Annotated in this window: 39 protein-coding genes; 7 read left to right on the forward strand and 32 right to left on the reverse strand. The window is 66.3% G+C overall.

Features of this window, described 5'->3' with window-relative positions; genetic code table 11:
• Positions 1–69 precede the first annotated feature (69 nt).
• From rpsD to infA, 5 genes are all read right to left on the reverse strand, one after another.
• Positions 70–675, reverse strand: coding sequence for a 30S ribosomal protein S4 (rpsD, locus tag IEX78_RS15950; RefSeq protein WP_188829802.1), 606 nt, complete (start codon positions 673–675; stop codon positions 70–72).
• A 24-nt stretch (positions 676–699) separates the two neighbouring features.
• Positions 700–1,113, reverse strand: a complete 414-nt coding sequence (gene rpsK / locus IEX78_RS15955; protein WP_019045110.1) for a 30S ribosomal protein S11 — start codon at positions 1,111–1,113, stop codon at positions 700–702.
• Between the two features lie 9 nt (positions 1,114–1,122).
• Positions 1,123–1,494, reverse strand: coding sequence for a 30S ribosomal protein S13 (gene rpsM, locus IEX78_RS15960; RefSeq protein ID WP_188829803.1), 372 nt, complete (start codon positions 1,492–1,494; stop codon positions 1,123–1,125).
• Positions 1,495–1,677: 183 nt separating this feature from the next.
• Positions 1,678–1,791 (reverse strand): 50S ribosomal protein L36, encoded by a 114-nt coding sequence (gene rpmJ / locus IEX78_RS15965; RefSeq protein WP_011207363.1) that lies wholly within the window; start codon positions 1,789–1,791, stop codon positions 1,678–1,680.
• Between the two features lie 152 nt (positions 1,792–1,943).
• The gene (infA, locus tag IEX78_RS15970) at positions 1,944–2,165 is read right to left on the reverse strand and encodes a translation initiation factor IF-1 (RefSeq protein WP_003418601.1); all 222 of its coding nucleotides are present in this window, start codon (positions 2,163–2,165) and stop codon (positions 1,944–1,946) included.
• 300 nt (positions 2,166–2,465) lie between these two features.
• Between infA and IEX78_RS24300 the strand changes: the two genes are divergently transcribed.
• Positions 2,466–6,281 carry a nucleotide-binding protein gene (locus IEX78_RS24300; protein WP_229684036.1) on the forward strand — a complete coding sequence of 1,272 codons (3,816 nt, stop codon included), beginning with the start codon at positions 2,466–2,468 and terminating at the stop codon, positions 6,279–6,281.
• Here the strand turns inward: IEX78_RS24300 and IEX78_RS15980 are convergent, their stop codons facing one another.
• Positions 6,282–6,686 (reverse strand): DUF4254 domain-containing protein, encoded by a 405-nt coding sequence (locus IEX78_RS15980; protein ID WP_188829804.1) that lies wholly within the window; start codon positions 6,684–6,686, stop codon positions 6,282–6,284.
• A gap of 183 nt (positions 6,687–6,869) precedes the next feature.
• Between IEX78_RS15980 and IEX78_RS15985 the strand changes: the two genes are divergently transcribed.
• Both IEX78_RS15985 and IEX78_RS15990 read left to right on the forward strand, forming a co-directional pair.
• A complete protein-coding gene (locus tag IEX78_RS15985) occupies positions 6,870–7,679 on the forward strand; it encodes a GntR family transcriptional regulator (RefSeq protein WP_188829805.1) in 810 nt (269 codons plus the stop codon).
• The gene (locus IEX78_RS15990; protein WP_188829806.1) at positions 7,676–8,242 is read left to right on the forward strand and encodes a GNAT family N-acetyltransferase; all 567 of its coding nucleotides are present in this window, start codon (positions 7,676–7,678) and stop codon (positions 8,240–8,242) included. The genes IEX78_RS15985 and IEX78_RS15990 overlap by 4 nt, the downstream gene beginning before the upstream one ends.
• A 120-nt stretch (positions 8,243–8,362) precedes the next feature.
• Here IEX78_RS15990 and eccCa read toward each other — a convergent pair whose 3' ends face one another.
• From eccCa to eccD, 3 genes are read right to left on the reverse strand one after another with little or no spacing between them, the layout of a single operon-like run.
• The gene (eccCa, locus tag IEX78_RS15995; RefSeq protein WP_188829807.1) at positions 8,363–12,403 is read right to left on the reverse strand and encodes a type VII secretion protein EccCa; all 4,041 of its coding nucleotides are present in this window, start codon (positions 12,401–12,403) and stop codon (positions 8,363–8,365) included.
• Positions 12,403–13,770, reverse strand: a complete 1,368-nt coding sequence (mycP, locus tag IEX78_RS16000; RefSeq protein ID WP_229684037.1) for a type VII secretion-associated serine protease mycosin — start codon at positions 13,768–13,770, stop codon at positions 12,403–12,405. Before mycP ends, eccCa begins: the two co-directional genes overlap by 1 nt.
• The gene (eccD, locus tag IEX78_RS16005) at positions 13,767–15,233 is read right to left on the reverse strand and encodes a type VII secretion integral membrane protein EccD (RefSeq protein WP_188829808.1); all 1,467 of its coding nucleotides are present in this window, start codon (positions 15,231–15,233) and stop codon (positions 13,767–13,769) included. The genes mycP and eccD overlap by 4 nt, the downstream gene beginning before the upstream one ends.
• A gap of 162 nt (positions 15,234–15,395) precedes the next feature.
• On the opposite strand from eccD, the gene eccA reads away from it, so the two are divergent.
• Positions 15,396–17,240 (forward strand): type VII secretion AAA-ATPase EccA, encoded by a 1,845-nt coding sequence (gene eccA / locus IEX78_RS16010; protein WP_188829809.1) that lies wholly within the window; start codon positions 15,396–15,398, stop codon positions 17,238–17,240.
• A 3-nt stretch (positions 17,241–17,243) separates the two neighbouring features.
• Here the strand turns inward: eccA and eccB are convergent, their stop codons facing one another.
• Positions 17,244–18,716, reverse strand: coding sequence for a type VII secretion protein EccB (eccB, locus tag IEX78_RS16015; protein ID WP_188829810.1), 1,473 nt, complete (start codon positions 18,714–18,716; stop codon positions 17,244–17,246).
• A gap of 83 nt (positions 18,717–18,799) precedes the next feature.
• Between eccB and eccE the strand changes: the two genes are divergently transcribed.
• The gene (eccE, locus tag IEX78_RS16020) at positions 18,800–20,503 is read left to right on the forward strand and encodes a type VII secretion protein EccE (RefSeq protein WP_188829811.1); all 1,704 of its coding nucleotides are present in this window, start codon (positions 18,800–18,802) and stop codon (positions 20,501–20,503) included.
• 61 nt (positions 20,504–20,564) lie between these two features.
• Here eccE and IEX78_RS16025 read toward each other — a convergent pair whose 3' ends face one another.
• From IEX78_RS16025 to IEX78_RS16115, 19 genes are all read right to left on the reverse strand, one after another.
• Entirely contained in the window at positions 20,565–20,858 is a 294-nt protein-coding gene (locus tag IEX78_RS16025) for a type VII secretion protein EsxR (protein WP_229684038.1), read from the reverse strand.
• Positions 20,859–20,875: 17 nt separating this feature from the next.
• Complete coding sequence (locus tag IEX78_RS16030; protein ID WP_188829812.1) at positions 20,876–21,211, reverse strand: WXG100 family type VII secretion target; 336 nt, start codon at positions 21,209–21,211, stop codon at positions 20,876–20,878.
• A 54-nt stretch (positions 21,212–21,265) separates the two neighbouring features.
• Complete coding sequence (locus IEX78_RS16035; protein WP_188829813.1) at positions 21,266–22,057, reverse strand: ESX secretion-associated protein EspG; 792 nt, start codon at positions 22,055–22,057, stop codon at positions 21,266–21,268.
• On the reverse strand, positions 22,054–23,028 hold the full coding sequence (locus tag IEX78_RS16040; protein ID WP_188829814.1) for a PPE domain-containing protein: 975 nt from the start codon (positions 23,026–23,028) through the stop codon (positions 22,054–22,056). The genes IEX78_RS16035 and IEX78_RS16040 overlap by 4 nt, the downstream gene beginning before the upstream one ends.
• Positions 23,028–23,330, reverse strand: coding sequence for a PE family protein (locus tag IEX78_RS16045; RefSeq protein ID WP_188829815.1), 303 nt, complete (start codon positions 23,328–23,330; stop codon positions 23,028–23,030). Before IEX78_RS16045 ends, IEX78_RS16040 begins: the two co-directional genes overlap by 1 nt.
• A gap of 21 nt (positions 23,331–23,351) precedes the next feature.
• A complete protein-coding gene (locus tag IEX78_RS16050; protein ID WP_188829816.1) occupies positions 23,352–24,653 on the reverse strand; it encodes a hypothetical protein in 1,302 nt (433 codons plus the stop codon).
• A 2-nt stretch (positions 24,654–24,655) separates the two neighbouring features.
• Positions 24,656–24,964: a type VII secretion target gene (locus IEX78_RS16055; RefSeq protein WP_188829817.1), complete on the reverse strand. Its 309-nt coding sequence runs from the start codon at positions 24,962–24,964 to the stop codon at positions 24,656–24,658.
• 104 nt (positions 24,965–25,068) lie between these two features.
• The gene (locus tag IEX78_RS16060) at positions 25,069–25,362 is read right to left on the reverse strand and encodes a YbaB/EbfC family nucleoid-associated protein (protein ID WP_188829818.1); all 294 of its coding nucleotides are present in this window, start codon (positions 25,360–25,362) and stop codon (positions 25,069–25,071) included.
• 31 nt (positions 25,363–25,393) lie between these two features.
• A complete protein-coding gene (locus tag IEX78_RS16065) occupies positions 25,394–25,726 on the reverse strand; it encodes a hypothetical protein (RefSeq protein WP_188829819.1) in 333 nt (110 codons plus the stop codon).
• Between the two features lie 15 nt (positions 25,727–25,741).
• On the reverse strand, positions 25,742–26,527 hold the full coding sequence (locus IEX78_RS16070) for an ESX secretion-associated protein EspG (protein ID WP_188829820.1): 786 nt from the start codon (positions 26,525–26,527) through the stop codon (positions 25,742–25,744).
• Entirely contained in the window at positions 26,524–28,302 is a 1,779-nt protein-coding gene (locus tag IEX78_RS16075; protein ID WP_188829821.1) for a hypothetical protein, read from the reverse strand. The genes IEX78_RS16070 and IEX78_RS16075 overlap by 4 nt, the downstream gene beginning before the upstream one ends.
• A gap of 92 nt (positions 28,303–28,394) precedes the next feature.
• Positions 28,395–28,775 (reverse strand): hypothetical protein, encoded by a 381-nt coding sequence (locus IEX78_RS16080; protein WP_188829822.1) that lies wholly within the window; start codon positions 28,773–28,775, stop codon positions 28,395–28,397.
• 1 nt (position 28,776) lies between these two features.
• Positions 28,777–29,484: a toxin-antitoxin system YwqK family antitoxin gene (locus tag IEX78_RS16085; protein ID WP_188829823.1), complete on the reverse strand. Its 708-nt coding sequence runs from the start codon at positions 29,482–29,484 to the stop codon at positions 28,777–28,779.
• Positions 29,477–30,646: a hypothetical protein gene (locus IEX78_RS16090; RefSeq protein WP_188829824.1), complete on the reverse strand. Its 1,170-nt coding sequence runs from the start codon at positions 30,644–30,646 to the stop codon at positions 29,477–29,479. Before IEX78_RS16090 ends, IEX78_RS16085 begins: the two co-directional genes overlap by 8 nt.
• Before the next feature lie 27 nt (positions 30,647–30,673).
• Positions 30,674–45,364, reverse strand: coding sequence for a WXG100-like domain-containing protein (locus IEX78_RS16095; RefSeq protein WP_188829825.1), 14,691 nt, complete (start codon positions 45,362–45,364; stop codon positions 30,674–30,676).
• A gap of 11 nt (positions 45,365–45,375) precedes the next feature.
• On the reverse strand, positions 45,376–45,831 hold the full coding sequence (locus IEX78_RS16100; protein ID WP_188829826.1) for a YbaB/EbfC family nucleoid-associated protein: 456 nt from the start codon (positions 45,829–45,831) through the stop codon (positions 45,376–45,378).
• A 15-nt stretch (positions 45,832–45,846) separates the two neighbouring features.
• On the reverse strand, positions 45,847–46,164 hold the full coding sequence (locus IEX78_RS16105) for a hypothetical protein (RefSeq protein WP_188829827.1): 318 nt from the start codon (positions 46,162–46,164) through the stop codon (positions 45,847–45,849).
• A gap of 110 nt (positions 46,165–46,274) precedes the next feature.
• Positions 46,275–47,069 carry an ESX secretion-associated protein EspG gene (locus IEX78_RS16110; protein ID WP_188829828.1) on the reverse strand — a complete coding sequence of 265 codons (795 nt, stop codon included), beginning with the start codon at positions 47,067–47,069 and terminating at the stop codon, positions 46,275–46,277.
• Positions 47,070–47,072: 3 nt separating this feature from the next.
• The gene (locus IEX78_RS16115) at positions 47,073–48,962 is read right to left on the reverse strand and encodes a hypothetical protein (RefSeq protein ID WP_188829829.1); all 1,890 of its coding nucleotides are present in this window, start codon (positions 48,960–48,962) and stop codon (positions 47,073–47,075) included.
• A 163-nt stretch (positions 48,963–49,125) separates the two neighbouring features.
• On the opposite strand from IEX78_RS16115, the gene IEX78_RS16120 reads away from it, so the two are divergent.
• Positions 49,126–50,643: a hypothetical protein gene (locus IEX78_RS16120; protein WP_188829830.1), complete on the forward strand. Its 1,518-nt coding sequence runs from the start codon at positions 49,126–49,128 to the stop codon at positions 50,641–50,643.
• Between the two features lie 9 nt (positions 50,644–50,652).
• Positions 50,653–51,084 carry a D-aminoacyl-tRNA deacylase gene (dtd, locus tag IEX78_RS16125; RefSeq protein ID WP_188829831.1) on the forward strand — a complete coding sequence of 144 codons (432 nt, stop codon included), beginning with the start codon at positions 50,653–50,655 and terminating at the stop codon, positions 51,082–51,084.
• A 27-nt stretch (positions 51,085–51,111) separates the two neighbouring features.
• Here the strand turns inward: dtd and map are convergent, their stop codons facing one another.
• From map to secY, 3 genes are read right to left on the reverse strand one after another with little or no spacing between them, the layout of a single operon-like run.
• Positions 51,112–51,909 (reverse strand): type I methionyl aminopeptidase, encoded by a 798-nt coding sequence (gene map, locus IEX78_RS16130; RefSeq protein ID WP_188829832.1) that lies wholly within the window; start codon positions 51,907–51,909, stop codon positions 51,112–51,114.
• Between the two features lie 3 nt (positions 51,910–51,912).
• Positions 51,913–52,458: an adenylate kinase gene (locus IEX78_RS16135; RefSeq protein ID WP_188829833.1), complete on the reverse strand. Its 546-nt coding sequence runs from the start codon at positions 52,456–52,458 to the stop codon at positions 51,913–51,915.
• Entirely contained in the window at positions 52,455–53,780 is a 1,326-nt protein-coding gene (secY, locus tag IEX78_RS16140; protein ID WP_188829834.1) for a preprotein translocase subunit SecY, read from the reverse strand. The genes IEX78_RS16135 and secY overlap by 4 nt, the downstream gene beginning before the upstream one ends.
• Between the last annotated feature and the right edge of the window lie 52 nt (positions 53,781–53,832).

Consider the following 53,832-nt stretch of genomic DNA (forward strand, 5'->3'; position numbering starts at 1 on the left):
CATCCGCTATTTGATGCCTCATCAGTGATTCGCGGGGGCCGTCATGGGACGACCCCCACCAGAAAACGCTTACTTCGAGTAGTACTCGACGATGAGCTGTTCGGACAGCGGCACATCGATCTGGGCACGCTCGGGGAGCTGGTGCACCAGGATGCGCAGGCGGCCGGGAACGACCTGCAGCCAGCCGGGAACCGGACGCTCGCCGACAGTCTCGCGCGCGATCTGGAACGGCAGGGTCGGCAGCGACTTCTCGCGGACATCGATGATGTCGTACTGCGAGACCTGGTAGCTGGGGACGTCGACCTTCACACCGTTGACGGTGAAGTGGCCGTGGCTGACCAGCTGACGGGCCTGGCGACGGGTACGCGCGAGACCCGCGCGGTACACGACGTTGTCCAGACGCGCTTCCAGGAGACGGAGCAGGTTGTCGCCGGTCTTACCCTTGAGGCGGTTGGCCTCTTCGTAGTAACGACGGAACTGCTTCTCCATGACGCCGTAAGAGAAGCGAGCCTTCTGCTTCTCCTGCAACTGCATGAGGTACTCGGATTCCTTGATCCGCGCGCGGCCGTGCTGGCCGGGCGGGTAAGGACGACGCTCGAATGCCTGGTCGCCTCCAACGAGGTCGACGCGCAGACGACGCGACTTGCGGGTCATGGGGCCGGTATAACGTGCCATTTTAAGCTTTTTCCTTTCCCGCTATTAGACGCGACGCCGCTTGGGCGGACGGCAGCCGTTGTGCGGCTGAGGAGTGACATCAGAGATCGAACCAACTTCGAGGCCAGCGGCCTGAAGCGAACGGATCGCGGTCTCGCGGCCCGAACCCGGGCCCTTCACGAACACGTCGACCTTCTTGACGCCGTTCTCCTGCGCCTTGCGGGCAGCGTTCTCGGCAGCGAGCTGCGCGGCGAACGGGGTGCTCTTACGCGAACCCTTGAAACCGACGTGGCCCGACGACGCCCACGAGATGACGTTGCCCTCGGGGTCGGTGATCGAGACGATCGTGTTGTTGAACGTGCTCTTGATGTGCGCGTGGCCGTGCGGGATGTTCTTCTTATCCCGGCGACGCGACTTCTGAGTCTTCTTCGGGCCAGCGGCCCGGCTCTTCGGAGGCATACGCTATCCCTACTTCTTCTTGCCGGCGACGGTCTTCTTCGGACCCTTGCGCGTGCGCGCATTGGTCTTGGTGCGCTGACCACGCACAGGCAGGCCACGACGGTGGCGGATGCCCTGGTAGCAGCCAATCTCGATCTTGCGGCGAATGTCGGCCTGAACCTCGCGGCGCAGGTCACCTTCGACCTTGAAGTCCGACGCTTCGATGAAGTCGCGGAGCTTGGCAAGATCGTCGTCGCTGAGATCCTTGGAACGCAGGTCAGGGCTGACGCCCGTCTCGGCGAGGATCTCGGTGGCGCGGGTGCGCCCGATTCCGAAAATGTAGGTCAGCGCGATCTCCATGCGCTTTTCGCGCGGGAGATCAACGCCCATCAGACGTGCCATGTGGCAGGTTCCTTAATGGTTGCGGAGGTCTGCTCCCCGTCCGTCCCCCCGTCATAACAAAGGTGGGGGCACCGGCCTCCGTGCCGGTGGCTGGCGCACGCAACTACACGTGCGCTGGAGCTGGGAGTTCTTCTTTTTGGCCAATCCGATCCCACGATCGGTGCCAGGTGGTGAGGGGCTAGATCAGCCCTGACGCTGCTTGTGACGCAGGTTGTCGCAGATCACCATGACGCGCCCGTGACGGCGAATCACCTTGCACTTCTCGCAGATCTTCTTGACGCTTGGCTGAACCTTCACGTCCGTCCAATCTGTTTGGGCCCACTGGGGTGTGGACACAGTTTTTCCCCGACCTACTGATCAGGGAAGCCTTGGTCGCGTTGTCGGGAACTGCCCCGAAACGCGCTGCGACGCCGCGTGCTTTTATTCAAAGCTCGCAGCGTCGGCAAGCATCACTTGTAGCGGTAGACAATCCGGCCACGGCTCAGGTCGTAGGGAGAGAGCTCCACCACGACTCGGTCCTCGGGGAGGATACGAATGTAGTGCTGCCGCATCTTTCCGCTGATGTGCGCGAGAACCTTGTGGCCGTTCTCGAGCTCAATCCGGAACATCGCATTGGGCAGCGGTTCGACAACTCGACCCTCGACCTCGATGGCCCCGTCCTTCTTCGCCATATCCTCCGCGATCCCGGTTACGCTCAACCTGAGTTGGGTTGCCTGATAGCTGGGCACGTTTGATCAAAGCTCGATCGCACGCGAACAGTCGGCGCGTAGGTGCACCGCCGCTCAAGACTACCGGTCGGGCGCGTTTGAGGCAAAAAAGGCCAAAACGCTACACCCCGACGCGGTGTTTCGCATCGGGGGTTTTGAGTTGATGTTCGCCGGTGGGGGCTGCTCGCGTAAGCTCGCGAACGTTGGCAGTAAAGACAATAGGGCCGAGCAGATCGGGGGAACCCTGGTGAGTGAGTCGCACCGGTGAGCCGCAACAACGACAGCCTACCCATGCTGCCGCCGTGGTTGTCGGAAAGCGAAGTCACTCAGGTTGGGTATGAGGCGCCGGTAGAGAACCTGCCCGCGCGCGATTCGATCGACGACGAGCCGAAGCGTCGGCGCTTCCTTGGTGGACGGCGTCGGAAGGGTGAGGACGCTGGCTCTGATCGCCAGTCGAGTTCGGCGCCTGAGCGCGATGCCACGTCTGCGCCCGATGGTGCGTGGGGTGCGGCGCCCGCACCCGAGCGAGGTTCGCAGGCTGCGCCGGAACAGGGTGCGTGGGGTTCGCGACCTGGCCCTGAGCAAGGTCCTTTGCCAAGTCCCCATCACGAAACTCGGGGTTCGATACCCAACGCCGAGCAGGGTGCTGAACCCACTCCCACTCACGAAACTTGGGCCTCGACACCCAACGCCGAGCAGGGTGCGGCAGTTGCGCAGGGTCCTGACTCCGCGCATTCGCCGAACCCGCAGGTTGCCGCGCCGTCGGTGCTGTCGGCTGAGCCTGGGCCGGAGTGGTCGACGCCCGCGCACCTCACGCCGGAATCTTCGATCGGTGCCGCACCCACGCCTGCGGTGAGTGGCGGCTGGTCGGCGGCTTCCGTCGACGAAGACATTGTCGGTTCGTCGGCTGGCCCGTTGTTGTCGCCTCAGCGTTCCCCGCGTTCGGCCGAACCGTCGGCTGACTCAGGACGCGCACCCGTTCCTCCGCGCTTGACCGGCCCGTCGACCAGCGAGTCTGCGGCGAACCCGGCACCTGTGCGTCCGAATGCGCCCGATAGCGCAGGTCAGGGACAGGAAGCTCCGGCGCGACTTACCGCACCGACGACCGGAGTCGTACCGACCGCAGGTGCGGGTGCCGCAGAATTCGGGCGCACCCACGAAGCGTCAGCCCGCAGCTCTGCGCCCGGACTTACATCGCCCGCGCATGCTTTGAACGAGCCCCCACAGACGGACGCTGCGGCGAGCACCGCAGGTGCGGTTTCTGATTCCGGTCTTGTAGCCGAAGCGCCAGCCCGTAGCTCTGCGGTTCCACCTCGACTTACTTCGCCATCGCCTGCGCCGGACCAACCAACGGCGGCTGGCGTTGCGTCGGCCGAGGCGCCGCTGGTCGCACCTGCGAAGGTGCCCAGCTCCGCAGCCGGTCCCATGCCGAGGTGGTCCACCGAGCAGGCACCCGATGCGACGCACGCGATGACTCGCGTCGAGCTCACGGCTGACGATGTCGAAGATGCCGAACCCGCTTCACTCGCTGGTCCTGGGGCGAACGTCAACGCACCGCTCAGCGAGCCGACGGCGCAGCCAACGACCAGCGCATCCCCTCCGCAGGTCGGACCGGAAGCTCGGCCGACGGCAGGACCGGCGGCGTCGGCGTCCGTCGATCGCGCTCGTCACAGCGCGCCTGACGAGGTCAGCGGCTCCCTGCCCCATCGCACCCCCGGTCCCCCATCGACGGCCTTCACCCCACTCGGCCCGCGCCCAGAGCTACCCCCGCCACCACATCAGGCTGCTGATGCGACCGACGACGCCCCCACGTATTCCGTTGCGCCCCAGCCATATTCGACCTCCGCCGCGCCGACACAACAAGCGAACCTCACAACGCCACCGGACAGCCCGCCCACCCCTGATGCGCAATCGGGCGAGTTCGCCCAGCCCAACGGCTGGGGGCAGGTCGGCTCGCCCAGCGCGGAACAGTCCGCCCAGCCAGCCGTCCCCGCGAACTCGCAATCGGGCGAGTTCGCCCAACCCAACGCCTGGGGACAGGTCGGCACATCCAGCGCGGAGCAGTCCGCCCAGCCAGCCGTCTCCGCGAACAGTGGTCCCAGCGTGGATGGGCTCGCGAATGAAGCGGCGCGATACAGCGCCCCGCAACACCGCGCTGGTGAAGTGCCGGGCGGTCCGCAAGGCTGGGGCCAGCGAGACGCAGCTCTTCAGCAAGCCGGGCTAGCTCCTACGACCCCTGCCGACCAGGTCGGGCTCGCTACCCCCAACTCTCAGACGCCCAGCGCCCAATCGAGCGACTTCGTCCAGCCGACAGCTTGCGGGCAGCCGCCAGCGCAACAGCCGCTCGGCCCGCAGCACGCTCAGGGTGGCTGGAATCAGGTGCCGAATGGCCCCGCGCAAAACTTCGCCCCGCACGTCGCCGGTCAGTCCGCGCAGGGGTCTGGCGAGTGGCGTCAGCAGTCGCCTGTCGGGCCCGCGCAGACCGGTGGTGAGTGGAACCAAGTTTCGGTCCCGCCGCAGGAGTCGGGTCCGGCCAGCGAAGCCAGTAACGCTGCGCCGCAATACGGTTGGGGAGAAACGGGCGCGACCAATGCACCCGAACATGGGACGGCTCAGCCGGGCGATCCCAACAGCCGACAGTCTGCCCAGGCCGACAACCCCACGCCCCAGGCAGGATGGGTACAGCCGGGCGATCTCAATAGCTGGGGACAAGCGGGCGCAACCAGCGCGCCACAGTCCAACGACGCCGCGCCTCAACGTGCGTCGGCTCAGCCGGACAATGCGAATAGCGTTGCCGGGCAACATAGTTGGGGACCCACCGGGCCGCAGTCGGGTCAGGCCAACAACCTCGCGTCCCAACCTGGACGGACGCAGGCGGGGGCCGCCCAGCCCAACGACCTCGCCGCTCAGTCCGGATGGGGTCAACCCGACCCCAACGCACCCGCATGGGCGCAGTCGGGCGACCCCAACGCACCCCAGCCGAACACCACGCCCCAAGTCGGGTGGGGGCAGCCAAGCAACCCCCACGCGCCCGCGCAACCGAGCAACCCCTATGCACCCGCGCAGTCCAACAACTTCACGGCCCAACCCGGCTGGGTGAATCCCAACGCACCTGCGCAACCCAACAACTTCGCTCCTGGGTGGGGGCAACCTAACGCTCAACAGGGCTATCAGCAACCTCCGCCCTCCCTCGACAACGTCCCCATCCGGCGCGCGAAGAAAGCGCCCGGGGGCGGGTGGCGCAAGGCCGTGCATCACATGTCCGGCGGTGCGATCAATCCGGGGATGTCGGCGGAAGAGTTGCGTCTGCAAGAGCTCGTCGCGCGCATCCGGCAACCCGTGCGCGGCGACTACCGCATCGCGGTGCTCTCGCTCAAGGGTGGCGTTGGAAAGACAACGACCACAACGGGTTTGGGGTCGATCTTCGCCTCGATCCGTGGCGACCGCGTAATCGCCGTCGACGCCAACCCCGACTTCGGCACCCTCTCACAGCGCGTGGCTTTGCAAACCCGTTCGACCGTCCGCGACCTGCTGCTCGATCCTTCGATCGAACGCTATTCCGATGTCCGCAAGCACACATCGCAAAGTTCAAGCCGCTTGGAAGTGCTTGCGAGCGAACGTGATCCGGCCGCGTCCGAGTCGTTCAACGACGAGGAATACCGGGCCGTCGCACGCATTTTGCAGCGCTACTACAACATCATCCTCACCGACTGCGGCACCGGCCTGATGCACTCGGCGATGAACGGCGTGCTCGACCTCGCCCATTCGCTCGTGCTGATCTCCTCGGCCGCCATCGACGGTGCCCGCAGCGCCGCCGCTACCCTCGACTGGCTTTCCCTGCACGGCCACGACCACCTGGTCCGCAACGCGGTCGTCGTGATCAACCTGCCGCGCGAAGGCTCAGCCAACGTGGGCGTGCAGAAGCTGCGCGAGTACTTCCTCGCGAGATGCCGTGCGGTGCACATCATTCCGTTCGACGAGCACCTGTCCGAGGGCTCCGAAATCGATCTGCATCGGCTCCACAAAGCAACGAAACGCGCGTACGTGGAACTCGCTGCAACGGTGGCCGACGAGTTCTAGTCACCATTCGGGCAGTCGACGGCGACCGGCGAGCACATCGCGCACCAAATCGTCGTAGCCGTCGGCTAATTCGGCGAGGCGATGCCATGCGCCGTGCAGGACGTCGTCGTTGGCCGACAGCGTCATCAACGCCGAATGCGCGCGCACCGAAGCCTCGGCGAGCCGATCTATCACGGCCCCAATGGTTTCGGTGTGAAGCGCCGACCCGACGCGATGCTGGCGCACCGAACGCAACACCCAGTCGTCCATGGCGAGCACGAGTTCCCCACGGCGACAGTCGATTTCCCGCAGATCGGCCCCATCGAAGCGTCGCTCATGCAGCACCGCGAGGTCGCGTGCGAACCACAGCAGTGGACCACCGATCACGCGATGCCCGCGACACGCCCGAACGAGCAAATCCGACATCGGCAGTAGACCGGGCTCGACATCCCGCCAACTATCGGGGAACGCAATGACAACCGTAGAACTCTCCGCACCAGCCACGTTGCCTCGCCGTCGTCGCCGCACAGCACCGGATCAGGACTTCATTACAATAAACCTCTGAACGCGACTGTCAAGCGAGACCCCTGAGCGCAACGAGGAGCACGGATGGCCGACGGTCCCACCTACCTGCGGATCGCGGGTTTCCTGCGCGACGAGATCCGCAGCGGCACATACAAACCGGGCGACCGACTCCCGAGCATCGCCGAATTCGCCGAGCAAATGCAGGTGTCGATTACGACCTCGCGCAACGCTATTCAGGTGCTCGTCGCTGAAAACCTGGTCTACACGGCCACTTCACGCGGCACGATCGTGCGCAACCAGGAAGTGCTTGAGTCGGTGGTCACCGACCCGATTCGCCGCGATCGCCCGAAAACCGCGCACGACATCTTCGAGGAAATCGCGCGGGCAGCTAACCGGGTGCCGTCGAAGGAATTCAGCACGCGAATGGAACCAGCAGACGAACAGGTGGCCCGGTGGCTTGGCGTCGCGCCGGATTCGTGGGTGCTCGCCCGCACGGTTGTGCAGTTTCTCGACAACGAACCGTGGTCGTGGGAGGTGAGCTTTTACCCCCGCGACCTCGCCGAAGCGGCAGGGATCGACTCCCCCCGCGACATCGGTGAAGGCACAACCCGCCGCCTCGCCGACCGCGGTTACGGCGAAACCGCCCACCGCGACACCGTGCAGGCCCGCCCGGCAACACCGGAAGAGGCCGCCGTACTCGACGTCGCCCCGGGCACGATCCTGCTCGACCACCTCCGCATCGGCGCCACGCACGACCGCGTCACCCGCGCGACCCGCCACCGCTCACTAGCTGGTCAGAACCAACTTGCCTACCAGCTAGGCGATCGCAAGGGCGCCGAGGTGATCGCCCGCACTCTCGGAATCTCCCCCGGCTTCGCCGCACCGCTGCCATGACGGTGCGAATGCGCGCGGCAACGGTGGCTGACCTGCCCCTCATCTGCCGGTTGCGCGTGCAGCGGACGGACTGGCTGACCGCGCGCGGCTCGGATCAGTGGAGCGTCGCGGGCAACGGCAAGTCGATCGAGATTTTCGCGGTCGCCGTTGGCCGCGCCCTGAACGCGGGCGAAACGTGGATCGCCGAAGTCGACGGCACCCCGGCAGGAACGATCACCGTCAACCACCGAGCCGACCCTGGCCTTTGGTCACGTGACGAACTGGCCGAGTCGGTCATTGTCCACTTCATGATCGTGGACCTGAGCTTCGCCGGATGCCGAATCGGCGACGTAATGCTCACGCACGCAACAACATTGGCGCGCGCACAGCAGAAGAACTGGGTCCGGCTTGATGCTTGGACAACCAACACGGGCCTGCATAACTACTACCGCCGAGCTGGCTTTCGCCTGTCCCGCATCGCGAGAACGGCAGCGGGCCCATCGTGCGCTCTATTTGAACGGGCGACGACGCTACGCAAATCAAGATCATTAAGCGCCCGGCCGCAAGCACTCAGGGTCGACTGACCTGGCATATTCGTGCACGTTCGCGGCCCAACCCCCGATTTCGGGCCGTTCCCGCTCGAACTTGCACGATTATGCCAACGACACGCCCATCCCCCACCTCGCGCGACACGCCGAAAACGCTTAAAGCTCGTGCAAATCCGCGATCTGCACCATCTCGATCCCCGACCGCGCGACCAATATGCCGCGACCAGGTGGCATCTTGCTCGGCCGCACCTCGCCGACGATCTTGCCCTCGTCGCGGGAACCGTTCATCACCATGATGGGCACCGACAGATTCTTCATCGCACTGAGCAACGGGTCGTAAAGCGCGCGACCCGCGCCGCCCATGCGGCGGGTCACCACCATGTGCAGGCCGATGTCGCGAGCTTGCGGCAGGTATTCGAGCAGTGGCGCGAAGGGGTTGGCCGAGCCGGTGACGACCATGTCGTAGTCATCGACAACGACATAGATTTCCGGTCCGCTCCACCAGCTACGTTCGCGTAATTGCTGCGGGGTGATGTCGGAACCCGGGATGCGTTTGGCAAGGTAGCCCGCGACCTCGGCCAACATCGGACCGCAGGTCTGCGACGAGGTGGAATAGCCAGCGAGTTGGTCGCCCTCAAGGACACCGAGCATCGTGCGGCGGTAGTCGATGAGGATCACGCGCGCCTCATCAGGCGTCGACTGCTCGGCGATGCCCATCACGATGTTGCGCAGCAGGGTGGTCTTGCCCGACTCGACGTCGGCGAAGGCCATGAAGTGCGGCTCGGCCCCGAAATCCAAGACAAGCGGCTGCAATTCGGATTCGCCTTGGCCGATCACCAACCGCGTGCGATTGAGGTCGACACCTTGCGCTCGCGCGGCCGCGACCACCGCTTCGCGCGGAACGCTGAGCGGCAACATCCGCACCTCGGGTGCCTTGCGGTCGCCGTAAAGAGCGCGCAGTTCCTCGCGGGCCAGCGCGACACCGTCGCCGATGGTGTCGGGATTGGACTGAGAGTCCAAGCGGGGCAAGGCAATCAACATGTGCAACTGCTGCGGCGTGAGGCCCCGACCTGGTCGCCCGACGGGCACCTGATGCGCGGTCCGGCGGCCCATTTCCGAGTCGCCGGGGTCGCCAAGGCGCAGTTCCAGCCGAGTGCCGATCTGGTCTTTGACGACCGGTCTGATCTCGGCCCAGCGCGACGCGCCGATCATCAGGTGGATGCCGAACGAAAGACCCTGGGCGGCTATGGCATTGATGGCATCGGCGAGCACGTCGAATTCCTCACGGATCGCGGCCCAGCCGTCGATGACAAGGAAGACGTCACCAAAATTGTCGGCGGCGAGTAGGTCGCCCGCGGGCGCGACGGTTCCGTTCACCCGGCGAGCTTCCTGCGCGGCAAACTTCCGTCGCCGGAAATCGGCCATCGATTCGATGCCAAGTTCGGCGAAGCGTTCCTCACGCTGACGCAGGAGGGTGGTGAGCTCGGCGATGGTGCGTCGCACTCGGTCGCCATCGAGTCGACCCGCGACCGACCCGACGTGTGGAATCCCGACCAGCCCGGCCATCGAGCCACCGCCGAAATCCAGGCAGTAGAACTGCACCTGCTCGGGAGTGTGGGTCGCCGCGGCAGCCATGATGATGGTGCGCAGCGTGGTCGACTTGCCCGACTGCGGACCGCCGACGACAGCCACATTGCCTTGTGCCCCAGCGAGATTGATCGTGAGCACATCTCGACGCTGCTCGTATGGCTTGTCGATGACTCCGATCGGCATCCACAGCTGGCCGTGCCGGTTTACCGGCGACCGCCAGTCGGGGTCGGGCAGCAGCATATCGGCGGTCGGTGACTCGTCAAGTGGCGGCAACCAGACCTCGTGTGCCGGGCGACCATGTCCGGTGAGCCGGTTGACGACTACGTCGAGCAGGGAGTCGGGCACGCCTTCCTCGACAGTGGGCGGCGGCGGTGGCAGTTCAAGCCGACCAAGCGGCTCAGCCACGTCGACATCGACCACCGGCATGTCGACCGCCGCCGCGGTGAACACAACCGGCCGCTGACCCGCGCTGGGTCCGCCGTCGTCACCGGTGACCGCGCCCGCGGGCGCGACGTAGGGCCCCGACACGTAGCTGGCGTTGAACCGCAGCGGTTCGGACGCATCGCTCTTGAGGTAGCCAGCGCCAGGGACGCTCGGCAGGTGGTAGGCGTCGGTGATGCCAAGCACGGCCCGAGATTCGTTGGCGGAAAACGTTCTTAGGCCGATTCGGTAAGAAAGGTGCGATTCCAACCCGCGCAACTTGTTCTCCTCAAGCCGCTGCGATGCGAGCAGGAGATGCACATGCAACGAACGCCCGAGGCGCCCGATCATGACGAACAGTTCAGCGAAATCTGGCTTCTGGGAAAGCAATTCAGAGAATTCATCGACAACGACGAATAACGCTGGCAACGGGTCGAGCACAACGCCCGCCGCCCGCGCCTTCTCGTAGTCGGTGACGTTGGCGTAGTTGCCCGCCGACCGCAACAGTTCCTGGCGGCGGTTCATCTCACCGGCGAGCGCGTCTTTCATGCGGTCGACGAGCGAAAGCTCTTCTTCCAGGTTGGTGATGACGGCGGCGACGTGCGGTAGGGAGTCGAGGCCGAGGAAGGTCGCGCCACCCTTGAAGTCGACGAGCACCAGGTTGAGCGCGTCGGGCGAATGCGTCGTGACCATCGAAAGCACAAGGGTGCGAAGGAATTCCGACTTGCCCGATCCGGTGGCACCGATGCAGAGCCCATGCGGACCCATACCGTTCTCTGCCGATTCCTTGATGTCGATCTCAACCGGGGTCCCGTCGGGGGTGATGCCGATCGGGACTCGCAAGCGCTCGCGCGCGGTGCGTGGTCGCCAGACGCGAGCCGGGTCGATCTGGGCGGCGTCGGGGATACGCAGCAGGGCCATGAGGCCAGGGTCGGCGGTGGTGCCTTCGCCGAGGCTCACGATCTGAGCGGCAGTGGCGAGACGATATCGACCGAGCGCACGCGCGAAGGTCTCCGCTTCAGCGGCGCTGATCCGGTCGGGGGTGGCGAACCGCTCGACGCCCGCCGCGCTGCGCGCTGAGACAGCGCCGTCACTGACGACCAGTTGCAGGCCGCGTCGAGCCGCGAGGCCGTGTTCGGGCGCGGTTAAATCCAAGACGGTCACCGAGTCGAGCCCAGATTCACTGATCAGGCGTTCATTGCCGCTGATGTACCCGTCGTCAATGACAACGACGATGTGCGAACGGCCCTGTGTCGGTTGGGGATTGCGCATGAACCTGCCGCGCTCAAGCAGCTCGTCCGACAGCGCCGACTCCAACTCGCCGAGCGACGTGTAAAGCATGCGCGCGGAACCGAGTCCGTCGCGCTGAGTGGGGTGCTGCACGTGGGGCAGCCACTTGGTCCATGACCAGTACCGGTCGGGGTCGGCGCACACGATCGCGATCGCGAGATGATCCGGACCGTGGAACAGCGCGAGTTCCATCAGCATCGCGGTCACCAGTTCGCGTGAAAGCTCCTCTTGCCCTTCGATGTTGATCGCGGGAAACGCTCGCAGCGACACCGCCGTCGGCAACTGATGCACGACCGAATGTGTGCGAACGAAGCGGCGCAGCGCGACCGTCGACACCGGTTCGAGGTCTTCTAGCGGGCCGGTCTCGGGGCGAGCCAGCTTCGTCGCCAATCGGTGACTGCCAACGCCAACACGGATGTGCCCGAAATCGGGATCGGCCGGTCTGCGCTCCCACATCCGCCGGGTGCCGATCAGTGACGCGAGATCAGCGGGTTCGGGGTGACTCCACGTCAAGGTGTCGAGTTGCTTAATCCCCGTGTTACGCACGTCTTTTCGGATTTGATCGAGGTAGCGGAAGTAGTCTTTGCGTTCCTCGTTAAGTTCGACAGCGCGCTTGGGACCGCCACCGCGCATGCCCGCCATCATGCCCGCCATCGACATGAGCATCATCATCGGGAACATCATCGACATCGGGTTCGACAGCATGTTGCGACCCATGCTCGCCATCATCGCGATCATGCCGACAACCGCGACGACCATGATCACCGGCATCAGCTTCATCATCAACGGTGACGGGATCGCGCGCTGAATCTCGGGCGGGGCCGTAAGCGCGACCTCGCCGCCCGGCGCGCGCGGCGGCGCGATCCGTGGCTTGCGTACGAAACCTTCGGTAGCCATTACTCTGCGGGCTCCCTGCGTTGACGGAACGGATAGCCGAGCGCGGACCCGACAGCGAGCAAAACGAGCAGCGAAACCGCGCCGATCACCGCGACTCGCCTTGGTCGAGGGTCGACGGGCGCGGGAGCTGCGGGAGCGGCGATCGGGTGGCCGCTTTCGGCGTTGGCACTGACCGGGTCGACAGGCAACGTGGTGGTCAACGCGGCGAGCGGGTCGATGAGCCCGGCTCCGATGGCGTCGTCGCGGCCACGGCCCGGTGCGTGCGCGGTGCGGGTTATTCGGTCGATCACCTGTTGCGCCGACAACTCTGGGTAGCGGGCGCGGATCAGCGCGGCGAGCCCGGCGACATACGGCGCCGCGAAGGAGGTGCCGTCGACTGGTTGCGTGCCCTCGCTGGTCTGCACGCCGTCGACCAGGCCTGTCCCCCCTGGTTTGCTGTCGAGCGAGACGATATTGCGCCCGATCGCGGCGGCACCGACCCACGGCCCATGCAGCGACAGCGCCGATGGTCGCCCGTCGGGGTCGACCGAGCCGACCGAAAGGACGTAGGGCGAGAACCACGCGGGCGTGGCGACCGTACTGACGCCACCCCACCCGCTTGACTCGTTTTGCTGCTGGCAACTGCCGCTTGTCTCGACATTGCCCGCCGCCGCGACGACGACAACGCCGCGTTCATACGCGTACCGCACGGCAGCACCGAGCGTGGCGTCGGCAGTGTCCTGCCCGGCTGGCGTACACGCCACCTCGGAGATATTGATGACGGTCGCACCCAGGTCGACCGCCCGCACGACTGCCGCCGCGAGGGTGAGCACGCTGCCGTATCCGTCGCTGCGGAATTCGCCCGGCGGTTTCTCGTTCTTCCGATCCTTCGGCTCGTACGCGAGGCTCAACTGCCGGATGCTGAGGATTTCCGCTTCGGGCGCGACACCGACGAACGCGTCGTCGGGCGACGGTCGCGCGGCGATGATGCCAGCGACGAGCGTGCCGTGCCCATCACAGTCGACGGTGCCGTCGGTGTCGCTCACGTAGTCGCCGCCCGCTTGCAAGGCTGGCAGTCGAGGGTGTCGGTTCACGCCGGTGTCGATCACCGCGACCTTCTGCCCGGCACCGCGACTGAACCGCCACGCGGCCGGTAGATCGAGAACCTGTTGTGCCATTGGAGGTTCCGACGGCGCAGCCCCGCGCAATACCGGCTGCGCGCACAGTTCCCGCTGTTCAGTTGGTTCGAGCGGAGCCGGATGACCGCTGAGCGCTTGGGCCGGACCGAGCGCGCCGAGGTCGGGTTTAGGCTGCGGCACCGCCGACGCGGGCGCGGCGGCGACGAGCATGACCAGCGCGCACGTGGCGGCTAACCGGAACGCGGTCATAGATCGCGGGCGGTCGAGTACACATCCATCACCCAGAGTGCCAACGGAATCACCGCGATGATCAGCAGATACTCAAAAATCTCGATCATCCGACGAGTGACCGGGGTGACGTCAAGATGGGGTCCGATCACCCCGAAGACAACGATGGCGACCGAGGTTGCGAGCAGCGCCCCTGCCGCCGCGATGGCGAACCAGCTATGCCCGATGCCAAGGCCGAGCAGCAGCGCGAGGCCGGTGAGCCCGCCAGCGACGATCATGATCGCCGCTTGGGCGAGATCGGCGTAGGAGCGACCGCGCAGGCACAAGACGATGGCGATGATTACCGCGAGCGCGATGCCACCGGAATGCGAATGACCGAACGGGTTGGCCGCGCAGAGGGCGCCGAACCCCGCCGCGACAGCGACTGCGACGATGAGCCCGGTCTGGACCTGGTTGGCGATGCGCGCCCGTTCGCCAAGCCCGGCCGCCGACGGCAACGCGACCGCGCCAATGGCTCCGATGCCCTCGATCGTTGGCCGTTGCTCGTGGTCGGCCGGATCGATCGCGCCGCCCGCGGTGGGGACCGGCGGGATCGGCAGTCGCGCGACTAACGCGGCGAGCCGTGGCACCGACGACAGCAGAATCAGCGCGCTGACAAGCACGCCTGCCGAAAGGCTGGAAAAGCTTGGTGCCCAAACTAATTCGATGGCGGCGGCAACCGCGACAATGACGCTCAACGCGATCGCGGCGGCGAACAAACTCGCGCCAACCCCGGTGAGCCGGTAGCCAAGCACCCCGACAACCAAGACGACGACCGAGCCGAGTAACACGTGCGCGGCGCCGAGGTGGCCGGGAACAACAAGCGCACCGCCACCGAAAGCCAAAACCAGCGCGTCGAGGGCAAGCCAGGTACCAGTTCGTGTGTCACCGTACTTGCGCACGCCAATTCCCGCCGCGACCATCGCGCCGATGCCAAGCCCAAGTAGGCCGATTCCGGGGGCGAGCGGGTCGCCGTCGACGCGGGCGAGACCAAGCAGCAGCAGCGTCGCGAGCACGCCAACCAGCGAAAGTACGAGTCCGGTCGTGCGCGCAGCCGCAGCCGACCACGACGTGAATTCGCTTGCGGTGAGCTGGGACACGGCATCGATGACGTCATCGAAAAGCGCGGGTGCCTCTTTGCGCGAAACCGGGCTCAGCACAAGCAGTTCCCCGTCGAACACCTCCGACTCGGTGAGGGTTCGGCTCGGCGCGAGCGGGTCGCGACCAAGGCGTGCGAGCGTCCAGTGCTGGGCGGTGACGGGGGCCGAATCCTCGTCGGCGTCGGCGATACGCGGATCGCGCGAGCGGATGAGCGTGACCAGCTCGCCGATGAAAGTAGCGATCGGCACCGTCGCGGGCAAGCCGATGTCGAGCTGGGTATCGCCGCCGATCACCGACACTCGACAGAGCTCGGGCTCGGATGCTCGCTGGCCCGTCATCTCCATCCAGCCGCCTCCACAACGAACCTTCGCATGCCTTCACCAGTAACTCAGAGTGAACTTTGGTCGCCGCCAACGGTTCTCGTTGCGACCGTGCCATGACATTACATAATCTAACGGTTAACGCGAGTTCTCCATCAAGACGAAGATTCCGGGGTCGAGACAACAGTGCCAGATATCCGCCAGGCCCAGCGAGCGTTCGACGCGGGCGTCCTCTCGCTCGGACTCAGCATCGACGGCCAGGAGTCGGGGCGCGATCTGGAATACGCCAAACTCGCCTTCCAGCGGGCAACCGAGTGGGACGCGTCGATGGCCGACGCGTGGCTTGGCCGGGCAGCCGCTGGCGAGGTTACCGCCGATGTCCTGGCGAATCTGTATCGAACAAGCCGAGATTCGCTTGGTCGTGAGCAACGGCGAGTTGGCCTCGCGCCGCGCGCGCTTTCGGCCAAATTCGATCCAGGCCTCTACATCAGCTACCCGCTCGCGTCGCTCACCGAGGCGTGGTTGGCGTGGGCGTCGCTGCTGATCGGACAGGGTGAATACGGTGCCGCCGAGCAGGTGCTCGACGAGCTCGACACCGTCCGGCGCGCGCGCGTCGACGACCCCGACCGCGCCCACGACGACCTGGTCTGCCTCTACGTGCGCGGCATCCTGCACTTCAATACGCAGCGCTGGTCGGACGTGATGACCGTGCTCGCCGGGTCGGCCGAATGGACCGACCCGTACCTGGCGACCGGCGCGCACGTGATGGTCGGTACCGCCTGCGCGCAACTCGGGCTTTTCGGCGAGGCCGTGCGCCGGATGGAACAGGCTGAGGCAGGCCCGATTCCACTCGCCCGCGCGCACGCGATGCACAGTCGGGGGCTGTGTCTGCGGGAAATGGGCAGCGAAGCCGAGGCACAGGCACTGTTCGAACAGGTGTACTCGCAGTCGCCGGATTTCGCGGCCAACACCGCGGCCATGCGCGACCGCACCTACCGCATCACCGTCACCAGTCGCGAGTCCATCGACGCGCGCACCGACAAGTGGGATCCGAAATCGGCACCAAGCGTGGCCGAGCTAGCCACTGCCGAAGCCGAGGACCGCGCCAAGGACGTGCTCGCCCAAGCCCGGGCTGAACTGGACCGTCAGGTGGGGCTCGCGTCGGTGAAGACCCAGGTCGCGAAGCTCCAGTCCTCGGCACAACTGGCGAAAATCCGTGCGGAGAAAGGACTTTCGAGCCAGTCGCGCGGACAGCACCTCGCCTTCACCGGGCCGCCGGGCACCGGCAAGACAACGATCGCGCGGGTGGTCGCCAAGATCTACTGCGGAGTCGGGCTGCTCAAGACCGACAAGGTGATCGAGGCAAAGCGCGTCGACTTCGTGAGCCAGAACCTCGGCGGCACCGCGATCAAGTCGGAAAAGCTGATCGACTCGGCGATGGACGGGGTGCTGTTCATCGACGAGGCGTACACCCTGATCCAGACGGGCCTGTCCGGTGGCGACGCGTTCGGTCGGGAGGCCGTCGACACGCTGCTTGCCCGGATGGAAAACGACAGGGACCGGCTCGTTGTGATCATCGCGGGCTACGACGGCGAGATTGACCGCTTGCTCGCGGCCAATGACGGCCTCGCGTCCCGCTTCGCCAAGCGCCTACAGTTCCCCTCTTACACCCCTGACGAACTTGGGCAGATCGGCGAGATCATCGCGAGTGGTCGCGATTCCCAGCTCGCTGACGCCGCGAGCGCCGCGCTCATCGAGGCGTGCTCGTTCCTCTACGACATCGAAAGCACCGACCAAAGCGGGCAACCCCGTCGCGGTGTCGACCTCGCTGGCAACGGCCGTTTCATCCGCAACGTGATCGAGGCAGCCGAGGAGGAACGGGAGTTCCGGTTGGCGAACGACGCCGAAATCGACCTCACCGAGGTCGACGACGACGTGCTGATGCGCATCGAGGAACCGGACATGCGCATCGCCCTGCGCAGCATCCTCGCCACGTTGAATGTGGGTGAGCTGCCCGCTTCGCTGCGCTAGCGGTTACTTTCCCGATGGCAGTGAGTCGTAGCTCGTCAGCGCGTCCTTCGCGGAAAGTGTTGGGCCGGGGACTAATTGGCCGACGATCGACCACGGGGCAAGCCGGGGCTTCGATTCAAGCCCGAGCATCGCGGCGGCCTCCGGCGTCGGCACGCCATAGCGAATGCCGTTGTCGGCCACGTAGAACAGCGACTCGCGGCGCGGACTGCCCGCGTCGGCACCGGTGATCTGGACAAACTCGCCCGACATCGGCGCGAGGTAGACCTCGTCGACACGGTCACCGGTACCGTCGGCGGTCGACAGGTCGACCGGCTTCGCCGACGATGGCAGCGGCAGTCGCTGGCCAAGCAGCATCGTGAGCTTGGCGCGCTCCCCCGGGCCCTCGATCGCCGTCGCTGTGCCGGGCGACTTCGCCCAATTCACGCAGGCGACCGGCGCGTCTTCGGCGGAGACGAGGCGAGGACGCTGGGTGGGAAAGTCGACGACGGGGAGCGAGGTAAGCACACGGACCTGGTCGAGCACGTCGGGCGGCAACGCGGCAATCTCGCGCATCCCGTGTGAATCCGCGTTGCGCAGCAACTCAGCTGTGAACGGGCTGACCTGCTGCACGCCCTCAGCGAGGACAACGTAGGTGGTCGCACCGACCGAGATCACGCCGCCGACGGGCACGCTGGCCAACTTGCCGGGCCCAGGTTGCCCAGCACCGGGGATCGTCGGGACCGCGATCGGATCGACTTGTGTTGTCGCACCGAGGAATCCGGTGCCGACGGGCCGGGCTCGCACACTCGACAGGCCGAGCGTGCGGGCGACAACCGAGTTCGCGGCGTCGACCTCAGCACGCAAGCCGTTGTAGACGAGGTAGGTCTTGTCACCGCGTTTAACCAGTAGCGCGTCCGAGGCTTCGGCTTCGGCGACCCGATCGCCGAGCGCGGGTGCGCCGGCGATCACCGTTGTTGTTCCGCCGGTCGCGCTTGCCGCGCTGCCGGTGATCGACAGCTGCGTTGTCTCGCACAGCGTCCACCTTGACGCGTTGCCCTGCTTCGAACCGGGCATCGCCGCTGGCGCGCCGGGGATACCAAGCAGCGGGCCGCGCGACATCGAGTCGAGCTTGGCGTCTTTCACCGAGTGCGGTTCGGCAGCCGATCCGGCGATCAGGCGCGCGGAAGCGAGGTTGAGCACCGGATGCAGGGTTTTGCCGCCATCCTTACCAGCGACGACTACGTACATCGCGCCGCTCTGCTTTCCGGTGATGATCAGCGAATCCCCAATGGCACCTTGGGGTTTCAGAAAGCTCATGATGGCGGCGCCAGCGATAATAATGAGGCCGAGTACCGCGCCGACCCACAGCGACCGACTTTGCGAACGCATCGGATCGTGCAGCATCCGCACGTCGCGACGTACGAGCGCGTGGTCGAGCCGCCGCAGCAGAAACCGGTAACCGTTGACCTGAGCCTTTGTCGTCAACTGTGCTGGCACGCTCGACACGGTACCGTAAGTAACGACCGCTTCCTGGGCGAGAATTCCGTTGCGGGAACGTACGCATAAGAGGGACAGGCGTTTTGAACACTGACGACCAGGCCAACGCGTGGCGCGATCCCGAGTTCTGGCTCTTTCGAGTGCTTCCCCTGCGCGCGACGGTGCCGGTCGCGGTGCTTGCCGCCGCCATTGCCTGGGTCGTGCTCGCCACCACCCATTCGCTGCCCGGGGCGGGCGGCACCGCCGCTGCCACACTGCTGATCGGCTTGCTTCCGATTCGGGGACGTGGACTAGCGATCCGAATTGCGGGCTGGGTCGCGCGACGTCACGCCCGACGCGACGAAACCATCGATCGCGCACCAGCATTTGATGTTCCGCTACCCGAAGGTGGTGCGTGTGGAGTCCGCTGGGACGGCGATCTCCTGCTCACCATGCTGCGGATCGAGCCACCCGACGACACGCTCACGCTGCTGCGCGCGGGCACGCTCAGCGCCGACCAACTTCTCCCGCTCACCGAAATCGCCGCCTGTCTCAGCCAATTCGACATCGAGTTGGCGAGCATCGACGTGATCGCCACCGGCGCGCGCACGGCGGGAACAGGACCGGCAGCGCGGCTATACGACAGCATCCTCGGACCACTGCCCGCGATCGCCTATCGAACCTGTTGGCTCGCACTGCGATTCGACCCCACTCACAACGTCGGCGCGGTCGCCAAACGCGGCGGCGGGGCGACAGGTGCGCTGCGCACCGCGATCATCGCGACGAGACGCGTAGCGAATCGACTCGCCACCAACGATGTCCACGCCGCCGTACTGACCGCGACCGAGATGAACAGCGCGGTAAGGGAACTCACGCACGGGTTCGAGCCAACCGAGCTCACTGAGACGGCGATTGGCCTTGTCGGACGCGGTCGCTACCTGACCCACTACCAACTCGCCGCGCCGATGCTCAGCGATGCCGGGTTCGCCGCGATCTGGTCGACACCGACGCTGTCGACCACCGTCACACTGCGGCTGCGGCCGGGCGGCGGCGATAACCGGGCATCAACGGTGGTACTCAACGCCGTCGTGCGCTTCGACACCGACAGCGAACTGGCGAGCGCCCCACTGATCGGACTACGCGATTTGCCCGGGAGACAGCGTCGAATGTTGTTGGACACCTTGCCGATTGGTTCGACCAACGCGGCAGCCGACGGGTATCGCGGCAGCGTCGCCGCCCTCGCCGCGCTAGCCGTGCCAACGATCGGCTGCGGGCAACTGATTGGCGCGGACGAGCGCGGGCAAGGCATCGCGGTACCGCTCATTGGCGACGGCACCCGGCGCGTTGACATCGTCGGCTCGCTCGACCTCGCCCAGCAGGTAATCCTGCGCGCCACCGGACTCGGCGCGCACGCGGTGATCTACACCGCTCGCCCCAACGCATGGCAGTCGATGGTCGCCAATCTCGCGACGCCCCAGCTCCTTTCGATCGCGCCGCGCGTTGCTGGCGCGAGCCCGCAACCCCAAACCGGACCGCCACCGATCCCGGCGGCACCCTTCCCGACGACCACGGTCCTCGTTTACGACGGCATCGCCCCAACCAGTCATCTTGGCGGTGCGACCGTGGTCGAGGTGATGACGTCTCCGCGCGACCCCGACGCCGCGTCGGCTATCGACGTGACGTTGATCCAGGACCCCACCGCGCCCAACCGCGTCACCGTCCGCACCGCGACCGGGTCAACGACGGTCACCATGGTGACGACACCAGGCGAACTGCACTACATCGGCGAATCACTCGCCGCGCGATAGCTCCCGCACAGCGCGAAGCACCCGAAACACCTGGGTGTTTCGGGTGCTGATCGGGCGGCAACTAGAAGTCAGCGAAGCCGTCGCCAACCTTGCCGTCTGCCTCAAGCGCGCGATGCAGCGCCGACTCCACCTGGGCGGCGAGCTTGTCGAGCTTCTCCAGGGTGTCCGACAGCTCGGTCTTGAGGTTGCCGTGCGCGCGCACGAAGTTGGCGACCGCGTTCTCACCCTGCAGGTTGTTCTGGAAATCGGTCGACGCCGAATCGAGTTCCGCGATCTGCCCCTTCATCTGCCCACCGTAGGTCTGCAGATCGGTGAAGAGCTCGTTCATCGCGGTCGGATCGTAAAGAATCGTCATAGCTTGAATCCTTTTCGTTAAACGAGATTGGTGTGCGAACCAGCCGACGGCGCGGCAGCGCCACCACCGGACAGGCCCTGGCCGTCCATGTTCACGATCGTCGACTTGCCACTGCCCACCGCAGCGGTGAACAGGTCGAACTGCTTGTTGAGGTCGTCGGACTCCTTGTTCCACGCCTCGGCTACCTTGACGAACTCGTCGGAGGCGTCGCCCTTCCAACCGCGCAATACGGCCTTGGCCGACTCGTCGATCTCGTTCACCGACTTGCGCAGCGCGGCGATGGTCGTCTCAAGGTGGGAAACGACCTTGTCGATCCCACCGGCTTCTACGCCTACTGGTCCCTGAGGGGGCATGGTTAAACCTTTCTCAACTTCATGGGTGGATCTTCATGCGTGGATCTGAGTTGGCTACTCGGACTGCCACCTCCCACCGGGAAGCCCCTCAAGGAGCGCGCCGATGGCTTGGGTGACGCGATGGTCCGTGCCAGGCGAGATGGTCGACCACAGACGCCCGTCAGGTGCCGTCATCGGGGCGATGACAACCCGGCCGCGCGCGGTGTCATACACCGCGACCGCGCCTGGCGCTTGGGTGGAGCGACCGTCCCGATGAGTGGTCGCGACGATCTCGGTGTAGGCGTGACAGGAACCCATCGCCGCGCCGATAGCGGTTGCGTCGTGCGCGGCGACGCCAAGCGCGTACATGGCGTCGGAGTAGTCGGCGGTGGTGTTGGCCTCGGTGAGGCGACCGGCTAGCTCGTCGGCTTGCACGCTGACGGAGGCGACGTCGGCGGGACCGCATGTGGGGAGTTCGGTTAGCAGGACGCGTGCCAGATCTGCGACCGCGCCGTCGATGCTGATTGTTGCTACGCGCACGTCGTCGCCGGTGCGTATCGCGTTCGCGTGTTGAATCCCTCGGCGCACCAAGCTAATTCGACGCTTCTCGATGCCGGAGTAGTAACGCGCGGAGAGTTCGGCCGCAGGCTGGGAAAGGATGTGCAGCGCGTCGGCAAGGTCAGTCGCGACGTCGCCGTAGTCGTCGATGAGCCCGCGCTGACGCAGGTCGGCGATAGCGTCGGCCCGCGCGGCTTGCCATGCTTCGATGGTGTCTTGGCGCGGGCCGATCCCAAGTACCAGCGGGAGCGTCTGCACGCGAAGCTGGTCGGCGACCGCGAGCACGGTGTCGTTGGTGAGCGCGATCATGACGCGTCACCTGAGCCCGTCGTGGTGGAGCTGACCTGCGACTGGGCGCGTTCGCTGCCACCGAGCACAGCGGGTGCGGCCTGAATCTCACCTTCGGCGACAAGCTGATCAGACTCTTCGAAGGCAAGGCTCGCGCGCGGAAACCGCGGTGCTTCGTGCACGCCGCCCTGCGGCATCGCGCCGGGAACAAGGGGTGCCGTTCCCGCCGGAGCCGAGGTAGCAACGGGAGTTGGCGTTGGCGTGGCGACCGGGGCAGCTGACTGCGCTAAAACCGGTGCACGATAAGCGGTTTGCACAGGAGCGGGCAGCGACGGCAGGGCGAACGATCCGATGCCAGCCACCCCGGGCATCGAAACCGCGCCACCCGACTTCGGCTGTGCCCCACCACCTTCCGCGATTAGCGCCGTCTCTGACGCGATCGGTGGCGCTTGCGCGTGCGACCACGGCGTGGCAAGTGGCTCGGTCGCCGCCTCGTAGCCACGCATCACCCGTGACGCGACCGCGGTCGCCGCGTCCGCGTCGGCGTCGGTACTCGCGGCGACCGCCTTGATCGGTGCGCCAAGGACCGAGCCCACACTCTCGACGGCCTTTTGCAGCTCAGCGATCGCGGCCAGCTCGGTGGCCCCCGGCATGGTCGCCTTAGCGATCTCGTACGCCGCCGCCTGCGCCTGCACGCGAGCGGCATTGGCTGCCGCCGCTGTCGCCGTTTCGATCAGCCATTCCCGCAGTAGCGAAACCCGTTGCCACACTTGTTCACTGCGCGCCGACTGCCAGGACTGCCGCAGTTCGCGCAGCACCTGCTCGTAGTCAAGCACGGCGGTGCCTAGCGCAACGGCCAACCGCGACCACGCGGCTGCCGCATCGGCCATCGGGACCGCGCCAGCGCCGGTGGTGAGGTCGACCGCGAGCCGCTGCGGCTCACGCGCCTCCCACACGACACCGGTGAATCCGGGCTGCGGCGGTTCGATCATCAGCTACCTAGACCACTCGCGTTATCGGCTTCCATCTTGCCGAACTCGGCGACCTGCCCGCGCAGGCTTGCGGCGAGCTTGCGCATCTCATGCACGCCCGACTCGGTTTTGGTGAGGAAATCGTCGGCGACCGCGTTTGTTGTTGTCGCGGCGCGCGCCGATACCTCATCCGCACCCGCTGGCGGAACGCTCAATGTTGGTGCGACAGCGGCAATCTCGCTGCTGAGCCGATTGACGAGGGTGTCGATTGCGGCAGCCGCCTTTGTTGCCGCCGTCGCCTCGAATTCGAAGGTGTTGCTCATGGTGGCGTGCTCCTTCTCAGCTCACAGGGTGAGTCTTTTGTCCGGTGACGCACCGACAACGGGTGCGGACGCTTCGTCGAGCTGGCCGACCACCTCGTCGCCGTGATGACCGGTGACCAGGTGACTTTGGATGCCGCTCGTGCCTTCAGCACCTTCCGTCGGACGGGCAAGTCCGCCTGCCGCGCCAGCGCCCATCGGCAGGTAGCCAGGGCTCGACCCATTCGCGCTGACGGTGGTCGCGGTGTTACCCGAGCCGTTCGGCGCTGCGACGGCTCCGTGTCCAGCGGTGCTCGGCACGCCAGCGGGGGTCGCGCCTTTGCCTTGCCACGGACTCAGCGGGGTTGCTGGGGTGGCGACGCCGCCGACCCGTCCTCCGCCGCCAGCGCTGCCACCACCCGCGCCCAGCGCGGCGGCGATTGCTGAAGCGCCGGTGAGGTCGGTCGTGTCTTTCGCCGTCGTCGCACTGGGCGTCGCAGTCGTGGTGCCGGACAGCGAGTTCACCTGCTGCGCAACCGAACTCAACGACTGTGTCGCGGTGCTGACCGTCGAGATAAGCGGACTGATAACGCTCATCAACTGCGTAAGCGAATCCGAACTCATCGAGTTGACCCCCGATGGCGCGTTGGTGATTTCCACCTTCTGCCCAGCCCGCGTCATTTCCGCGCTATGGCCGATCAACTCGGCTTTGGTTTGCGCGGTGATGGCGAGCGCTTCCCCAATAGCTTCGACGGTGGCCGCGATCAATGCGGCCTGCCCGATCGGGCTGGCCAGATAGAGCGGTGCCATTGCCAGGGTGGCCGAGTACCGTGCGACGACGGCTGCCAGCTTGGCCGCCCCGATCGCGACCGACGATGCCGCGTTGCCGAGTACCGCCTTCTCTTCGACGCCCTGCTTAGCTAGTTCAGCACTATCGGTTTGGGCGGCGGCTGCCTTCTGTGACGCCTGGGTCGCCGCCATGCTCTGCCACAGCGACATGACCGTGGAAAGCGCGGTCGAGCCAAGCGACATTGCCTGTTGCAGCACCGAACTCACGTTCGTGAGCGCTTCGGCGGGATTCGTCCCTCCCCCAACAGCATTCAACTGTCCAGTGCCGAACGCCGACGCCAACTGGGTGAGCGGCCGCATGAGCGCGGTGAGGTCGATCGTTGGCAGCGGCGGCAGCTCGGGAAACGCGGGCAGTGCGACGAATTCGGGCATGGCGGGAAGTGGCGGGAGCCCGAGCGAACCAAGCACCTGCCCGACCGGTTGATCGAGCATTGGTGCGAGCGAGCTCGCGCGCAACAGCTCAAGCACCGATGGGTCGACGGCGGCGTTGTCGCTCATGGTTATTTGATCGAGCCAATGCCGAGTTTGGCCGCGGCATCAGCGCCCTCGTAGGTGGCCGCTCCCTCCGCCGCCGTGACAGCCGTACCCGCGTGCACGGCGGCTAGCTGAGCGACGGAGGTGAGGTGATTGGCTTGGGCGTAGACGAACGAAAGCAAGAACTCCTGGCCAATGAGGCCGAACACCGGCACCACAGCGGCTGTTGTTGCCGCCTGGTCGACCGCGCCCGCCTGCGCGACGCCAGCCGCCATCGTGGCCGACGCGCCAGCGTAGGCGCGTAGTGCTTCGGGAACTACCGCAACGTGATTCATCCCTGAGGCGTCCAATCTTGAAACAGCACTTAGTGTTTCGTTACTTTATCTACCCGATTGCGGGGTTGGCTATGCCGAGCGAACGTAAAGTTCGGCTGAATTGATCACGCCCCTGAGTTGAACGCGGTGATCAGCTCGCCCCGTTCGGCGTAGGCGCGCGCGAGTGCGGCCTGGGCCGTCGCGGTGAGCACGCGCTCGAACTCGGCCGGGCTCATCGACCTGATCGCATCGGAAAACGCCAGGTCGACCAGCGCGCCAGCCCCATCGACAACGGCGGTGACCGAGCCGTCCGGCGACGTCTCCGACACTCGGATACCCGACGTTGCTTCTTGCAGATCCTGTAGTCGGTAAAGCTGACCGCGTACCTGGGCGATCAGTTCGTCCATCGTCTCGACCATCGCAACGCCCCTCAAACTTTTCAGACCGACCTCAGACCGACCGCAGCCAGCTCTGCGGTTCGGTTTCGTATTCCTGTTCCTCGACGATCTCGGTCGCCGCCACCTCCGCCTCAGTTGGCAGCCCGATCCGCGACAGCACTTCGGGCGCAAATCCCGCATCCGCCAACTGGTTTCGTCGCGCGAGCCCGGCCCGACGCGCGGAGTGTTGACACAGTCGCAGCACTTCGGCGGCCAACGCGGCCGGGTCCTGCCGGAGCTCAGCGGCCGCGACACTGATGCCGACGGGCACGCCCTGCTCGGTGGTGCGCACCACGATGGACCCGCTGCGCGACTGCGCGCTGAATTCGGTTGGCAACTCGGTCATCCCACTCCCCTTCCGTCATGCCCGATCATCGACGATGGCACTGACAACTTCGGCGATCTGGCCGTTGACCAGGTCTGTTACGCGCGCTCGGTCCGCGCCGACCGCGACCATTGGCGGTCCGGGCATCACCAGGTAACGACCGTCGTCGACCACGTCACGCCAGTACACGCGAAGGCGCACGAGGCCGCGTGGACCGAACCGCGACCACCCCTGCTCGATCGCGATCGAGCCAGCATGCTCAGCGGGAGCGGCGAGAAACGCTGACGCCTTGGTGGCGACCTCGTCGTCATAGTGCTGCACGAGGGAACGGCCATAGCCATAGTCAAGCTCCGACGACGCCGGCTCGGTGAGCTCGATCTCGCGCTCGCGGCCACCTGCGCGCTCGGGTAGTGCGCACGCGACCACCTGGCCGAGGCTCGTCGCGTCATGGATCGAGACAGCGAAACCCGAGGCGTCATAAAGGGTTTCGCCGGGCCGCTGCGTAATGAGGTACCCGATGTCGCCTTTACGCACGGCGAGCAAACGTAGTGCGTCGGCGGGCTCGTCCGCCCGCTTGCCAACGCCGAACCCGGTCACGACGATGCGAATATCGGGCGTGCGGATCGTTTCGACCAGGTCGTCGAGTTCACCGCCCAGTCGGGCGCGCAGAGCGGCCCAGTCCTGTCGTCGGATGAGCGCGCCCTCGTCCGCGCTGCGCTCCGGGCAGCTGTAGATGAACGGGTCGGGCATCGTCTCCTCGCCCAAACCTGCCCACAGCGCATCGAATTCGGCACCGGTGAACGCCAGCGATGGCGCGGTCATTGCTCGACCACCGGACGCGCGACCGTCGGCGGCGCGCCGAGCGCTTCATCGAGGTGCGTCGTCGAGTCGAGGTAGTCGGCCCGCTTGTGCTCCTTCTGCTGCGCGCCACCCGCGCCAGCGCCGCCCATCGGCGCGCCACCCATCGGCATGCCGCCCATTCCCGCGTTGGCGGCGAGGCCAGCGCGACCGGCGGACGGGTCGATCGTGGCGGGCACCGCTGTCGCCGCGCGGGGAAAGAGCCTGGACGCGTTGAGGTTTGCGTCTGGCTTTACGGCAGCACCAGCGCCAGCGCCGCCACCCCCGCCTCCCCCTTTGGCTGCCGCTCCGGTTTTCTTGGCGGCGGCTTCTTTCAACTGTTCCGGCGTCATGCCGGTCAGGGATGCCAGTTGGGAAAGGGCACTATCCGACGGCGACTTCGCCGAGGTGGCCGAGTTCGCGGAGTTCGCGGAGTTCGCTGAGTTCGCGCTTGCGCTTTGCGCCGCCTGTTGCGCTTGCTGAAGCGCGGATTGCAGCGCCGACGACCCCGACGATCCCGACGAGCCGCCCGCGCCCGCCTGCTTCGCCCGCTCCTGCTGTTGCCGCAGTTCCTCCTGCTGCCGCTGATTGCGCTCGGCGACCTGACTGCTTGCTTGCCGCGCGTCCGCGAGCGCTTGGCGCTGCGCCGCCGTGAGCCCGCCACCGCCCGAACCGCCGGTCCCGCCACCGCTGCCGCCGGTACCGCCGGTACCGCCGCCCTGGTCGCCGCCGGTTTCGCCGCCCGCGCTGGTGGTCGGCGCGTCGGGAGCGGGCAATGCCGCGACATGTGAGGTGGTCTGGTTGACCCCGGGCACGTAGATGTCTCGCAACACTTCGCGCCCGCGTTTGGCCGCCGCCTGCTTGTCCGCCTGGCGCGATTCCTCCGCTATCAAGTGGTTCGTATAGGTGGGAAGCACGAGCGCGGCGGTAAGACCCACTTGTGTCGCGGTCAACCAGCCCGCCGCGTAGTACAGAATCTCGGCGATCGAGCGCATGTCAGCGACCAGGGCGTCAGTTCCAGTGTGGTAGTTGCCCATCGCGTTGCGCGCCTTGGTCGCGCCGTCCGGGCTGGTCCAGTTCTTCTGCGAATCGTCGACCGCGGTGTGGAGCTTGTCGAAGCCGCTGTCGACCGAGCCAGCCAGCTCGTTCCACTGGGCGGCGATGGCGACCAGGGTGGTCGGGGCACCGCCGTCGCGGATACCGTCGCGAATCTGCTCCAGGTATTCATAGGTGAACGTGCCAGCGCCCGGGTCTTCGGCTTTGGTGAACGCCCCATCGCAACCTTTGTCGCCCAAACCTTTTGGCAGTTTCGTCGCATCGGCGCGCGACGGCGACGGCGCGGAAAACGGCCCGCGCGCGGCCAGCCGCGGGCCGGTCGACTTGCTCTGCTCGATGTCAGTGCGCAGCCTGCCAATATCGTCGGAGCTGATGGTTTCCGCACCCTTGTAATGCTTGGCCGCGCTCATAAACGTCTCGGCGACATCGTCGAGAATCGACTCGTGTTTCGCGAGTAGCTCGTGGAGTCGGCTTGCCTTCTTGGTGAACTGCGTCGACAGGTCGCGTCCGGAGCCAAGGATGCTGAACGCGGGCACGTTGGACACCGAATCAATGGACGCGCCAACAGAATTGATGTGTTCGCGTGCCGTATTCGCCGCGCCGACAAGCGCTTTCAACGCGCCCGGCTCAAGCACGAGTTGCCCTTCACCCGCGGACGCGCGCAGCCCGGCCCACTGTTGGCTAGCCGTTGGTTCCGGTGCCATCCCCGCGTCTCCTAACCCAGACCAAACTCGTTGCGCTCGCGCACGATTTTACGGCCGTGATGGTGAATTCGGTATGTACGCAAGTGAACTGGTTACCACCACGCCTGGATCGCGGCCCCCAATTCAGGGGTGTAGGTGATGGGCGCAGGCCGGTAATTGGCGAGCCGCACCTGTTCAACGAATTCGATGGGGAGCGTGATGTTGTGGTTGATCACGTACCGCAGCGAGTCGGTGCGCCAGATCCAGTCGCCGTCGGTATGCAGGGAGGGGGCACCCGGGATGAAGGTGTCGGGCGCGAACAGGTCGGGCACCGACTCCATCACGTCAAAACCGCGCGTCGACGCGCGCATGTAGTCGATGATCTCGGCCCGGTCCGGTTCGACACTGTCGCTCACGGCATCGAAAATCGAAGGGAGATAATCCCGTTCGCCTCGATAGAGTTCACGAAACATCGCGACGGGCAACAGGTCCATGTCAGCGTTCCTCCACTGTCTTGCTGAGCACCGTGCCGTCGGCGGCGTATTCGACGGTGTAGTGCTTGGTGCCGTCGGGGTGCCAGTGCGGCCAGGTACCGACCGGATGCCCGTTGGCGTAGGTGCCCGAGCTGCGCAGGACACCGTCGGAATACCAGGTCCGCGTCGGTCCGTTGGCGTGCCCGTCGACGTAGGTGACGACACGGACGATCGGACTCTCGTCGTCAACGTCCGATGCCCGCGAGATGGCTTCGCCCGCGAACCCAACGCCGTCGCGCAGGTACTTTCGCGCCCGCTCGTCGAAATCGAGTTCCGCTAGATCCGGCGCGTCGGGATCAATATCTTTCGCGGTGCGATCGTTGACGCGCTCGACAACCGCGCCGGTCGCGTCCCAACGGGTGCGATCAAGGAGCTCGCCTTCGACGGTGTACTTCTCAAGCAGCGATGGGCGTCCGTCTGGAAACCACTCTTCCCATTCGTCAACGCGACGACCATCGAAGTAAGACCCCGAAAACCTCAGCGCCCCACCGGAATACCAGCCCTGCCACACTCCCGATGGCGCACCTTCCCGGTAACCGCGCATCGCGACAATCACGCCTGCGTCGTCGAACTCGGTGACGACGCCGGTGAACGGCTCGCCGTCGTAGCGCGCGTGCTGGTGCTCATCGATCGTCAACTTCGGATCGTTGGCGTCGGCGCGGTCAGTCATGCGTTAGCTCCGTTCGGAAATCGGCGGTCGCACCCGCGACGGTGAGTTCGAAGTAGGCGGCGTCGCGGTCGAAACCGGCACCGGGAAAAACGCGGGCGAGCAGTTCAGCGGTGACGCCGCCCTGCTCGGCCGCGCGGACGAGCGGGCCGATCGCGGCGAGTTGGGCCGCGCTGGCGCTGTCGCCGAGCACGCCAGCGACCACGTCGACGACCGTATCGGTGGTCCACATCGCCGGGACCGCCGCCGCGAGTTGATCAGCGCTCGGTGAATCGCCGCGATGCCAGCGACCGGCTTCCCACCAATAGCAGAAACTCAGCAATCCGCTTGTCGCCCTTCGGTTTAGCACCACCTCCGACACCCACGCGGGTGCGCCCCGATACAGCGCGGGCAGCGGCGCGGGGCCCGCGTAGGCGGCCTCAAGCGCGGGCGCGTTCCACACCCCGCCCGAAAGGACAGCGCGGTCGCCGGGCAACAGCGACAGCGTCGACCCGCTGCGGGACGCACCCTCGAAAACGAGGCAGCCGGGTGCGGTTCTCGGTCCCCAACTCGATTCGACCGCGACGAACGCGGCGGCGATAACCGCCCATCGGCGGGTGATGACGGGCAGGTCGGGGAACTCGGCACCGGGCTCGCAGGTCGTTGCGGTGACCCCGGCTGCCGCGTCGGCGCGTGCCTGCTCGGCGGCGGTGCGTGGGTCGCGCAATTGATGTCCCGCGTTGCCGATATAAGCCGCCAACCACATCGGGACGTGCTCGCGCGGGTAGAGCTCGATGTCGGTGCGGTACGTCGCTGGCGGGAAAAGTTGGTCGTCGGGGAACGGTTCGTCGCCGTAGTCGTAGTCGACATCGAGTTTGCCGTCGCTGGTCATGGTCAGCAGGTAGCGCCACCACGGGCCATCGCCGAAACCCGAGGAAAGGTCACGGTGTTCGCGCAGCATGCCGAGGATCTGCGGCGTGGGGAACACCCGGGCGAAGCGCCCGTCGGCGTCACCGAACACGATCACCGTGCTTTCCGCTGCCGCGGTCATCGCGAAACTGGCCTCTACCTTCGTCCAGCCTTCGGGCCCAAGCCGCGCGACCTCACGGGCCAGGTGGTGGCTCAGCTTCGTCGACCGCTCGACCACGTCGTCGGTCAGGGTGAAACCCACATCAGGATCTCGCATGGGTCCTCCTGCTCACTTCGGGTTCGGTCAACGGAAGATGGCCGATCGACGGGACGGGTCGGCGGTGACGTCGCGAACAAGCAGTCCGAGGTCGAGTTCCGGCGGTAGCGACGGATAGACCACCTGGCACAGCACCTGCCCCGCCGACATCACGAGCAACCTGGACATTCGCTGCGGCGACTGCTCCCAACTCACGTCGATAGGCCCGTCAAGCGGAAACGCGAACTGCCCGACCCGCAACGCCAACCCGTCCCGACCACGGTAGAACACGACCGGCGCGTCACCCAGTTGGGCATAGACACCGTTGGCCGCCGAATCGTTGGGCTGCACGGCATGCAGGACGCCGGTGGCGGGGTCGAGCAGGCCGGGTGGGCCGAAGCCGGTGAGGGGTCGGACGAAGACTGGAGGGTGATTCGCGTTGGGCCCGTTGGTACCGGGCCTAATGCCGTTGTGCGCGTTCGGCATTGGTGCCATCGCCGAGCTGTCTTGTTGTGGGAGGTACTGGCTGCCGTTGGTCCCGCCAGGGTGCGTCGGGAAGGTGCCCGGCTGAGCGCCGCCGTGAGGCGCGACCCCGTTCGAATATCCAGACGGGTTCCCGTTGCCGACTTGGGCATGAGGATGCTGGGCCGTCGCCGCATTCATTCGGCGCTGGTAGTCGGCGATATCGGCATGCGGCGACGGGTCCGGCTGCCGCGCGGGTTGAGTGGGCGAGATCGGGTCGGGGTTCGGTAGTTCGGGACGTGCGAAGAAGGGGATGTCGGGGAATTCGACTTCCTCTTCCTCGTGGTGCGGATGCAGGTGCGAACGCAGACGGTGCCCCGGTAGCTGGGCGGCCGCTGAGTTGTCGGGTTCGCGGTTGTCGGGTTCATGGTTGTCGGATTCGCGCGAGCGATCGGCGGGATGAGTGTCGTCGGCACCCATCCAATCTGGGCCAGGTGCGCCCGGCTCGTCAGTATCCGGCGTCGGGTGCGGGCCACGGGTGTCGGGGCCATCTGGTGCGGGTGGTTGTTGGTCGGGCGCGGCGGGCGGGAGTTGTTCGGGGGCGGCCGGGGTGAGAGGGGTGGTCGGGGCGTGCGGCTCGATTAGCAGGGTGCGTAAAGCGGCGATGTCGGCGCGACGCTGACGGATCTCGTCGCGAATTTCGGCGTGGACCTCGGCGCGTTGGGCTGGGGTGAGGCGTTCCTCGCGGTCGATTCGGCCGTCACGGAAGATCTCGTATGCCTGCGCGAAGCGGGTCGGGTCGGCGTTGGTGAGGTCGACGCCGAGCAGCCGCGCGTAATCGCTACTCGGAGTGGGCAGCGCGTCGGGGGTTGTGCCGATCGCGGTCGGCCCCGGTTCGCCGACGGTGTCCGCGCCGACCTCACGCAAGAAGTCGATGGCGTCGCGGTCGTGGACCGGTGGGTCGTCGCCAACGGCGCGCGGGTCGGTCGCGGGGTCGAAGACAAGGCCGTCGGTGAACGGATCGAGGTCCGCGAGCCTCGCGACGAAGTCGGTGAGTGGCCCAACGACGTCGTTGCGATCGGCAATCACGTTGACTCGGTTCACAATCGCGTCGTGGAGCGCGTCCGCGTCGGTCGGCAGCGCGGTCCGCTCAAGCCCGAGATGCGGAGCGAGCGCCACGCGCGCGGCGGCAACTGCGGTTGGGTCGATCCCACTGATCAGCTTCGCGTAGGCGAGCAAGTCCTTCACCTGTTGGCGACGCAACGCCGTGCCCGTCGTTGGGTCGGCGATGGTTTCGGCGATGACTGCGGGAGTGAGCGCGTCGGCATCGACACGTGCGCGCAACGCGAGTCTGGCACGGGCGTCATGCAATTCGTTGAAGTTGTCGATCGCGTCGACGGTCAGCGCGTAGTCGATCAGCGCCTCGACCTGCCTCGCCCGCATACCGTTCGCCCGTTCGAGTTCGGCGAGAAGCGCGTCGACTTCGGCGCCCGACCGCCCAACCGGGTTCTCGATGCCGAGCCGCGTGCTGACCTCGACCACGTCGGCGAGCACGTCAGCCGACCGACGCGACGGGCTCGTCGGGATTTCCGACGCAACAGCGGGCACCGAGGGTGCGGGCGAAGCGGGTGGCACATCGACAACGCGCCATTCACCGCCCTGATCGCGCAGCATGGTCACCTCGACAACACGCCCGTCGACCTCGGTCCGCACATGGCGAACATCGGGCGGGTCGACCTCGACCACCTGCACGCGGCCGGTCTCGTCGATGCCAACCGCGCGGATGTCGATGCGCATTTGGCCTTGGTTGACCCGATCGACGACCCCCTGGTCGGCATCGCGCAGAAGGCGGGCGAGCGATTGCTCGTGACCCGCGCCGGTGTCGACAATCGCGATGGTGCCATTGTCGGCGTCAATAATGGCGCGTTCACCGAAATCGGACTCGCTGAACTCCGTTGCGCGACTGCCAAATTCACTGAGGAGCTGCCGTGATCTCGTCAATTGCTCACGCAGCGTGCCCAGTTCAGCGTCGACGTCGGCGACCAACGCGGAAAGGTCAGCCGCAGTCAGCTGTGCCCACACCGACCGCTCATCGCGTAATCCGGAACGGCGAAGCGCGTTTTCGAAGTACACGCGCAGTCCCTGCTCGCGACCTGGCTGGTCGACGTCGTCGAGGAGGTCCCACGCGCTCGTCCACTCGCCGCCGTTGTTCACGCCCTGCAAGTTCAGGAACGAAAGGTCGCCGCCATTGGCATCGACGACTTCCTTCAGGAACGCACCAAGCGGATCTTTGGAGAAGAAGCTGTTGGGGCGGAACGGAATTCGCGCATTCTCGTCGTTGAATCCGCGGGCCGCCTCGTCAAGCGCCGCGAGCACGCCATCGCGGCGGAGCAACCGGTACTCCCCCTCATCGACGGCGCTACGCAATCCTGCCCCCGTGAAATCGGCGATCTGGACACCTAATTCACGAGCAAGCAACTCAAGCGCGGTCGCGTCAACAAGACGCTGCCGCACCGCGTCGACCACCTCCCGCAGCCACGGGGGCAGAGGTTCGACTGGCTCGACCTCGGTTTGTGGGCCGCCTTTAGATTCAGGCGCGTGGTCGGCGATGTTGTCGGCGTCGATGAGGTGATCCAAGCCAAGCGCGCGCAGATCGGCCTCGACCTCGGCGCGCAAGGCGGGATCGGCGTCGGTGATCCACGGCCGGTACTCAGACCCGTCCGGGTTGCGCATCGGTAGGAACTCGCCCGCCTGATCGGCGATGCGCGTCGACAGATGCCGCAACAGCGGGATGAGCTCACGGTTCGCCCAGAACTTTTGTCCCTCGACCACCCACCGGAATGGGTTGAATTTCACGCTGAGCGCCTCGTATTCGTCGCCCACCGGACCGCCCGGGGTTGGGTCTTTCATCGAGGTCAACGGTAGTCCGGCCATGTTGGCCATCATCGAGAGAAAAGCGCTGTCGAGGCTCGACCCGGACGCGTGCTTCGGGGTGTCGCCAAGGTAGCCGTAACTCAGTTTGCCCAACATCCGACGGAACCAGCCCTTTGGCTTCTCAGCCTCGGGCACGGCATCGGGAACGGGGCGTGGCGGTGGCGCCGGCCGGTCGATCTGCTCGGCCCGCCACGCACCATCGCCGTCCGGGACCAGTCGCACCAGCATGCGTTCGCCTTCCACCTCAATGGCGAAATGGCGCTCGGTGAGGTCGTTGGCGGTGAGATGGTGCAGGTGTGCGAGGTCGGCGGCCTCGCGGGCGATCCCAGCGCGGAGTCGGTTGATGTCATCGGGCGCGCGGGTCAGGGCCGGGTCTGGGCTGAGGTTAAGTCGGGCGGCCCAGCGGCTGGCGGCGGCGCGCAAGTGGGCGCGCTGGACCGGATCGCTCGACTCAGTGAAGCGGCGCACGGTGTCGGCGAAAGCTTCAATCGCGCCCGCGCGCATGGCGTTTCGATAGCGGCGCAGATCCATCGCCGACTGATCGGCGGGATCGACGTTGAGCTGGGCGGCGAGACGACGTGCGGCTTCGCTTGCCTGTTCAACGCGTGGAGTGCCCATCACCGCCTCCGTCGGGTCAAGGATGCGAGTCGGCTTGACTGGACGTTCGGCAGGGTCGGCGGGCACTGGTTGATCAGGGGCGGGATTGTCTATTCCGGCCTGGCGCAACGTTTCTCGCATCTCGGCGGCGATCGCGGGGTCACCGTCGGCCTCCCACGCCTCCAACTCATCGAGGTCGAGCGTTTCGAAGTCGTCGGGGTAGCGCATTGGCGTGGGTTCGGCGTCGGGGTCGAGCGCACTGTCGATGAAGTCGCGGGCCCGTGCCATGTCCGCGATCTCACCCAGCGCACCAAGCGGATCGGGCAGGTTGGTAAGCAGCTCACCAAAACCCAGGTCGTTGGCGATGCGCCGCACGTAATCGCGTTGCGCGTCGGTGAGCGGCGCGACGTCAGCGTGCGCCGAAGGCGGGAGTTCGGCCAGCTCACGGAGGAAGTCGGCCATGTCGTCGAGCGGGTTAGGGGTGGGGTCGACGCCGTCGCGGGCATCGGCTTGGTCGGTGTTGCCGCCGGGCATCGACCGCTCGGTGCCGCCGCCGGGCATGGCCTGGTCGGTGCCGCTGCCGGGCATCGCGTGATCGTTGTCGCGACTGTGAGCCGAAGCGTCGGCGTCGTTGCGGTGTGCAGCGTCGGCGTCGCGGTGTGCGGCGTCGGCGTCGCGGTGTGCGGCGTCGGCGTCGCGGTGTGCAGCGTCGGCATCGCGGTGTGCGGCGTCGGCATCGCGGTGTGCGGCGTCGCCGTCGCGGTGTGCGGCGTCGCCGTCGCGGTGTGCGGCGTCGGCGTCGCGGTTAGCTGCGTCGCGGTTGCGGGTGGCAGCGTCGGCATCGTGGGCGGCGGCGTGGCGGCTGGCTGCGTCACGGTCGCCGTTCGGAGCGTTGGCATTGTCGCCGTCCTGCGCCACGACATCGGCTGTATCGCGAACGGCCAGTTCGGCTGGCGCGCGTTGCGGGAACAACTCGGCGAACCAGTTCGACCGGCGCCCCCTCGTCGGTTCGTCGGGATCAGGCGCGAAGGTGACCGGGGGGTTGCCTGGCGGTCGCGACGGCGGGCCGCCGGGCTGAGCGAGCGGTGCGGCTGGAGGCGGATCGTCGTCGTCGGAATCCCCGTCCTCTGGCCCCGGTTCGTCACGCGTGAGTTCGGTTGAGGCAGAAGGTGATTCCGAGGGGCCGAGTTCGGCGAAGCGGTCGGCGATGTCGGCGCGGGCCGCGTCCAGCTCCGCCCGCGCGGCTAAATACGACTGATGCGCGGCAATGTCGGAGTCGACGTCGGCGAGGTGGTCGATGACATTTTCTAGCGCGGCATCCGCATCCCTATTCCGTTGCGCCGCAGCGTGATCAGCCGCCATCTCCTGTCGGCGCACCGCATCGTCGATCATCGCGAGCGGATCGACTGGTGTGGCGGGGCCGACCAGTTCATCGAGTGTCGGCAACGGTTGATCGAGCGCACTGGCGACTTCGTCGAGCTTCGACATGACCTCATCGAAACGTGCTGAATCCGAGCGTGATTCATCGCCTGTAGCCCGTCGCATGGCGTCCGGTCGCCCACCGAGTTCCCCTTCGGCGGATGTCCCGTCCTCGTTGGACTCGGGCCGCGCAGGCCCACTCTGTCGGCTGGGTCCATCATCTGCGACCTCGCCCGGCTGCCCGACCTCGCCCGGCTGCCCGACCTCGCCCGGCTGCCCGACCTCGCCCGGCTGCCCGACCTCGCCCGACTGCCCGACCTCGCCCGACTGCCCGACCTCGTCCGGTGCCCCGACCTCGTCCGGTGCCCCGACCTCATCCGGTGCCCCGACCTCATCCGGTGCCCCGACCTCATCCGGCCGCCCGACCTCATCCGGCCGCCCGACCTCGCCCGACTGCGTCGCTGACGGCGGCTGAGCAGGTCCGTCCGGCCCTGTCGGCGTCCGCTCACCCGCCAGCGCGGTGCCCGGGTGCGTCGCATTCACTTCCGGGGCGTAGTACCTCTCAACGAGCGAGCGCAGGTGGGTGACTTGCTCCGCGCGCGTGCGGATTTCCTCGCGAAGTCGGTCAACTTCGGCAGTGAGTTTCGCGCGGTCAAGGCCCTCGTGCTTCTCGATCTTGCCGTCGCGGTAAGCCTCGTACACCTTGACGAAATCGGCGGCCAGTTTGCTCGCTTCGCCGCGCGCGCGGTCGAGTTCGCCCGCGATCGCCTCCTGCGACATTCCCCGGAATTCCGGCACATCGATGCCCCGCGATGCGGCCAGCGCGGCGTGGTAGTTGTCGATCGCGGCGTTGAGCTGCCCGGAATCGGGCGCGTTAACCCCGATCAACCGTGACCAGTCGCGGTTGGGTTGTGGCCGGTGCAGGTCACCTTCGGGGCCAGCGAGCCCGTCGACGTGGTCGGCGATGCGCCGCGGGTAGTCAAGCGGTCTGCCCGGCAGCGCCGCGCGCACCGCCTCGCGCAGGCTGCGCATACCGTCGAGGTCGGACACATCGGGCTGGCCAACACCGCGCGGGTCGGCGCGGTGGTCGCCGCCCGGCACCTCCGAATAGCGGTCAATGCGCTGCAACGCGGTGACATATTCGGTGAGTGCCGCGCGCACCACGTCGGTGCCACCGCGACGCTGCATCCGCATCACCAATTTGCGCAGTTTGCGCGCGTCGATGCCCTGGTCAGCTGGCCCGTAATTCACGGCACCCTTGCGGTACTCCTTCGGCGCGAACGAGCGCGGATCGGTGACGCCGAGCGCAGCAAGTAGTCGCGCCTGCGCCGCGTTGACCGCCGCCTCGTCGATCTCACGCAACTGTCGCGAGTAGCCCTGGTTGCCGCGCGGTTCGTGACGCGGCCCGTCGAGTAGATCCTCGAACTGCTGCTCACGCGTCGCTCTACGCTGGCGACGGTTGACCAAACCCTCCGACACCCGCTGAGGCGTGAAGTCAGCCTGGCTGATGCCGAGCCGGTGCGCCAGTTGCGACCGCGCGTCGCCGACGCTGTTGAACGTTTCGATCTCGGCCATTTGCCGCGCATAGTCGGCGAGCATTTCCAGCTGACCTGCCCGCAGCGCGTTGTCAATGGCGAGCCTATCGAGCACCTGGTGCACCCGCGCGGGGTGCAACTGTTCGCCGCCCAGCCCCAATTGACTTGCGGCAGATACTATTTCGTCGCGAAGCTGCGCCCGAGTAAGCGGTGCGTCCGGCGAAACCGCGTGCCACGCCCCGTCATCCCCACGGACGAATGTCGCCGTGAACTCGTGCCCGGCGATCGCCGAGTCGACATGGGTAATCGGTGGTGTTGGCAACGGGTCGATGACCACGTTGCCGTCCGCGTCGACCCGCTGCTCGGCGTAGGTGAGCGTCAGGTCGCCATCGCGCAACGCGCGCGCGAGATCGGGGTTGTCGGCGAGAACACGCGCGAGCGCCTGCCCCCGGTCAAGCTCGCCGTCAACAACAATCAGCCGGTCAGGGCTACCGTCCGTGCCGGGGAACCGCGCGACCTGATCGTGATAGGCCTCGCTGGCGCGTTCGCTCGGATGACCCGCCAGGTACTGGTCGGCCAACGCTATGAAAGCGGCAAGGTCGCGTGCGTGTTGGGCGGCGGCGTCGCGCAACACGCCAATGACGCGGGTCAAATTTTCCCCGGTGAGATCGGTGAGGTCGACCCCGAACATGGCTGCGCGACCGGACAATTCGTCACGCAACTGGTCGCGGCGAAGAGCGTGCTCGAAGAAGTCGCGCCCGGCCTGGTCGCGTCCGAGTTCGGCATCGTTGGCGATATTGCCCCAGTCCGGCAGGGGGTCAGCGCCGTTGGCGACCCGGTCGATATCGAGCCGTACTGGGTCGCCGTCGAACGCGACAACCAGTTCCCGCAGGAAACGACCCATCGGGTTCTTGTCGAAGAAGTTGACCTCGTCCCCGAATGGAACCGGACGTGCTGCGGGTGCGTCGGCGGCACGCGGGTCGGCACCCGGCCAGCTGTAGGGGCGCTCCTGTTCCTCCCGCACGCGACGGGCGGCATCGGCCAGCCCTTCGATCGACGCGGCCTCGCGCAGCACGCGATGCATCTGTTCGGCGATCGCCCGACGCAACCCGGCCGGACTGTCCTCGTCGATCTCGTAGCCGAGCCGCCGCGCCATCTCGCCGAGCGACTCGTCGGCAGGCGGGGTCGGCGTTGGGTCGTCGCTCGGCTCGTACGGTGGCAGTTGCTCAAGCGCGATCTCGGCTTCGGGGCTGATCAGGCTGTTCGCGCCCATGTCATTGATCAACTCTTGCCGCAGCTCGGGATCGGCGGTCGCGAACAGTTCCCGCAGCACGGCGAGCGCTTCGGCGGGCGTGGTGCGTTCGGCGAGCAACTCGTCGATGACAGTGTCGCGGACCAGTCGCGGATCGGCGTCGGTGATCCACGGCCGGTACTCGGTGCCGTCGGGGTTAAGCACGGGCACATACTCGCCAGCGACGTCACGCATCCGACCGAGCCGCTCACCGATAAGCGGCAGGAGTTCGCGGTTCTGCCAGACGGTGAAGCCTTCTTTGCCGATGCGCGCCACGTTGAGGACGGGACCTTCGCCGGGTGGCGGCGGGGCCTGCACTACGTCGCCCGGTGGCCCTGGATGATGCGGCGGCATCGGGGCGTGCGTGGGCGGCGGATCCGAGAGGTGGGCGATGGCTTGCACGCCGTCGCGGATCTCGGTCTGGCCCCGTCCGTCGATGCCGGAACCGGACGGGTATTTCAGGTTGAGCCCGCGGTAGCCGGCATTGAGCATGTCGACGAGCGCGCGGAGCTTGCCGCGCGGTAGGTCAGTCGTTGGGCGCGCGACAGGGGACGAATTGCTTTGGGGAGCAAGTGATTGCACGTTTTCGACGACCCAGCGACCATCTTCGAAGCGGGCACGCACCACAACGTGTTCGCCGGTTTGCATCCGAACTTGGAGCTCGCGGATGTGCCCTTCCGCGAAGGCGGGTCGAAGGTCGGAGCCGCCGCCACCGCGTTCGTTGCCACCGCGTTCGTTGCCAGCGTTCTCATTGCCGTTGTGCTCGTTGCTGTTGTGCTCGTTGCCGGTGTTCTGGTTGCCGGTGTTCTGGTTGTCGCCGTCCATCCACCGCGGCCCATCGCCCTGCCGGTCGCGCTCGTCGGCGGGGGCGCGTTCGGTATCCCGCTGTCGCGACGATGAATCCCGCTCGCTCGCACCATCGTCAGCCGATCGGGCCGATGGCCTGGACGGTTCGTCCCGGTGTCGCGACGAATCTCCTTCGCGCGCACCGTCATTTATCGCGGAATCGGCGGTGTCGGACGCGACGCCCTGCTGTCGCGACGAATCACTTTGGCTCGCACCATCGTTCAACGGAGACGGGTCCGCGTTGACGACCCGTTCTCCAGCACGACTCGTCGCGTCAGCGAGCGCGGTGCCGGTCGGGTCGAGCGCCGTCTGCTCCGGAGTACGGTCGCTAACCGCACGTTCGCGCAGCTCACTGAGCACGTCGTCAGGGCCGCGTTCGCCAACGACCCCCTCGTACACCCGGCCAGAGACAAGGTCGACAACAACGGCGACCTCCGCACGATAACGAGCCGTCGCGGCGGTGTGTTCGGCGAGCGCCGTCCTCGCCTCGTCGGCGCGGGTCGTCGCGTTCTCCAGGCCACTCGCGGCGGCGTCGATCGCGGCAGCGGCCTGCCTCGCCGCCTTCCCATCGGTTTGCGCGCCACGCTGCTCGGTGAGGGCCTCACGAATGAGAGCCTGGTCGCCCGACGCCCGCACCGCAGCAAGTTTTGTCTTGGCGTCTTGTTCGCGGCGCTCGGCGTCGGCGATATCAGCCTCAACCCGCTCGCGTGCCGCCGCGAGCGCGTCCGCGTCCGGCAGCCCGTTCGGATTGTCAACCGCCGCATCGTATTTCGCGCGAGCGGCACCGAGTTCGCGTTCACGCGCCGCGACGTCGGCCGCCAGCGTTTCCGCGTGGGTCGCCCCAGGGCGGTCGTAGTCGCCAGCGCGGTCGGCGGCGAGGTCGCGGGCGAAGGCGTCCGGCGCGGTGCCGTCGATCGCGGTAATCACGCCGTCCGTGCGCGTTATCGATCCGCTGGTCAGGTCACCCAGCACCCGGGGCGAGCGGTCACCCACTGTGCCGCCGCCATCGACCGTCGGCACCAGATGGGCCATGTTCGAGTCTTCGGCGAACGGCGAGACCAATGCCCGATCGGTGTTACCCACACCGACCCCGTCACGCGGGCCGCGCCCCTCGACATGATCGCGGAAGTGTCCTGCCGAACTCTCGGTGCCCGCGACGGTTCGCGAGCAGTTCGCGCAACACGGCGACGGTTGCGGACTGTGAATGCCCTGGTTGCCCTCGGGGTTGTAGGGGGTGTTGAGGATCGAGCGCAGGCCCTCGTAATCGGTCGGCAGCAGCTGATCGGGCGACGCGTCGGGGCGCTCGGCGCGCATCCGCTCGTTGTCGGCTGCCCGGTCTTGCAGCGCCATGTTGGTGCCGCGCACCTCCGCGTGCTCAAGCGGATTTCCGTAGTGCGGGTAGGCGACTCGATCGTGCCCGCCGGTCGGATCGGCCGATTCCTTAGGCGCGGCGTCATACACCGCGTCCGGATCAGCCCCGGTCCGACGAATATTGTCAACGAGCGTTGGGTGGATTTCGTCCACGCTGATGGGCGTGCGGAGGCCGTTCGCACCCTCATAGACCCGACCGGTCAGCCGGTCAATGGTGATCGACGTGACCGGGCCTCGGTCGTGCGCGGCGAAGGCTGACCCGTCGGCGAGCGCGTCCGCGAGCGCTTTCCTGCTGTCTGCCAAGGACTTTCGTGCGGCGTCGACGCGATCGTTAGCCGCCTGCGCCTCTGCAACGCGCCGGTCGTAGGTCTCTTTAGCCGCGCGGGCCTCCTGTTCCGCTTTCGCCGTCGGCTGGTCCGCACTCCGCGCCTCAGCGAGTTTCTGCTCCGCCGCGCGAAGCTTGCCTAGCGCGTCGCGTTCATGCGTTGTCGCCCTCTTCGCCGCAGGATTGGCCTTGTTCACCTCCTCCTTCGCTGCTCTGACGGCCGCGTCATGCTGATCGAATCGCGCCGCCTGATCAGCGAACGCCCGTGCGCGCTCGTTGGCGAGCAAATCGCTGTACTCGCCGATCGGTACCCCAGCGACATGGGTGATTTCCGGCGGACTGCCAGCCGTTGTGACCTGCGGGTCGTCGAGCGAGAGCTGACCGAGGCGCTGGACAAGCGAATCGCCGAGCCTCGGTAGGTCGGGCACCGTGTCGGTTCCGTGCAGCGGCACACCGTCGGGCCCGGTGATCGGGTGCAGGAAGTTGCTCGGCGGCTGACCATCGACGAGCGGCGGGTCATCACCGCCACTCATCCAGATCGAGTTCGCCGGGTTTGGCCCCGCGCTCACGAGCGCAGGCTCAAGGCCACGCTCCCACCGCGGCTCCGGCGCGTCGGGATTGAGCGCCGGGATCCGCTCACGCGGGTCGCCAGGATTGACCCGCTGATCAGCTGCCGGTCGGAAGTCCTGCCAGCCCGTGCCCGGATCACGGAAGATCGCGGGCGAGCCAGGAAACGGCATCGCGCCAACAACGCCGTCGGGCGCGCGAACGGTGACGCCGAGCCGGTCAGCAACATATTGGGCCCACCCGTTGGCGTTGCCCGAATGACAGGCGACAAGCCGGATCGGTGTGCCGGGCTCGTAATGCGGGTTGTTGAGGATCGCCTGCACGATCTGCTCTGGGTGGGTCGGCACCCGGTCGCCGGGGATCGGCGCGCCGTCGGCGGTGCCATGCAGGATGACGTCGTGCTGGCCCTCGTTGAGCAGATTCTCGCGCACGCTGTGGGTGGCGGGATCATCGCCGATCGACGTGCTATCCGGCCGATGAACGACCCCTTCGCCGTTCGCGAGAAAGTCGTCGAAGACGGGTGGGTTGCCGTCGCGGTCGGTCCACGGTTCGTGGGTGTCGTGGGTCGTCCGCGCGTTGCGTAGGTCGTCGGAGTCGCCCGTGCGCGACGGGTGGTCCGAGCTGCTGTCGCGCGACTGGGACGAGTCGCTGGCGTGGGGCTGTTGGGACGAGTCGCTGGCGTGGCGCATTTGGGATGGGTCGCTGGCGTGGGGCTGTTGGGACCGCTCGCCGTCGCTCGGCCGCAGAGCTGGGTCGTTGGTGCGCGACTGTTGGGGCGAGTCACCGGGATGCGACTGCTGGACCCGTTCGCTGGTGCGCTGTTGTGCCCGCTCGCTAGCGCGCGAGTGTTGCGGTGCTTCGCCAGCCCGCGCGGCGGGGGCGTCGGCGATGGGGACCGCTACCGGAGTGAGCAGCCCGTCACCGGCATCGGCGCGATGATGCGGGTCCGCTTGTGGCTGATCGGGGTGCGTTTCGCGTGGTGAAGCGGAATCGCCACCCCGAGTCGAATCCCCTTGGTGCAGGGCATGATTGGTGCTCGGATTGCTCCCAGCGACGGGTGCCGCATGGACGGCACCTGCTTGACTGGCGGACGGTACATCCGCGATTCCCGCCCGCGAAACCGTGGCAGGCCGGGCGGCGGACCCGTCGTTCGCGACAGCCCGGGATTCGTGTGCAGAACCGTCGAGACTGCTCGCGCGCGGCAAAGTTGTTGTCTGCGCGCGATTTTCGTGCGTACCAGGTTGAGGTCGAGCGTCGGCCTGCGCCGAGCCCGCACTCTGGGCAGGCTGCGCCACGGTCGCGTTCGTCGCGTTGTGAGCGCCAGTCGCGGTCCCACTGGAGGGTCCGCCGGTCGGGCTGGCCGAGTTCTGACCGCCAGCCGCGTTGACCGCAGCCTGACCGACGGTCGCATTAACCGCGCTGTGAGCGCCAGTCGCGGTCCCACTGGACGGTCCACCGGTCGGGCTGGCCGAGTTCTGGCCGCCAGCCGCGTTGGCCGCAGCCTGACCGGCGGTCGCATTAACCGCGTTGTGAGCGCCGGTCGCGGTCGCGCTCGGCGGCCCACTGGTCGGGTTGGTCGCGCTCTGGGCACCCGCCGCGTTGGCCGCAGCCTGACCGGCGGTCGCGTTAACCGCGTTGTGCGCGCCAGTCGGGGTCGCGCTCGACGGCCCACCCGTCGCATTGGTCGCATTGTGGCCGCCAGTCGCGGTCGCACTGGACGGTCCGCCGCTCGGGCTGGCCGAGTTCTGACCGCCAGCCGCGTTGACCGCGGGCTGCAAGCCCGTTGCGTTCGTCGTACTTGGACTGCCTGCCGCCGTCGCACCGGCCTGACCGCCGGTCGGCTGCGCCGCCTCGCCTTGGGACGCGGCGTGTGTGCCCGGCTGCCCATCGCCGACACCCTGCGCGGACCGTCCGTCCGACGACGCCTCCATTCGGCCACCGTTATCCGCCGCGTTGGTGGTGCTCGTCGCCCCATCAGCGACATCAGCACGACCTGCGGAACTCGAATCATGCTGTTGCGCGCCAGGTTCCGATGCCGACGGCTCCCCCGGTTGCGCGCCATCTCCGCGCCCACCGTCGACACGCGCGCCGTCACTCTGCGCGCCCTCACCCTGCGCGCCGTCGGACCCGAGCCGTCCGCCACCACCGGCATGAGCATCACCGGATTGCGTTGCGTCACCGCTCTTTTCGCCGTCCGCAACGGCGGGTTCCGCACCACCCTGCCCGGCGCCATCGCCCGACCCATCAACGCTGCCAGCAGGCCGCATCGACTGCTCGGGGCCCGCACCGGTCCCGCGCGCACCCTCAGCGGAGCCGTCCCCGACGCCCCGCTGACCACTCCCGTCCCCACTTGCCGGATGCTGCCCGTACCCACCCAAATCCACACCGTCGCCGAACAATCCGGCAATTCTGGTGTCGAACGATGGCCGGTTGAATAGTCGCGGATTCATCGAGTTCCACGCCGAATGCGCGAGCGCCTCACTACCACCCGACATCGCCCCGTTGGTCACGCCAGCCGACCACTGCAACGGGTCACTCGCCGCCGACTTGAGGTTGTCCCATGCCTGGTCAAGGCCACCGTCGGCGACATCCCACGCAAACTGCCCTGCCATCCCACCGACGGTCCCGACCACCCCAGCGCCGGCACCGGTGATCGCGCCCTTGAGGAACGGCTTCATCTCGCCGCCGATGCGGTTGCCCAACCAGCCGCCGAACGGCCCCGCTGCCGCACCGCCAGCCGCCGACGTGAAGGCGGTGTTGCCAACCTGCTTCCAGTCGATCTCCTTTCGGTGCCCGGCACCCACCTGGTACTGCTGGATCGCGAACTCCTGCATGGTGCCGATCACCGTGTCGATCAGCACGTGCCGCGCCATGAACGAAACCACTTTGGTCGCGGCGAATCTCGCGACATTGCGAATGATCCACGCGACAGCCCGCTCACCAATCAACCGCACCGCGACGCGGGTTATCGCGATCGCCGCCGCCTCGACGGCGGGCGCGGTCGGCGGGAAAACCCACGCCGCCACGATCTCGGCCAGCAGCAGTGCGAGCGACGAGTAGAACATCAGCTTGGTGTATTCGATTTCGGTGGCGGTCGAGTTCACCGTTTCACCGACTTGGTCGAAGAACTCGGCCAATTTCTCGATCGACTGATCGCCGGTGCGCATGCTGTCGAAGGCCTTGGTCAGGTCGTCGACACCGTCGCCGTCCGGATATGCCTTGAGCGCAGCGGCTTTCGCAGCGTCGATATCGTCGAAGATCTCGCGCAGTCCGTCGGCGGCGGTGTGCCAGTCATCGGCGAGCTCCCACATCCGGTCCTCATCGCCATGTGGCCATTCCATGCCGACGAGATACTTGAGCCATTCCAGCTCACCGGGGAGTTCGAGCGACATGCGAGGTTAGGTCACCAGCTCGAATCCGTTGCCGCGCCACGGTATTCGCGCGCCGGCTCGTCATCAGTACGACGAGCGGGCGGGGTAAGCGGAGCGGCGACGGTCGGCGGGATCGAAAGGTCAGGCATGCCGTCGATGAGGTCGGACAGCTTCGGCATCCGGGCACGCTGGGTCTGGAACGGCGTCATCAGCTCGCCCATCTTGCGCGCGACCTCCGCGCTCGCCTGTCGAGCGGCCTCGGTGACGGCCTTGGCGATCTCGGCGTACTCAAGGTCGTCGATGTCGGTACTGAATTTCGTATCAATCACCTGGTTATCGGCGTTGACGGTCACGGTGACCCGACGGCGAACCGTGGCGCTGGCGGTGATCTCCGATCGCGCCTGCTGAATCCGCGCGACCGCACGCAACTGCTCCTGCACGCCGTCGATGATGTCGGCTAGGTCGGCTTTGGCTTGGTCGTTAGTCATGGCTCTGGCGCTCGATCAGGCGAAGCCATCGCGGTTGCCGTGCTCCATTTTGTCGATCTTGGCTGCCGCATCGGCCTGACCAGCCGAGAACTTGCCCATCGCGTCGGCCATCGCCTGCGCGTTGGTGGTGGTTGCCGACTTCATCTTGGTGTAACCGCCGTCGCCGCCGGTGGCGAAGTTGGTGCCGAGGGTGTCGTCGCCCCAGCAGCCGTCTTTAGCGTCGATCGCGGCTTTGAGGGTGGTGAGTACCGCGTCGATCTTGTCGTGCACCGCATCGGATTTACGCGAAGCGGCGCGAAACAGATCGGCGTCGAATTCGAGTTTCGGGGCCATTACCGATCACCCTTTCGCTTGTGCCGTCGAGCACATCACATCTCGTTCGCTTGCGCAACAACTCTGCCCGACGAATGCGAATCCTGGCTTACGCCAACATGAATCGTGGCTCACTGACTCGCCTCCCAGTGCGACTCGACACGCTCCACCATTCGCCCGATCGAGCGATCCACCTTGGCCGCCAACAGCTTTCGGGTAATCGGCTCCGCCACCGGATCATTGGACGGCAACCCGATTCCGTAGCGACCATCGCCGGGCAGGTCGCGCCAGACGATGATGTCGCGTTCCATGCCACGCGACCCGAACATCGACTGGTTCTGCAACGTCTCAATCAGCCCGGTCCGCTCCGCCTCGATCGCGAAGAAGGCAGCGTGCCGCGTCGCGACTCCGGTGTCGGCCTCGTCGAAGATCATCGAGGGGCGAGGTTCGTAGTTGTCCTGTCGCGCCTCACCGCTGAGGAGGGGGATGATGCCGGTTTGCCCAGCAGGCACGTCGGGCATCAGCGCCACAATCGCCTCGGCCAACCCATAGGGTCCACACTCAACGATGCTGTAACCCGAACTGTGCCAAGCGGTTCGACCAGGACGCTGGTAAACGAGGTAGCCCTGCGCGCCGGCCCGCGCCGCCCGGGCCTTGATCATGTGCGCCGCGCTTTCCGAATCGCGGTCGTACCAACCACGCAGGCGCACATACACTTCCGGCCGCGCGAGCGTCTCGATCGCCGCTTGCAACTCACCGTCGATTCGGTCGCGTAACCGTACCCACGCCTCGTACTCGCGCTGTTCGAACTCAAGCGCGTCCTGAATCTCGCTCACGAAGGTGAGCGGCCTCGGCATCCCCGGCCCGACCAGCCGCTCCCAGAGGACACTGAATTCGATGTCGGTGAAATCCCATTGACGCGTCATGGCTTAGATCGCGCTCCGACGTTGCTCGATCGCCGTCGCCGCGTCGGCCACCTCGCGCGCCACGCGGGAGACGGCCTCGCCAGCGTCGGCGCTGGCCGCCACAAGGGGCGACACGATGTCGGAGCCGAGATTGGTGAAATCGGGGAGCGTGGCGCGCGGGAACGCCGTGACAGGCTCTGGTGCGGCGGCCACCGGTTGGGTGATCGGGTTCGTCGGAGTGAGGCCAAGCGTCTGGGCCACCGGCACCAATTCGGGTTTGTCGGCAAGCACCTGGGCGAACTGCGGGGAATCGACGATCGCGGTACGCAGGTCAGGGAACTGCGCGAGCGTCTTGGTCAATTCCGTGAGGTCCGGCGTCATCGCGCTGACGTCGATTTTCGCGAGCGCCTCGATCAGGCTCGGTAGGGATTGGGTGACCGACGAGACGACACCTGAGATCGCCGAAATCAGCGACGACAGGTCGGAATTTCCGTTCGAGGAACCGCTGCTGCCTGACGTGCCCTTCGCCGCGCCCGCGCTTCCAGATGTGGGCCCGGTCCCCGTTCCACCGGTCGCGCCTTGATTACCGGCACCCTGTGCGTTCTGTTTCTGCTTGTCGAGTTCCTGCTGCTGTTTCGCCAGGGCTTCGCGCTGCTTCTGCACTGCGGCAACCTGCTGTTGCTGCTGGTCTTGGGCGGCCTTGTCCTGGGCCGCTTTGTCTTGGGCCGCCCTGTCTTGCGCTCCCGCGTTTTGCGACCCACCGCCGCCGCCCTGACTGCCCGATTGCCCGCCGGACCCAGCTCCCGAGCCCGAACCGCTTCCGCCGCCCTGACCGTTGCCGCCGGTACCGTCGCCGCGCTTGCCCGGATCCTCGGGCTTCTCCTTGCCTTTCTCCGGGGGCGGCGGCCCGAGCGCGCCCTTCGGCACGGACGGGACGGCGGCGACCGGATACATCTTCTGCACCTCGTCGAAGCCGTTGTAGTAGTGGTCCTTGTACAGGTCCTGTACTTCGCTCACGTCATCGCAGGTCTCGCCGTTGGCGGGCACCGGCATCGACACCTCCGTCGCATGCAGAAAGTCGACGAAGTACTGCAGCGCCGAGTGCATCATCGTGAACCCGTCGCGCAACTCCCCGATCGACTTGACAAAGCCCTGCACCGCGGTGAAGGCCGCGTCGCCTCCGTTGCTCTCCCAGTTGTCCTTGGTGATCGTGCGGATTCCGGATTGGAAGGCCGTGCCCGCCTTGTCGACCTCGGTCGCCAGGGTCTGCCAGGTCGGCATGTCACCGGCCACCTGCCACCAATCGATGCGCTGACCGAGCGCTTGTAAGTCCTTCCATCCCATGCTCTTTGGCGAACGTGCATGCGGTCCGAAGATATCGGCTTCCTCGGCTTTTCCCAGTTTCGGTGTGCTTGGCTTCTTCGCCAGCTCGATATCATCGTCGTGGCCGCCGCCCAGCTGAAAGTGCGGTGGCATGTACCAAGGCGCTTTGCCGATCGCGTCCTTATAGCTCGACGCGGGCGGCTCCTTCGACACCCCACTCAACGCGGTCTTGTTGCTGTTGAGCGTCGCGAGCTCCGACGCACTGAGCGTGTCGTTGCCGGTGTAGAGCGCGCCCGCGTCTTTGAACATGTCGGTCATGTCTTGGAGCGCGTCGATGAACTTGCCGACCGTGTCGTAGGCCTGGGTCGTCTCCTCGATGAACCGCGAGCGAAGCGGACCAGCATGCACCTCGTCGCCGCCGATCGCGGCCACTGAATAGTTGTTGAGCTTGCCCGGCGCGAGGGCGTCCTTGCAGCCTTTGAGCACGGCGATCATGTCGCGGCACGCGTTGGCGGCTTTGAGGGCTGCCCCGGTTTCGACCCGGATCGTCGCTTTGCTCGCCGCACCGTCCCACGCAGTCTTATCGCCCACGGTGCGAAAGCTTAGCCACCACAACGGAATGTGCCCAGCCCCAACACATTCCGTCAACCACGAATTCGCGTCCCCGTCACTGCGACGACCGTGCGGGATCTGTGACAGACTCAGGGTCAGCAACACCGCAGTACACAGCTTCGGAAATGGGTCGGAGATCGACATGGCGATAGCAGCACCTGGCACCGACGTCAGCGCGCTTGAACGCCGCGTCGCCGCCGACCGTACTGCCACCCGCAGTCAAGATCCCCTTGATTTCCTCCGGCTTGCCACCTCGCTCACCGAGCTCGCGCAGGCGCTTGTCGCCACCCACAACGACCCGTCTAGCCGGGATCGGATTGCTGAGGCGCTTGAACCGTCGCAGGAAGCTGTCGCGATTCGGTTGCACTGGCTTGTCGCTGGTTACGTGAGTTATGAGTACGCGGGCGCGCTACAGGATTCGTTGCGACTGTTTGAGCAGGCGACGCGGCTCGTCGGGCATCGACAGTTGGCTACCAACACCATTCGCAGTGCAACCCAGGCGTACCGGCAGGTCGCCAACGACTATCCCGATGTGTCGCCGATGTGCGCCGACGGGCTGTCGAAGTGCGGGGTGTGGCTCACGCGGCTCGATCACACGTCGGCGGTGGCGGCCACCGAGGACGCCGCGCGTATTCGGGCGGCGCGTTTCGCCATCGACGGGGTCGGTCCCGGCAAATACCTCGCCAGCCTCAGCACGCTGCTGCGCACGATGATGGTTGGCCGGTCGCGCAAGCAGGCCATCGCCAGCTATCGCGCGATTTACGCCGAAATCACGTCCACGGCGACCACCGCCAAACTGCGCGAAACGCCGGTCGAAGAACTCGACCTCACCTTGAAAACGTCGCAGGCGCTGATCAAACTCGGCGCGCCGACGCTGGAAAAGGCTGGCAGGCTCACGCAGCAGCAGATCCTCTACCAATCGGGCGGCGACCTCGCGACGATCGACGAGATCAACTGGCGACTAGCCCTCGTCGGGTTGAAGCCGCTCGCCGCTGGCGCGATGCCCGAGCCGCCGTCGCGTCCGGTGGAAATCACCGCCACCTACGGCGCGATCGCGGTGCGCTGCTCCGCACCCGACGCGCTGGCACAGGTACGCGCGGCGATTATCGCGGCCTTCGAACGTGATGATGTCGCCCCGGTCGAGGCGGGCCGCTTCGCAGGCGTGCACGAAAGGCATTGGGGCGTTAAGGAACCCGAGGTCAACTCCGCGACGGAACTGGCAACCGACGTCATCCTCGTCGAACAGTCGTCAGGCAGTTGGATTTCGGTGAAGAGCCTCAACTGGGAAATCGGCGCGCTCGCCAAACACCCTCTGGCACTGCGTCTTTCGGAGAAATGGCCGACGCTGACCGTCGCGACCATCGAGAACATCTCCTACGAACTGTGCCTTTACGAAAACGGCGTCGCGACCCAGTACGCGGCATTAGGCCGACCCACCGGCCAGGCCCCACTCGACGCCCCGCTGCGCCCACTCGACTTCGCCACCTTGGCCGACTACGGCGCTGACTACGCCTCCGAAACCCAGGTCCGCGCCGCCTTCGGCAACGCACCAATGTTCGCGAAGGTCACCGAACTCCCCGCAAGCGGCATTCGTCAAGCGGCAGAAGCGAATCCGCTCACGAGCTACGGCGACAACATCCTGTTCTTCGGCACGCCCTAGTCTGGTCGGGTGCGAGCACTCCTCCAACGAGTTTCCCAGGCACAGGTCACCGTCGACGGCGACGTGGTCGGACGGATCGAACCGAACCCGCAGGGGTTGGTCGCGCTCGTTGGCGTGACCCATGACGACACGGCAGCCAAAGCCAAGGCGCTTGCTGAAAAGACGTGGCGCTTAAGGATTCTCGATGACGAAAAGTCGGCCGCCGACGTGAACGCGCCGATCCTCGTCATCAGCCAATTCACCCTTTACGCCAACACCGCGAAGGGTCGTCGCCCCGCATGGAACGCGGCAGCACCCGGCGCGGTGGCTGAGCCGTTGGTCGACGCCTACACCCAAGCGCTCCGCGACCTCGGCGCGACAGTAGAAACCGGCCGCTTCGGCGCGCACATGCAGGTGTCGTTAACGAACGACGGCCCGGTCACAATCCTGCTCGAATTGTGAACGGGCCGAACGAAAACTGGCTGAGTGCTACTCCGGGCGCAACGTCAGAATGCGCGGCCCATCTTCGGTGACCGCGACCGAATGCTCCCAATGCGCCGCGCGCGAACCGTCGGTCGTGACGACCGTCCAGTCGTCGCCCAACGTGCGGGTCTGCGTGGTGCCAAGCGTGAGCATTGGCTCGATCGCCAGCACCGAACCAACAACCAAACGTGGGCCCTTACCGGGCGCGCCTTCGTTCGGCAGGAACGGTTCCATGTGCATTTCGGTGCCGATGGCGTGGCCACCGTAACCGTCGACGATCCCGTACTTGCGACCATGCAATTCCTCAGCCGCGTACGTGCCGAGTTCGATGGCGTGCGAGATGTCGGTGAGGCGGCTGTCGGGCAGCATCGCCGCGATGCCAGCCTCCATCGAAAGCCGCGTGGCCTCCGAAAGCAGACGGTCGGCTTCGATGATCTGGCCGACGCCAAACGTCCACGCCGAATCACCGTGCCAGCCATCGAGAATGGCACCACAGTCGATCGAAACGAGGTCCCCATCGGCGAGCACATCGCTCGCCGATGGGATCCCGTGCACTACTCGGTCATTCACCGAAGAACAGATCGACCCGGGGAAACCGTGGTAGCCCTTGAACGACGGGACAGCGCCCGCGTCGCGGATAACCGCCTCGGCAACCGCGTCGAGCTCAAGCGTCGACACGCCAGCCTTGGCCGCGTCGCGAACGGCGACAAGCGCCTGTCCGACGATCGCGCCCGCGGCGGCCATCATGTCGAGCTCGCCCGCTGAGCGGAACGGGACGACCTTGTTCTTCCGGCGAAAGGCCATGGGCTACTTACCCAGCGCCTTCAGCGCGCGCTCGTTGACCTCGTTGACCTCGCCGACGCCGTCGACGGTGACAACGATGTCCTTGTAGTACTCAAGCAGCGGCTGGGTCTCTTCGCGGTACACCCGAAGCCGGTTGCGAATCACGTCTTCGGTGTCGTCGGCGCGACCACGCGCGAGCATGCGCTCGACAACGGTGTCCTCGGGAACGACGAAGCACAGCACCGCGTCGAGCTTGGCGTTGTTGAGCTCAAGGATCTTCTTGAGCGCCTCAGCCTGGTCGACCGTGCGCGGGTAGCCATCGAGCACGAAGCCGTTGGCCGCGTCGGGCTCGGCAACGCGTGCCTCGACCATGCGGTTGGTGACGTCCGACGGCACAAGGTCACCGGCATCCATGTACTTCTGCGCCTCGCGACCAAGCGCGGTCTGCTGGCTGATGTTGGCGCGGAAGAGGTCTCCGGTGGAGATGTGCGGAACGCCCAGTTCTTCGGAAAGCAGGACGGCCTGAGTGCCTTTACCAGCACCGGGCGGACCGAGCAGAACAACTCTCACTTGAGGAACCCTTCGTAATTTCGATTCATCAGCTGGCTCTCGATCTGCTTCACAGTGTCGAGACCCACACTGACCATGATGAGCACCGCGGTGCCGCCGAACGGCAGGCTCGCCGCGCTGCTCCCGCCAGCTCCCATGTCAAGGAACAGGTTGGGCAAAATGGCGACGAGGCCGAGGTAGATCGAGCCGGGCAGGGTGATGCGGCTCAATACGTAATTCAAGTAGTCGGCGGTCGGCTTGCCGGGACGGTAGCCCGGGATGAAGCCGCCGAACTTCTTCATTTCGTCGGCGCGTTCCTCCGGATTGAAGGTGATCGCGACGTAGAAGTAGGTGAAGAACACGATCAGACCGAAGTAGATCGCGATGTAAACCGGGTTGCCCGGATCCACCAGGTACTTCTGAATGATTTCCTGCCACCAGCTCGGGTCGGTTGTCGTGCTCGACGACGTGAGCTGAGCGATGAGGTTAGGCAGGTACAGCAGCGACGACGCGAAGATCACCGGGATAACGCCGGCCTGGTTGACCTTCAACGGCAGGTACGTCGACGAACCGCCGTACATCTTTCGCCCGACAACGCGCTTGGCGTACTGCACCGGAATGCGACGCTGACCCTGCTCAACGAAGATCACCGCGACAAGGATGAGCAGCACCGCGGCACACACGATGCCGAAGATCAGCCCACCACGGCTGTCGAGGATGTTCTTGCCGTCGAGCGGCAGACGGGCGGCGATACCGGCGAAGATCAGCAGCGACATGCCGTTGCCGACACCACGTTCGGTGATCTGCTCGCCGAACCACATCACCAAGCACGCACCGGCGGTCATGACAAGCACGATGATGATCATGCCGAAGACCGACGTGTCGGCGAGGATGTCTTTTTGGCAGCCCTGCAACAGCTGACCACGCGCGGCGAGCGCGACAAGGCCCGTTGCCTGCAGGATCGCCAACGCCACCGAAAGGTAGCGGGTGTACTGCGTCATCTTGGTCTGGCCGGACTGGCCTTCCTTGCGCAGTTCTTCGAACCGCGGGATGACGACGGTAAGCAGCTGAATAATGATGCTCGCGGTGATGTAAGGCATGATGCCGATCGCGAACACCGAAAGTTGAAGCAGCGCACCACCGGAGAACAGGTTGATGAGCTGATAAATCCCAGCGTTTTCACCGCCGGAGACGAGCTTCACGCAATCCTGGACAGCGCGGTAATCAACACCGGGGGACGGCAGCGCGGCACCCAACCGGTACAGCGCGATCAACCCCAGCGTGAAGAGGATCTTCCGCCGTAAGTCCGGAGTCCGGAAGGCCGATACGAAGGCGGAAAGCACAGATCCTCCTGGCGAACGACATGGTCATGCCATGCGGCAAAGCACATGACGA

Origin of the sequence: Nocardia camponoti, assembly GCF_014646135.1 — a bacterium.
Taxonomy (GTDB): Bacteria; Actinomycetota; Actinomycetes; order Mycobacteriales; family Mycobacteriaceae; genus Nocardia; species Nocardia camponoti.

Excerpts from the sequence above, each read along its gene's own strand:
- rpsD (WP_188829802.1), bottom strand. The coding sequence starts at position 675 with ATGGCACGTTATACCGGCCCCATGACCCGCAAGTCGCGTCGTCTGCGC.
- rpsK (WP_019045110.1), bottom strand. The coding sequence starts at position 1,113 with ATGCCTCCGAAGAGCCGGGCCGCTGGCCCGAAGAAGACTCAGAAGTCG.
- rpsM (WP_188829803.1), bottom strand. The coding sequence starts at position 1,494 with ATGGCACGTCTGATGGGCGTTGATCTCCCGCGCGAAAAGCGCATGGAG.
- infA (WP_003418601.1), bottom strand. The coding sequence starts at position 2,165 with ATGGCGAAGAAGGACGGGGCCATCGAGGTCGAGGGTCGAGTTGTCGAA.
- IEX78_RS15980 (WP_188829804.1), bottom strand. The coding sequence starts at position 6,686 with ATGTCGGATTTGCTCGTTCGGGCGTGTCGCGGGCATCGCGTGATCGGT.
- IEX78_RS15985 (WP_188829805.1), top strand. The coding sequence starts at position 6,870 with ATGGCCGACGGTCCCACCTACCTGCGGATCGCGGGTTTCCTGCGCGAC.
- IEX78_RS15990 (WP_188829806.1), top strand. The coding sequence starts at position 7,676 with ATGACGGTGCGAATGCGCGCGGCAACGGTGGCTGACCTGCCCCTCATC.
- eccCa (WP_188829807.1), bottom strand. The coding sequence starts at position 12,403 with ATGGCTACCGAAGGTTTCGTACGCAAGCCACGGATCGCGCCGCCGCGC.
- mycP (WP_229684037.1), bottom strand. The coding sequence starts at position 13,770 with ATGACCGCGTTCCGGTTAGCCGCCACGTGCGCGCTGGTCATGCTCGTC.
- eccD (WP_188829808.1), bottom strand. The coding sequence starts at position 15,233 with ATGGAGATGACGGGCCAGCGAGCATCCGAGCCCGAGCTCTGTCGAGTG.
- IEX78_RS16025 (WP_229684038.1), bottom strand. The coding sequence starts at position 20,858 with ATGACGATTCTTTACGATCCGACCGCGATGAACGAGCTCTTCACCGAT.
- IEX78_RS16030 (WP_188829812.1), bottom strand. The coding sequence starts at position 21,211 with ATGCCCCCTCAGGGACCAGTAGGCGTAGAAGCCGGTGGGATCGACAAG.
- IEX78_RS16035 (WP_188829813.1), bottom strand. The coding sequence starts at position 22,057 with ATGATCGCGCTCACCAACGACACCGTGCTCGCGGTCGCCGACCAGCTT.
- IEX78_RS16040 (WP_188829814.1), bottom strand. The coding sequence starts at position 23,028 with ATGATCGAACCGCCGCAGCCCGGATTCACCGGTGTCGTGTGGGAGGCG.
- IEX78_RS16045 (WP_188829815.1), bottom strand. The coding sequence starts at position 23,330 with ATGAGCAACACCTTCGAATTCGAGGCGACGGCGGCAACAAAGGCGGCT.
- IEX78_RS16050 (WP_188829816.1), bottom strand. The coding sequence starts at position 24,653 with ATGAGCGACAACGCCGCCGTCGACCCATCGGTGCTTGAGCTGTTGCGC.
- IEX78_RS16055 (WP_188829817.1), bottom strand. The coding sequence starts at position 24,964 with ATGAATCACGTTGCGGTAGTTCCCGAAGCACTACGCGCCTACGCTGGC.
- IEX78_RS16060 (WP_188829818.1), bottom strand. The coding sequence starts at position 25,362 with ATGGTCGAGACGATGGACGAACTGATCGCCCAGGTACGCGGTCAGCTT.
- IEX78_RS16065 (WP_188829819.1), bottom strand. The coding sequence starts at position 25,726 with ATGACCGAGTTGCCAACCGAATTCAGCGCGCAGTCGCGCAGCGGGTCC.
- IEX78_RS16070 (WP_188829820.1), bottom strand. The coding sequence starts at position 26,527 with ATGACCGCGCCATCGCTGGCGTTCACCGGTGCCGAATTCGATGCGCTG.
- IEX78_RS16075 (WP_188829821.1), bottom strand. The coding sequence starts at position 28,302 with ATGGCACCGGAACCAACGGCTAGCCAACAGTGGGCCGGGCTGCGCGCG.
- IEX78_RS16080 (WP_188829822.1), bottom strand. The coding sequence starts at position 28,775 with ATGGACCTGTTGCCCGTCGCGATGTTTCGTGAACTCTATCGAGGCGAA.
- IEX78_RS16085 (WP_188829823.1), bottom strand. The coding sequence starts at position 29,484 with ATGACTGACCGCGCCGACGCCAACGATCCGAAGTTGACGATCGATGAG.
- IEX78_RS16090 (WP_188829824.1), bottom strand. The coding sequence starts at position 30,646 with ATGCGAGATCCTGATGTGGGTTTCACCCTGACCGACGACGTGGTCGAG.
- IEX78_RS16095 (WP_188829825.1), bottom strand. The coding sequence starts at position 45,364 with ATGTCGCTCGAACTCCCCGGTGAGCTGGAATGGCTCAAGTATCTCGTC.
- IEX78_RS16100 (WP_188829826.1), bottom strand. The coding sequence starts at position 45,831 with ATGACTAACGACCAAGCCAAAGCCGACCTAGCCGACATCATCGACGGC.
- IEX78_RS16105 (WP_188829827.1), bottom strand. The coding sequence starts at position 46,164 with ATGGCCCCGAAACTCGAATTCGACGCCGATCTGTTTCGCGCCGCTTCG.
- IEX78_RS16110 (WP_188829828.1), bottom strand. The coding sequence starts at position 47,069 with ATGACGCGTCAATGGGATTTCACCGACATCGAATTCAGTGTCCTCTGG.
- IEX78_RS16120 (WP_188829830.1), top strand. The coding sequence starts at position 49,126 with ATGGCGATAGCAGCACCTGGCACCGACGTCAGCGCGCTTGAACGCCGC.
- map (WP_188829832.1), bottom strand. The coding sequence starts at position 51,909 with ATGGCCTTTCGCCGGAAGAACAAGGTCGTCCCGTTCCGCTCAGCGGGC.